The sequence below is a fragment of the Savagea serpentis genome (assembly GCF_015351395.1).
Lineage (GTDB): Bacteria > Bacillota > Bacilli > Bacillales_A > Planococcaceae > Savagea > Savagea serpentis.
In genome coordinates this window covers 173,015-227,891 of record NZ_JADKPV010000004.1, presented here as the reverse complement: position 1 = coordinate 227,891, position 54,877 = coordinate 173,015, and the positions used below count along the sequence as shown (strand labels likewise).

Here is a 54,877-nt window from a genome sequence, read left to right as displayed (position 1 = left end):
AACACGATGCGTGCATCGTGTTTTTTTATTTTCTAAAATGAATTCGTTTACATATGAAGTATTCAGTTTTCGATACTTGACAATCATCTCAACGGTTGTTAATCTTTTAATAATATTCAATTGTAGGAGGAATTTTGAAATGTGGGAAACTAAGTTTTCACGAGAAGGTTTGACATTTGATGACGTGCTTTTAATTCCAGGAGCATCTGAAGTATTACCAAAAGACGTATCTTTATCTGTAAAGTTAACAGACAAGATTCAACTCAATATTCCGATCATTAGTGCGGGGATGGATACAGTTACTGAATCACGCATGGCGATTGCAATGGCACGTCAAGGTGGTTTAGGTGTCATTCATAAAAATATGAGTATTGAAGATCAAGCGGAGCAAGTTGTCACAGTTAAACGTTCTGAAAATGGTGTCATTACAAATCCATTCTTTTTAACACCTGAACATCAAGTGTATGATGCTGAACATCTAATGGGCAAATATCGTATTTCGGGTGTTCCGATTGTTGACACAATGGAAAATAAAAAATTAGTAGGAATTATTACAAATCGCGATTTGCGATTCATTCAAGATTACTCAACTGAAATTAATGATGTCATGACAAAAGAAAATTTAGTGACAGCACCAGTTGGTACAACATTAGATGACGCTGAAAAAATCTTACAACAGTACCGCATTGAAAAATTACCAATCGTTGATAATGTAGGAATTTTACAAGGTTTAATTACGATTAAAGATATTGAAAAGGTTATCGAATATCCCTCAGCTGCGAAAGATGAACAAGGTCGCTTACTTGTCGGTGCCGCAGTAGGTGTAACATCAGATACGATGACTCGCGTAGAGAAATTAGTTGAAGCAGAAGTTGACTTGATTGTAATCGATACAGCTCATGGACATTCTAAAGGCGTTATCGATATGGTTGCTCAAATTCGTGAAACTTATCCTACATTAGCAATTGTTGCAGGTAACGTAGCGACAGGTGAAGCAACAAAAGCTCTTTACGAAGCAGGAGCCGATATTGTAAAAGTCGGAATTGGACCAGGTTCTATTTGTACGACACGTGTTGTAGCGGGCGTAGGGATGCCACAGATTTCTGCGATTTACGATTGTGCAGGAGTAGCGCGAGAGTACGGTAAAACAATTATCGCTGATGGTGGCATTAAATATTCAGGTGATATCGTCAAAGCACTTGCAGCAGGTGGTCATGTGGTCATGCTAGGAAGTTTATTAGCAGGTACAACAGAAAGCCCAGGAGGTACTGAAATTTACCAAGGTCGTCGCTTTAAAGTATATCGTGGGATGGGTTCTGTTTCTGCAATGGAACAAGGTTCGAAAGATCGTTACTTCCAAGACGATGCTAAGAAATTAGTTCCAGAAGGGATTGAAGGGCGCATGCCATATAAAGGACCTCTCTCAGATACGGTTCACCAATTAGTCGGTGGGATTCGTGCAGGTATGGGGTACTGTGGTACTGGAGATTTACGTACATTACGTGAAGAAGCACAATTCGTTCGTATGACGGGTGCTGGACTTCGTGAAAGCCATCCTCACCAGGTTCAAATTACGAAAGAAGCGCCAAACTATTCAATTTCATAAATCGATTCAAGCACCCAGCGAGTTTTTCGTTAGGGTGCTTTTTTAAAGGAGGATGGCATATGGTTCAAAAATGGCTAATTGCTTTATGTGTGTTGTTAAGTGTGTCGATTTTTCCAGTTGTGGTCTTCGCTGAAGAAGAAGCTATTTCGGAATCGACAAGTGATAGTTCACTACTTATCGATATGCATACAGGTACAATTTTAGAAGCGACCCATATTGATGAAGTTCGAGGCATTGCGCAATTAAGTCAATGGATGACTTTATATATTGTTTTACAGCAGCTCAAGGAAGGACAAATTACAAAAGGACAAATGTATACCGTGTCAGACTATGTCGCTACTGTTTCAAAAGAACCTTCTTTTTTTGATCTTCCTTTGGAAGCAGGGACAGAGGTATCGATTGAACAATTATACGATGCGTTAACGATTACGCAATCTACTGCGGCTAGTGTTGCTTTCGCGGAAATAATCGATGGGTCTGAAGTGAATTTTGTGAAGCGAATGAACGAAGTAGCTAAAGAACTACAATTAGATCAGACATTATTTACAAGTGCGTCAGGAGAAAATGGAGAGCTTTTGATTCAGATGGGAAGCGATATGGAGAGCGCAGACAGTGAATCAGTAGGAACTGCACGTGCATTAGGTGAGTTAATGTATCACACTTATCAGCTTCATCCATTACTAGGAGATGATATGAGTCGCAAAGAATTGCAGTGGGGTGAAGAGGTTTATGAAAATCGTAATAGCATGTTAGAAGGAAAATTACATGAAATTTCATATATTGACAGTGCGATGGTCGGGGAAAGCAATTTAGCAGGGTTTTCATTACTTGCGTCTGGAAAACGTGGCAAACAACGTCTTCTTGCAGTTCTTTTAGATAGTAAAACAAATGGTGAGCGGTCTGAGTTAGCTCGATACGACGTTGTGAAACGATTAATGGACGATATATTTTTACAGTATACCGATTTGGAAGTTGTACAAGAAGGCGCTCAAATTAAAAACTATGCAACTTATCCTGTTTTACGAGGCGTTCAAAAGAAAGTAAACGTAATCGCTTCAGAATCGATCCGCACACTACTTCCTAATGACTCTGAACGAGAAGCCCATGTGGAAGTCGTCTATTCTTTAAAAGAGCCGTTAGAAGCCCCTGTGAAGGCAGGAGCTGTCATCGGATATGCATATGTTACGTATGATGATAAACAAGAGTACAATTATATTGTAGACAAAAGTCATTATGTGACACTCGTCGTTGCAGAAGATGTCGCGATGACGAGTTCGTTTCGATTATTCTTCCAAGGAATTGGAATGTTTTTTAAAGAGTGGTGGAACGTGACGAATCAATTTTTAGCGTCATAGTTCCCAGCATGTTAGTAAACTATGAATTGCTTTAGGAATCTGTTCGTTAGGGATTCCTCCGAAACCAAGTAAAAATGTAGGACGTTGTTCGGCTCGTTGAACATAATATTGAGAGATTCCGACAATGCGGATATTTTGTTGCTTTGCTAATGAAACTAATTGTGTTTCGGAGCGGTCATCGTCCAATTGAATCATCACGTGCATTCCAGCATGTTCGCCGAAAAAGGTAAGAGTAGGTGAAAAAGTGTCCAGCGTTTCAATGACCGCTTGCATTTTACGTTTGTACACAGTGCGCATTCGATTCAGGTGGCGTGCGAAATGTCCATTTTGCATAAAGCGCGCCACGATATGTTGGTCAAATCTCGGGACGGTCGCTGCATATTGGATGACATCATATTTAAATGTTTCATACAAAGTCGGAGGAAGTACCATGTACGCCATACGTAAAGAAGGCATAAAAGCTTTAGAGAATGTGCTCATATAGATGACCTTCCCATGTTGGTCTAAGCTTTTTAAAGAGGGAATGGGACGTCCACTATAGCGAAATTCACTGTCATAATCGTCCTCTATAATAAAACGTTCCTTGCGAGCGTAAGCCCAATTTAGAAGTGCTGCCTTCCGTGAAGCGGATAACACAGCACCGGTTGGAAATTGATGAGAAGGCGTCACGAAAGCTGCAGTTGCTTCACTTTGTATAAGTTGTTCCACAATCATTCCATCTTGATCGACGTCGATTGGAACAATTGGGTGATGATGGTGTTCGAAAACAGGGTGCATTTGTAAATATCCTGGATTTTCGATTGCAAAGAGCGATTGCTCCCCCAGCATTCGTAATAAAAGAGCCATTAATTGCTCGGTTCCTGATCCGATAATAATTTGTTCCGGCGTGCATTGAACCCCTCGCGAGTGTGCAATATAGTGTGCAATTTCAGAACGTAATTCAGCATCTCCTTGAGGGTGGCCTAGTTGTAATAAGTCTTGATACGATTCATCGATTATTTCTTTAGCATATTTGCGCCAAGTCGCAAAAGGAAATTCACTCGTATCAATTGTACCTGGTGAAAAGTCATATAGATAAGGCAATTTTTGAGTTTCTTCTGTTTCTGTAAGAGCGACAGGAGCGCTGACAGGAGTGAGCTCATCAATTTGTTCGACAAAAAATCCTCGTCGTGCTTCAGACCGAATATACCCTTCCGCATGTAGTTGGGCATAGGCAAGTTCAATGGTCGTTTGACTCACTTCTAAAAAATTAGCTAACTTTCGTTTAGAGGGAAGCTTATCGCCGGGTTGCAGTTCATTGTCTGCAATTTTATTGCGCACTTGTTCATAGATTTGTTCGTATAAAGGCTGGTTGTTTTTTTGAAGTTCAATAAATAAAAATTCCATACAACCCCTCCTATCTGACCTGGTTAAATACTTATTAACTGGTCATTTTAATGTGGTCAAATTTCATTATACTAAAGTTAATGAAAGAAAGGGGAATCATTATGGTTGAATGGAAAAAAGGTGGCGTCATTATGGACGTCATTAACGCAGAACAAGCAAAAATTGCAGAGGCAGCAGGGGCAGTAGCGGTTATGGCATTAGAACGTGTCCCTTCAGATATTCGTAAAGCAGGGGGCGTTGCTCGTATGGCGAACCCGAGCATCGTGGAAGAAGTGCAAGCAGCGGTTTCAATTCCAGTTATGGCAAAATGCCGTATCGGACATATTTCAGAAGCGCGTACGTTAGAAGCGATGAATGTCGATTATATCGATGAAAGTGAAGTTTTAACACCAGCAGACGAAGAGTTCCACTTATTGAAAAGCGAATACAAGGTACCTTTCGTATGTGGTGCACGTAACTTGGGGGAAGCGACACGTCGATTAGGTGAAGGCGCTCAAATGCTTCGTACGAAAGGTGAACCAGGAACAGGAAACATCGTAGAAGCGGTTCGTCACTTACGTGAAATTAATGCACATGTGAAAAAAATCGTCGGTATGAATGACGATGAATTAATGACAGAAGCGCGTGATCTCGGAGCACCTTATGAAATTTTAAAACAAATTAAAGAAGCAGGTCGTTTACCGGTCACAAATTATGCAGCAGGTGGCGTTGCAACACCAGCGGACGCAGCGCTCATGATGGAATTAGGAGCGGACGGTGTATTCGTAGGTTCAGGTATTTTCAAATCAGAAAACCCTGAAAAATTTGCGCGTGCAATTGTTGAAGCGACAGCAAACTATCAAGATTATCAATTAATTGCGGAACTTTCTAAAGGCCTTGGCGAGCCGATGAAAGGGATCGAAATGTCTGAATTAACAGGTTCAGATTTAATGGCGAACCGCAGTAAATAACAATTTTTTAAGACGATTTCTCATCATTGAGGGATCGTCTTTTTTTGTTTGTCATTTCACAGCACCGTTCCAAAAAAATAATTGAAAGATTTTTCAGAAAATACTTGCAAGTTCTTTTAAGTTGTTTTATGATGTAAAAAAGATTTTGTGAGGGAGAGTTGTTTATGAGAGAGGGATTTATTGACGTCTATCGGGGAGAATATGTGGAAAGTAAGCACCGTGTACATATTGCGGTCGTCGATTTCGAAGGAAATGAGCTGTGCCAAGTCGGAGATATTGAGCAATTTGTATTTGGACGCTCTTCGATGAAACCGATTCAAGCTTTATCTTTAATCGAGTCAGGGGCTGCGGATACGTATCAGTTTTCTGAAGCGGACATATCATTAGCTTGCGCTTCACATAATGGAGAAGCACAACATACAGAACGAGTGCACGAAATATTAGATCGTCTTCATTTAACGACGGACGATTTAAGATGTGGTACCCATGCGCCACGGTGGGATGAAGCGTACCGGAAAATTATTTTAGAACATCGAGAAATTACACAAGAATATAACAACTGTTCAGGAAAGCATAGCGGCATGTTAGCGACTACTCTTCAAATGAAAGCGGATACAAATGATTATTATAAAATTGAACACCCAGTCCAACAACATGTTTTACAAATTGTAAGTGACATGACGGAAACTCCAACAGAAGAAATAAGACTCGGTGTAGATGGTTGTGGTTTACCTGTTCATGCTGTACCGTTAAAAAATTTAGCGCTCGCTTTTGCCAAATTAGCGCAACCGAAATTATTACCGGAAGCACGACAAGAAGCGATTCATCGAGTGACAAACTCCATGATGCATGAGCCAGCCATGGTAGGAGGGACAGATCGATTCTGTACAGACTTCATGCGAGTGATGGATGGTGCGATGTTCGGTAAAGCAGGTGCGGAAGGCGTGTACTGTGTCGGAGTGAAAGAGCGAGGAATCGGCATTGCGCTAAAAGTAGAAGATGGAAATGGAAGAGCGACTTCTACTGGAACCCTTGAAGTGTTAAAGCAATTAGAACTAATTTCAGATGAGCAACTTCAACAGTTGGATCAGTATGTGCACACTGAAATATTAAATGGACGAAAAGAAGTTGTAGGGAAACTCGTTCCACGTTTTCAGTTGGAATGTGCAAATATAAAATAGAATAAGGGAGAATGGTCTATGAAAAAAGCATATGTACGTTTTGGTTTATTGCTCGTTTTAATTTTTAGTTTAGTAGCTTGTTCTGGAGGCGAAGAAGGGGAAAAAGAAGTAAAGAAAGTAGATAAAACGAATAAAGATGTGACAATTGCAGTGAGTGCCACATTAACAGGAATGGATCCACACGATACGAACGATACATTGTCAAACTCTGTTCAAAAAACGATGATTGAAGGATTAGTCGGATTTGATGAAGAAATGAATGTCATCCCTGTTTTAGCAGAGTCTTATGAATCGAATGAAGAGGCGACAGAGTTTACGTTCAAATTACGTGAAGGAATTGAGTTCCATGATGGAACACCATTCAATGCCGAAGCAGTAAAAGTGAATTTCGAGCGTGTAGCGAATCCAGAAAACGGATTAAAGCGCCAAAGTTTATACGGATTAATCGATACAATTGAAATTATTTCTGACTATGAAGTGAAATTTACTTTATCAGAACCGTTCGGTGCGATGTTAAATACATTCGCTCACCCAGCAGGAGGAATTCAAAGCCCGAAAGCTCTTGAAGAGTTTGGGAAAGACGTTGCACGTCATCCTGTAGGAACAGGTCCATTTAAATTTGTTGACTGGCGTCCAAGTGAATATTTAGAAGTTGAAAAGAATGGAAATTATTGGAAAGAAGGATACCCGAAAGTAGATAAAGTAACATTCAAACCAGTAACAGAAAATGGCTCACGTGTTGCGATGTTACAAACGGGAGAGGCTGATTTCATCTATCCTGTTCCGACTGAACAAGTCGAAGCGTTACAAGGAAAAGACGGAATTGTTGTGGATTCTGAACCCTCGATCGTCGTTCAATATGCATCATTAAATACGATGAAAGAGCCTTTCAACAACCCGAAAGTGCGTGAAGCGCTCAACTTAGCGGTAAATAAAGAAGCATTTATTAAAGTTGTGCTCAACGGAGAAGCAGATGTGTTAGATTCAATTATTGCACCGAACGTTCAATATTATGAAAAACAAACTCCTTATGGCTTCGATGTTGAAAAAGCGAAAGAATTATTAAAAGAAGCAGGATATGAATCTGGCTTTAAAACGACAGTATGGGGCGGCAATAGTTCGACGGCTGTCAAAGCGATGGAGTTCCTCCAACAACAATTAGCCCAAATTAATGTAGAGCTTGAAGTGTTACCGATGGAATCTGGAACATTATCGGATCGCATTTGGTCTGTAGAAAACCCTGCAGATGCTGAAGTCGGTATTTACTACGGTGGTTGGTCACCGTCAACAGGAGATGCCGATTGGGGCATTCGTCCATTGATCGGCGGAGAAGCTGCCTTCCCACCGAACTCTTACAACGTATCGTACTATTCAAATGATAAAGTGAATGCTGGAATTGCAGCAGCATTAGAAACAGCAAATTCAGATGATCGTGCAGCAGCTTACAAAATTGTGCAACAAGAGGCATGGAATGACGCACCTTGGATTTTCTTAGCGACAACTCGTACGTTAGCAGGAAAACGCGATTATATCGAAGGAGCTTATTTATTACCAGACAATTCATTAAGTATTACAGAAATTGAAATTAAAGAGTAGTCGAGAATGAGCGCTATCTTTGTATAGCGCTCTCTTTCTCTCAATGGATCGTACTCGAAAGGAGATGACCGCATGCTAAAGTTTTTTATAAAGCGGATTTTAGAAGTAATTCCAACGTTGTTAATCGTTACCGTTTTCATTTTTTTATTCGTTCATATGATTCCAGGAGATGCTGCTCGTCTCGTTGCTGGAGAAGATGCAACGTTAGAAGATATTAAGCTCGTTGAAAAAGAACTAGGTCTAGATCGCCCATTGCATGAACAATACATTAGTTACATGGGTGGGTTATTAAAAGGAGATTTAGGAACGTCTTTAAAAACGAGGCGCCCTGTTAGTGAAGAAATTGGGGCACGCTTTATGCCAACGTTTTGGCTCACAGTGTGGAGTATGGTATGGGCAGTTATGATTGGACTAATTATTGGAGTCGTTTCTGCAACGAAACGAAATAAATGGCCAGACTATGTCGGAATGTTTGCAGCGGTTTCCGGCTTGTCATTACCTTCATTTTGGCTAGGTCTTGTCCTCATTCAAATATTTGCTGTGCAATTAGGGTGGTTTCCTTCAGGGGGAATGGAATCGTGGAAAAGTTATATTTTACCCTCGATTACGCTCGGTACAGGAGTAGCAGCGGTCGTCGCTCGTTTTACTCGTTCATCTTTAATGGACGTATTAAAAAATGATTACATTCGCACAGGGCGCGCAAAAGGTGTCAATGAACAAAATATCGTCTGGCACCATGCTTTACGCAATGCGCTCGTTCCGGTTGTGACGATGACGGGTTTACAATTCGGATTTTTGCTCGGTGGATCTGTCGTCATCGAAACAGTATTTAGTTGGCCAGGATTAGGAAAACTACTCATTGATTCTGTCGCATTCCGTGATTATCCTGTCATTCAAGCGGAGATGTTAATCTTTGCTTTAGAGTTTATCATCATTAATTTAGTCGTCGATTTATTATATGGTATTTTGAATCCACAAATTCGTTACGATTGAGGAGGGACCGAATATGGAAATGACACAAACGAAAAAAGAGCAATACGAAGCTTTGCTGTTAGAAGAAGAGACGGTCCGCAGTCCGTTATCGGAATTTTGGCGCAAATTCAAAAAACAAAAATTAGCGTTCGTTTCTTTTATCATTATTTTATTTATCTTTGTTTTAGCTTTTATTGGCCCTTATATTACACCGTACGACATTACAGAACCAGATTATGAAAATGTTTTATCAGGCCCTTCTGCGAAACATTGGGCTGGAACAGATGCGTACGGTCGAGATATTTTTAGTCGAATTATCGCGGGAACGCAAATTTCATTATTCGTCGGATTAACTTCCGTCTTTTTAGGAGCGGTAGGCGGAACGGTTTTAGGTTTAGCTGCTGGTTATTACGGCGGTTGGGTAGACCGTATTATTATGCGAATTTGTGATGTGCTTCTTGCATTCCCAGGAATTTTATTAGCGATTGGAATTATCGCGATTTTAGGTCCAGGATTAGGAAATGTCATTATTGCGGTTGCGATTTTCAGTATTCCTGTATTTGCACGGATCGTTCGGAGTTCCACTTTGGAAGTGAAGTCCACGCTTTATGTAGAAGCGACACGTTCAATCGGGGCACGACCGAGTCGAATTATTTGGAAGCATATTTTCCCTGGTACGTTATCGAGCATTATCGTCTATTTTACGATGAGAATTGGCTCTGCGATTTTAACGGCAGCGAGTTTAAGTTTTATCGGATTGGGCGCGCAGCCACCTTCACCTGAATGGGGCGCAATGTTAAGTGGTGGCCGTGATTATTTAAGCATGGCACCTCACGTTACCCTTTTCCCTGGTTTAGCTATTTTCATCACTGTGCTCGTCTTTAACTTACTTGGTGACGGGTTAAGAGATGCATTAGATCCAAAAATTAAAGAGTAGGAGGGGAAACTTATGGTAGAACATGTATTGGAAGTGAACGACTTACAAACTCATTTTTATAGCGATGCGGGAGTCGTTCGAGCAGTCGATGGAGTATCTTTTTCCATTAAAAAAGGGGAGACATTAGGAATCGTTGGTGAATCAGGTAGTGGAAAAAGTGTGACCTCTCTATCTATTATGCGCTTATTGCGAGATACTCCAGGTAAAATAGCTGGAGGAGAAATTGTGTATAACGGGCGCAATTTAGTTGAAGCAAAAGAGAGTGAAATGCGAAAAATTCGTGGAAATGAAATTGCGATGATTTTCCAAGAACCGATGACTTCTTTAAACCCTGTATTTAAAATCGGACGGCAAATTGAAGAGGCGATTTTGCTTCATACGAAATGTACGAAACAACAAGCGAGAGAACGAGCGATTGAAATGTTGACAGCAGTTGGCATTTCGCGTCCAGATAAAGTAGTGGATAGTTTCCCACATCAATTGTCCGGCGGGATGCGTCAACGTGTCATGATCGCGATGGCGATGAGTTGTGATCCACAATTACTCATTGCGGACGAACCGACAACTGCTTTGGACGTCACGATTCAAGCTCAAATTTTAGAGTTGATGAAAAAATTAACAGTAGATTTTGAAACGTCTATTTTACTCATTACCCACGATTTAGGTGTCGTTGCGGAAATGTGTGATCGTGTCGTCGTCATGTACGCAGGGCGCGCGGTGGAAGAAAGTGATGTGTATACGATTTTCGAAAATCCGAAGCATCCTTATACACAAGGCTTGCTTGCTTCAACGTTAACATTAGGTGAAAAAGTGGAACGCCTTCAATCGATTCCTGGAAATGTTCCAATTCCTTCTAAAATGCCAGAAGGATGCAAATTTGCGCCGCGTTGTCCACATGCGATGGAGCGTTGTTGGGCGGAAGAACCGACCTATGATGCTTATTCAGAAAACCATCACGTCCGTTGTTTTTTGTATGAAGAGGAGGCGAAGTAAAATGAGTGAAGTATTAGTGAGAGTAGAAAATATAAAAAAACATTTTGCTGGCACTCGTAAATTCTTCTCGAGAGAGCGTGAAATTGTAAAAGCGGTGGACGGGTTAACATTCGATATTATTCAAGGGGAGACATTGAGTCTCGTTGGGGAAAGTGGATGTGGTAAGTCGACGACGGGAAGAGTGCTATTGAAGTTATTGGAGCCGACAGAAGGAAGTATTCACTTCGATGACCAAGAGATTACGCATTTGAATGAAAATGAATTGCGACCGTATCGAAAAGAGATGCAAATGGTGTTCCAAGATCCATATGCGTCATTAAATCCACGCATGAAAGTGAAAGAGATTATTGAAGAGCCGTTAATCGTTCATGGGATTGATGCGGCAACACGTAAAAAACGAGTGAATGAATTACTGGAAACAGTGGGGTTAAATACGTATCATGGTAATCGATACCCTCATGAATTTAGTGGTGGACAACGACAACGTATTGGAATCGCTCGAGCGCTTGCGGTGAATCCTCGTCTCATCATTGCGGATGAGCCTGTTTCGGCGCTAGACGTTTCGATTCAAGCTCAAATATTGAACTTGTTGAAAGATTTACAAGAAGAATATGAACTCACGTATTTATTTATTTCGCATGACTTGAGCGTCGTAGAACATGTTTCAGATCGAGTGGCGGTCATGTATTTAGGGAAAATTGTTGAGCTCGGTTCAAAGACTCAAATTTTCGAAAATCCACTTCATCCTTATACGAAAGCATTGTTAAGTGCTGTTCCGATTGCGAATCCTCGCTTAAAAAGAGAACGAATCGTCTTGAAAGGAGATATTCCGAATCCAGCGAACCCGCCTTCTGGATGTGCATTCCATACGCGTTGTCCATTCGCAACAGAGCGATGTAAAGTGGAAGAGCCAAAGTACGAATCTTATGGCGATCAACATTTTGCCGCTTGTCACTTCGTGGAGGAGTTAGCTTAAAAGAAGGGACGAAAGTGCATGAAAGATCGCATTGTCATCATTACGACATACCGAAATTATGTGAATCATATCGCGTACCAAATGTTGCAAATTTTTGGAGATCGCGCGCACATTGTAGCGACAACTTCTGAAGACTTAGATGGTGGACATTTAAAGCGAGAAGATATCATCGTTTTGTCGAGTGATATTTTGTACGGGATTGTTCAACCGTATCTTCACGAAAATCAAAACGTCATTATCGCAAAGCGAGAAGTGAATGTAGCAGCAGCAGAACAATTATTGTTTTTGCCGCCGAAGCAAAAAATTCTCGTCGTGAATGATACGAAACAAAATGCGGATGATGCGGTGGCATCTTTAAAAAATATCTTTTTTGAACATGAATATGTCGCCTTTGGAGACGACCCATTTATGGAAGGAACGTATGATTACATTTTAACTCCAGGAGAACGTCACTTATTACCGAAAACCGGAACGCCTGGTATTGATATCGGTTCTCGGATTTTAAGTATCGACTCTATTCGGGAAATTAATGAAAGTTTAAAACATCGCGTCGATCTTTCGATTTTGCATCATCGCAATTTAAAATCACAATTATTTATTGCAAAAGAAAATTCGCCTGTTCAATATGAACAGCTCGCCTTGAACGCCACATATGAAGGGATGACAATTCAACGATTTGAAGAGATCAAACACGAAATGGAAGCGCTCGGATATCTCGATGAACTTGTTGCGATTTTATACGTGTACGTGCAAGGAAAAGAACGATTACAATCGTTAGGGAGACGCCGTGTATTGCAAATGTTGCATGAACAAAATTACACATTTTCAGAACAGCAGTTGCGACGTAAATTAGAAGGTCTTCAACAATTGGAGTTACTTTTAGCAGGATCCGGTCGTTCTGGGACGAAAATTACGTCGCTCGGAGAACAATTTTTACAAATGTATCGCGAACAGAAAGAGAAGGAGTGAGCATATGAAAGTGTATATTTCGGCGGACATCGAAGGAGTATCTGGCGTCGTCCACCGCGAGCATACGGCAAGAGACGGGCGAGAACATGATCGAGCGCGCCTTTGGATGACGGAGGAAGTGAACGCTGCGATACGCGGTGCGAAACGAGCAGGTGCGACAACAATCGTTGTGAACGATGGGCACGGAACGATGCGCAATATTATACTTGAAAAACTCGATGCTGATGCGCGTCTCATTTCAGGCAGTCCGAAACGTTATGCGATGATGCAAGGGATTGAAGCACAAAATTTTGATGCAGCGATTTTTGTCGGGTACCATACACAAATGGGACAAACAGGTGTGCTCAATCATACATTTCATGGCGGTGTCGTTCAATCGATTCGATGGAATGGTGAGTCGCTCGGCGAATTTGGATTAAATGCATACTTAGCCGCTTATTTTCATACACCTGTCGTCTTCGTATCGGGATGCCAGTACATGCAAGAAGAAGCACGTCATCTCATTCCTTCTATTGAAACAGCGGTCGTGAAAGAAACGATTCATCAAGTGGTCGCTTTAAACGATTCACCTTTACGAGCGCAACAAAAAATTGAAGATGGTGTATTTGAAGCATTGATGCGTAAAAATCATGCGATGTTAGCTTTACCTGAATCCGTTACAGTTGAAATGAAGGTTAGTCAAACGGTATATGCGGATGCGATTGCCATTTTGCCAAATGTAGCGCGCATCGATGCGACGACCGTTCAAATCACTGTGGAAAATGTTGAACAAGCGTACCGATATGTTCGCTCATGGATTATGATGGCGAGTGCCGTACAATAGGAGGTTCCAATGAAAATTAGAGAATACGGGATAACAATCGGTCATTTACCGACCGGTGTACATAATTGCATTACAGATGTTGAAGGTGTGGCAGTCGGTCATGAAACGATTCGAGAAGACTTGGAAGATGGAGAAGTCATTCGTACAGGTGTGACCGCTATACTACCACATGACGGAAATTTATTTCGTGAGAAAGTGATCGGAGCGAGTCACGTCATTAACGGATTTGGTAAAACAGCAGGACTCGTACAAGTAGACGAATTAGGAACGATTGAATCGCCGATTATGTTGACGAATACGCTTGCGGTAGGCACAGTGTTGCAAAGTACAGTTAAAGAGATGTTGACCCAAAGCCCTGAAATTGGAGATACGACAGGAACGGTCAACGTCGTCGTAGGAGAATGTAATGATGGCCATTTAAATACAATTCGTCACATCGCTGTCCGTGAAGAACATGTGCAACGCGCGTTGCAAAATGCTTCCACAACTCGCGCGGAAGAAGGAGCGGTCGGTGCGGGAACAGGAATGGTTTGCTTCGGTCATAAAGGTGGCATAGGATCCAGCTCCCGTTGTACAGATCATTATACAGTCGGTGTACTCGTCTTAAGCAATTTTGGGAAAGAGCAAGATTTTGAATATGCCCGTTACAAAGGTCGACACACAGAAGAAGCGATTGCTGAAACGGACGGCTCGATCATCATCGTTTTAGCGACAGATGCACCAGTGACGCAACGGCAATTAAAGCGAATCATTCAACGTTGTAGCATCGGACTCGGAAAGACGGGGGCTTATTTTTCAAACGGAAGTGGCGACATTACGATTGGTTTTTCAACAGCACATCGCATCCCACATCAGTCGGATGAAAAAATAGCTTTGCACGTGTTACGTGACGATGAAGAAGAAATGTATCAATTGTTTAAAGCGGCGGCAGAAGCGACAGAGGAAGCCATTTTAAATTCGCTCGCACAAGCGGAAACGACGACGGGACGAAAAGGTCGCATTGTGGAAGCTTATCCATTTCGTAAATAAAATTGAAAAAAGTTGAACTTGAGTGCGCTCAAGTTCAACTTTTTTTGTTAATGATTGATATTTTAGCTCGATTTTTTATCGAATCGTTTTTGTCGGATCATTATAGACGGCTTCATCTAGCGCGCCTTCAGAGTTCGCAACGATAATTGTACCGACCGCATCACCACATAAGTTGACAGACGTTCGGAACATGTCGACAATCCGGTCAATTCCGATGATGAGGGCGATTCCTTCAACTGGTAAATTAACAGAAGTGAGGACGAGCGACAACATAATGATTCCAGCACCTGGCATCGAAGCGGTACCGATTGATGCGAGAGTCGCTGTTAAAATGACGATAATGTAATCAGAAGGAGTTAAATGAGCTCCGTACACTTGGGCGATGAAAATGGTCGCAACCCCTTGCATAATGGCAGTACCGTCCATGTTAATCGTTGAACCGAGTGGCAAGGTGAAAGAAGAAACTTTCTTATCCACCCCTAAGCTTTCTTCCGCAGTGCGTAAGAAAATCGGAAGAGCGGCTGCTGAACTCGCGGTTGAGAAGCCGATTGACATCGGGGGAATGATTTTTTTGAAGAAGATGAACGGATTCACCTTTCCGAAAATGCGCAATAAAATAATATATACAATTAACATGAAGAACAGACCGATGAGAACGCTTCCTAAATATTTTAATAAAGGCCAAATCGCTTCATAGCCTAACATCGCAAACGTGCGGGTAATGAGTGCGAACACCCCGATTGGTGCGACGAGCATAATGATACCGACCATTTTTAAAAACAAATCATTTAATTCAAGTGTTAATTTTTTGATTGTTGGTACTTTTTCTTGTAAAAGAGTCATCGTCACCCCGAACATAATCGCGAAGAAGATGATTTGTAGCATATTCCCTGAAGCGAGTGCTTCGATTGGATTAGAAGGGACAATATTAATTAAAATATCCGAAAATGGTGCTGCTTCATTGACAGATACTTCCCCTTCTTGAACTGCTCCTAAATCGACATTTTTCCCTGGATTCAATGTTAAACCGACGAGCAAAGCTAAACTGATTGCGATCGCTGTCGTCGACAAATAATAAATTAATGTTTTACTACCGATACGTCCGAGCTGTTTAATGTCGCTAAGTGAAGATACTCCGACAGCTAATGAGAAGAACACAACAGGAACGAGTAACATTTTTAAAGCGTTAATAAACATCGTTCCAAGTACATATAAGACACCCCCGACGAGGAAATCATCTTTCCATTTCGCATCAGGTAAAGAATATAAAATAATACCGATGACAATCCCGATGACGAGGGCGAGTAAGATTTTAGAGGTTAAACCAAGTTTCCGTTTTTTCATTTGATCACTCCTTTAAATTTTCACAATAGATTTATAATAGACAATAGAAAAAAATAATGCAACCGCTTTCAGACAGGAAGTAAAATCTGATAGGAGGATGAGCGAGAAGAAAAGGGGTGGAACGCTGTTAATTTTATAATGAAATAGTAAAAGGAAGATTATAAAAATATTTTTAAAATAGTATTTCATTTCAAATTATTCAGAAATAATAAGATAAGATATGGGAGTTATTATGAAAAAAATAAGAAAATAGTCTCTATTATCACTTTTTTATATCATGTTATCAGAAAATAATGTATAGTAAAGAATATTATTTAAAAATAGGAGATGTCGTAGTTGGAAACACGAAAAGCATCCTTCTTCCAAGGATTTTTGAATCGAATCGAAAAAGTAGGGAATAAATTACCGCATCCAGTCACTTTATTTGCGGGACTTGCTGTTTTAGCTTTAATTTTATCTTCTATCATTTCATATTTTGGTGTAACCGTCGAACATCCAGGAAAACCTGGTGAAATGATTCAAGTGAAAAACTTATTAAATGGTGAAGGGATTCATTATATCATTACGAATATGACGAAAAACTTCATCGAATTCGCGCCACTCGGTGTCGTCTTATTGACGATGCTCGGGATTGGGGTAGCGGAAGGGTCTGGTTTAATTAGTGCGGTGTTGCGCGGATTCGTCATGTCTGTGCCGAAACGCCTCATTACATTAGGACTCGTATTTGCCGGCGTGATGTCAAGTGTCGCATCAGATGCGGGATATGTCGTATTACCTCCGCTCGGTGCTGTCATTTTTGCAGCGCTCGGCCGTCACCCATTAGCCGGACTTGCGGCAGCTTTTGCAGGTGTCTCTGGTGGATTTAGTGCGAACTTATTTTTATCAGGAACAGACGCAATGCTCGGAGAATTTACGATTACGGCAGCGGCAATTATCGATCCGGAATATGCTAAATTGATGAACGTTGGAATGAACTATTACTTCATCATCATTTCTGTTTTCGTTTTAACATTTGTCGGTGCGTTCGTGACAGAAAAGATTGTCGAACCACGCCTCGGTGAATATAAAGGAGACTACCGTGAAAAAATCGAAGGTCTCACAAAAATCGAGAAAAAAGGATTGTTATTTGCTGGACTTTCAATTTTAGTATCAGCTGTTCTCGTTTCCCTTCTCGTCATTTTCCCAGGTGCTCCTTTACGCGGTGTTGAAAATGAGATGCCGATCATTCGCTCGCCATTCATGCAGTCACTCGTACCGATTATCGCCTTTTTATTTTTTGTACCAGGTCTCGTTTACGGTAAAGTGACGAAATCGATTAAAAATGATAAAGATGTAGCAGGTATGATGTCTGCGACGATGTCTTCGATGGGGATGTTTATCGTACTCGCTTTCACAGCGAGCCAGTTCGTCGCATTTTTCGTTGAATCGAATATGGGTCTCGTCCTCGGTGTGTACGGTGCTCAATTTTTACAAAGTATTCATTTAACGGGAATTCCTTTATTGTTAGTGTTTATTTTAATCGCAGCCTTCATTAACTTATTTATCGGAAGTGCTTCTGCGAAATGGGCGATGATGGCCCCAGTATTCGTGCCGATTATGATGCGTCTCGGTTATTCACCAGAATTAACGCAAATGGCTTATCGTATTGCGGATTCATCAACGAATATCATTTCACCGTTGATGACGTATTTCGCACTCATTATCGCATCAGCACAAAAGTATGATAAAAATATGGGAATTGGAACACTCATTTCAGTGATGTTCCCGTATTCTATTTTCTTCTTAATCGTTTGGACGATTACATTAATTGCTTGGATGACGCTCGGAATCGACCTCGGTCCAGGCAGTCCGATTTATTACGGAAATTAAAAAAATGCAATGTCACTTTTTATCGTGACATTGCATTTTTTCTTTGAAAAGAAGCCGAAATGAGCGTATTCTATAGAGAGTAGTAGATAGAAGAGAGGGGTTTTTACAAATGGTAATTGTGTACGCAAACGGTCAATGGGTGAATGAAAATGATGCAGTGATTCCAGTCGATGAACGCGGTCATCAATTCGGAGATGGTGTTTATGAGGTGACGCGTATTTATGAAGGGAAACCTTTCATGATGCGTGAACACGTAGAGCGTCTCGTGAAAAGTGCAGAAGCGATTCGCATGGATCTTGGCATGACAGTAGAAGAGATTGAATCGCTCATGATGGAAGCGGTCGAGCGCTCAGGAGAGAAAAATTGTGACGTATACATTCAAATAACACGTGGTATTGCGAAGCGTGGTCATTTATTCCCGAAAGATGTAAAACCGTCGATTACGATGACAGTACGCCCGATGGAAGTTATCGCGATGGAAGAACGCTTGGCAGGGAAAACAGCGATTTTCCATGAAGATGAACGTTGGAAAAACTGTTATATTAAATCATTGAACTTACTTCCGAACATTTTAGCGAAACAAGTCGCAAACGATGCGGGTGCTTACGAGGCGATTTTAATTCGCGACGGCTATGTAACAGAAGGGACGAGTTCAAATATTTTCATCGTTCAAAACGGAGAATTAGTGACACGTCCTTTATCGAATTATATTTTAGCAGGGATCACACGTATGCGTGTCGAACAACTTGCAGAGCAATTAAATATTCCATTTGTTGAACGTGAATTTACGAAAGAAGACGTTCTTGAAGCAGAAGAAGTGTTTATGACGAGCACGACAAACGAAGTGTTACCACTCGTTGAAATCGACGGTACGACAATCGGTTCAGGTGTTGCAGGTCCTGTGACAGAGCGTGTCGCGAAACAATTTTTACAGACGGTATAAAAATGTGTACTGAAGAATGGATTCAAACGTACGATGAATCGCATCGTCCTTTATCGCGACAAACGAGAGACGATGTGCATAAACTTGGATTATGGCATGACACATTCCATTGTTGGCTCGTTGAGCGAGATACCGTTTTACTTCAAAAGCGTAGCACAATGAAAAAAGACTTCGCTTCTCTTTATGATGTAACGGCAGCAGGACATCTTCAAGCGGAAGAAACGATAGCGGATGGCGTGCGCGAACTTGAAGAAGAGCTCGGTTTGAAGCGAAATATTGAAGATTTAACATTCGGAGCGGTCATTCGGGATACGATTCAAATTGGTGACTGGATCGACCGTGAGTTTACTCATGTTTATTTTCATAGCGGTCCCTTTGAACCGGAACAATTTACACTACAAACAGAAGAAGTAGAAACATTAGTATGTGTGTCGAAACGACAATTGATTCAGTTGTTTGAAGGACAAAGCGAGTTTGTCGATACGGAAGATATATTTACAGGAGAGCGACAATGTATTGCGTTCCGACAGTTTGTGCCACATGAGCGCAACTATTATGCGCAATGTGCAAAGCTTTTAAAAACGATTTAAACGATGGACGGCTTCAAAAAATTAAGGGAATGACTTAAATTTTGAAGCCGCATCGTGTATACTATATGTGGAAGTTAAGAACTGAAAACGTTGATAGGAAGTAGTAGTAATTTCGACTTTTAAAGAGAGTTAGCGGGTGGTGTGAGCTAATAAAGCGAAATGATGAATCCGTCCTGGAGTTGCTTATTCTCAAATGATAAGCCGGTTGAGAACCGTTATTTTTTTCAAAGTGAGCTCATCATGGGCTAATTTGGGTGGCAACGCGGGTAGTTCTCGTCCCTATATGAGGGGATATGAGGGCTTTTTTTATGCAAAAAAATAAAGAAAAGAGGAGAATGAATATGTTAGATGCAAAATTGTTGCGCAATGATTTTGAAGGCGTGAAAGCAAAGTTAGAACGTCGTGGAGAAGATATTTCAGAATTAGATCAGTTCCAAGGATTGGACGATGAACGACGTGAATTAATTTCAAAAGTAGAAGTACTGAAAGCGCGCCGTAATGAAGTGTCACAACTCGTCGGTCAAAAGAAGAAAAATAAAGAAGATGCTGATGCAGAAATTAAAGAAATGCGTGAAGTGGGAGAAGAGATAAAAGCGCTCGATACGCGACTTCATGAAGTAGAAGAAAAATTAAATTACGTGCTCATGCGCATTCCAAACATTCCGCATGAGTCAGTTCCAGAAGGCGAAACGGAAGACGATAACGTGGAAATTCGTACGTGGGGAGAACTTCCACAATTCGATTTCGAACCGAAACCCCATTGGGATCTCGGGACAGATTTAAATATTTTAGACTTTGAACGCGCAGCGAAAGTAACGGGAAGTCGTTTCGTCTTTTATCGCGGCTTAGGTGCTCGTTTAGAACGTGCTGTTTTGAACTTTATGGTCAATTTACATGCGGATGAACACGGTTATGAAGAGTTAATTCCACCGTATCTCGTCAATCGTGAAAGTTTGACAGGCACGGGACAACTTCCGAAATTTGAAGAAGATGCTTTCTTAATTGAAGAAGAAGATTACTTCTTAATCCCGACATCTGAAGTGCCAACGACGAACTTTTATCGCAACGATATTTTAGATGCGGCGGACTTACCGCAAGCTTTCACATCACATAGCATGAACTTCCGCTCTGAAGCAGGATCTGCGGGTCGCGATACGCGAGGTTTAATTCGTCAACATCAATTTAGCAAAGTAGAACTCGTCCGATTCGTGAAACCGGAAGATTCATATGCAGAATTAGAGAAGTTGACAGGACATGCCGAGAAAGTGTTACAGCTTCTTGAATTGCCATATCGTGTCGTCGACATTTGTATGGGAGACCTTGGCTTTACAGCTGCGAAAAAGTTCGACTTAGAAGTGTGGATGCCGACACAAGGGGTATATCGTGAAATCTCTTCATGTTCAAACTTTGAAGATTTCCAAGCGCGTCGTGCGAATATCCGCTTCCGTCGTGAAAAAGGAGCGAAACCAGAATACGTTCATACGTTAAATGGTAGTGGCCTTGCCGTCGGTCGTACGGTTGCCGCGATTTTAGAAAATTATCAACAAGGAGACGGCTCGGTCGTCATTCCAGAAGTGCTTCGTCCGTATATGGGTGGCAAAGAAAAAATTGAATGCCCTGTAAAATAGTAAAAAGAGAAACGCTTTTACTCGAGCGTTTCTCTTTTTTTTGCTTTTTTCTTCCGTCTTAACTCTCTAAAAAAATCGGACAAAAGCCGACCACATCGTTCGGCAAATAAGCCTGTTTCAATCGTAGCTGTATGGTTCAGTCGCTCATCTTCTAATAACTGGTAGAGCGAGCGTACCGTGCCACCTTTTGCATCAGGAGCGGCGTAGACGACACGGGGGATACGCGATTGCATAATCGCTCCCGAGCACATCATACAAGGCTCTAGCGTGACATAGAGAGTCGTCTCTTCCAAGCGCCAACTGCCAATTGCCCGGCAAGCTTCGTCAATCGCGAGCATCTCCGCATGCATGCTGGCTCGTTGTGTCGTTTCTCTTCTATTGTAGCCGCGCCCAATGATTTTCCCGTTATGTACGACGACCGCACCGATTGGAACTTCGCCGATTTGTGCTGCTTTTTTCGCTTCTAAAATGGCGCATTGCATAAAATAGATGTCACTTGCCCATTCGTTCATTTCATCACCTTTTCATATTTCACCGTTAAGTCTATGTTAAAATAGACAGTACGAAAAAGAAAGAAGGAGTGTCCGATGGTGATTCCATTTATCGCAGTTGAAGGTCCGATCGGTGTCGGAAAAACATCATTGACAGAAGCGTTAGCCCAAGAGTTTGATTATGTCGCACTACATGAAATTGTCGATGAAAACCCATTTTTAAATAAATTTTATGAAAATATTGAAGAGTGGAGTTTCCAGACGGAAATGTTCTTTTTATGCAATCGCTATAAGCAGTTAGGAGATATTCAAAAGCATACGTTAAGTGAAAATCGCCCTGTCGTTGCAGATTATCACATTTTCAAAAATTTAATCTTTGCAAAACGTACATTGCAGGAAGAAGAATATGAGAAGTATGCAGAAATTTATCGCATTTTAACACGCGACGTCCCGATGCCGAATATCATTGTGTATTTAACGGCAAGTTTAGAAAAATTACAAGAGCGTATCGAGTTAAGAGGTCGCACGTTTGAACAACAAATCGATCCGAATTATTTAGTGCAACTGACGGAAGATTATGCACAGTTTATGGAAGATTTTGAACGTGTTCATCCCGAAGTTCCCGTTTTACGTTTTGACGGAGATGCTTTTGATTTTGTACATAGTGAAGCGGATCGTGCACATATTGTCCGAGAAGTGAAAAAAGTGTTGGAGGAAATGAAATGATGGAATTAAGAGAGAAGTATAAAATCCCACGCAATGCGATTATTACAGTAGCGGGGACAGTTGGAATTGGAAAGTCCACGATGACGAATGCGGTAGCCGATGCGCTCAATTTTCGTACATCTTTAGAAAAGGTAGATACAAATCCGTATTTAGAGAAATTTTATGCAGATTTTGAAGCGTGGAGCTTTCATTTACAAGTTTATTTTTTGGCGGAACGTTTTAAGGAGCAGAAGCGCATGTTTGAATACGGGGGTGGTTTCGTACAAGATCGTTCGATTTATGAAGATACGGACATTTTTGCGAAAATGCATTACGAAAAAGGAACGATGAACCCTGTCGATTATAAAACATATACAGAACTTTTCGATGCAATGGTGAAAACCCCTTATTTCCCTCATCCTGATGTGCTCATCTATTTAGATGGTCCGTTTGAAACGATTATCGAGCGTATTCAAGAAAGAGGACGTCCGATGGAACAAGAAACGCCATTATCGTATTGGGAAGAGATGTATAAACGTTACACCGCTTGGATTGATCATTTTAATGCTTGTCCTATTATGCGCATTGATATTACGGAATATGATTTAAAAGAAAGACCAGAAGAAGTGGAAATTATCATTGAACGGATTGGGTATTTTATTCGCGAGTCATCGAAGTATCGTCCGTAGTATAGATTCCCCTCATACGATTCATGATGAGGGGATATTTAAATTATAAATTTTGAATCTCTGTGACGAGGTGTAAAGACATGCGTTCTAAGTCTTGGACCGTTGCTTGTAAATCATCTAATACGTGCACAATTGATTTCACTTCATTGTTTGTCAATTCACTTTGGTGAATGAGTTGATCTGTTGAATGAACAATTCCTTCAAAGTTCTGAGAAACACTTGTCGTCGTTGTAGTAGATTGATTCATCAATTTTGTTAACTGCGCGATGAACTTTGTCATTTCATCAATTCGTTGATCGGTTGCTTCAATTAAGCTTGTCACATTGCCGATTGCGTTTTTCGTTTCCTCTGCTAAATTGCGTACTTCTGTTGCGACAACGGCAAAACCAGCCCCATGTTCGCCAGCACGTGCTGCTTCGATAGCAGCATTGAGCGCGAGTAAATTCGTCTGATCTGCAATCGTTGTAACTAATTTAACAATATCTCGTATTTGATTGGAAGAAGTACTGAGTTGCTTCATTTTTTCGATTAATTGTTGAATAGAAGCACTTGTATTAGCAATGTCTTCTCGTTGTTTTAATAAGAGTGCATTGCCTGCTTGAGATTGAGACTCTGCATTCATCACAATTTGGTGACTGTCTATTGCACTTGTTTCAATAGTTTGTGCTTGTCTTGCAAGTTGTTCAATGGAGCGTTTTGTTTCAGCGCTAATCGCTGACAGTTCTTCAGAAGACTGAGTGATGGATTGTTGCATCGCATGCTTTAATTCATTTTCGCGTTCACGTAAATCTTCGAGTTCCATATCATATGCTTCAATGACGAGTTGTTGTTCTAGATTAATCAGTTTATTGAAAGCGATCATGATGGATTCCTGTTGCTCTTTTGAAAGCGGTAAGCTAAAAATGAATTGGACAAAAGCATTGGAGAAGCGAGAGAAAGAGCCAATGTACCATTTTGGATCAAGCTCAATCATGACATGCTTTTTAGCAATTTGTCTGCGTTGTTCTAAAAAGGCAGCATCGATTTTTGCATCAAAAAGTGCAGAAAAATGAATGGCTAATGTTTTTTTTAATCGCTCTGTTGTACTATGTGTATTGATGATTTTTTGTAAATGTGGAATCTTTTCTAAGCCCTCATAAAACGCCTCGGTTGTCGTGTGTAACAACTCTTTTTTATAGGGAGTGAGTAATTGTAAATACGTTAAATCTTGGATAGTTAAATCAATGAGTTTCAGTTGAGCTTCTACTTCGGGATAATCAGACAATCGAATCCATACATGGGAAGCAGTTGGTTCGGCTGCATAATTGGGAGCGGCAGCGTCGTTTTTTCTTTGGAAAAATCGTTTCATGGCGAAGTACTCCTTTAATATAAAATAATAAATAGACAAACTACCAAAGTTTGAGAATGAAAATACAAAGTAGCCTATTTATATATTATACAATGAAACAAATTCTAAAAACGAAAAAATATCGAAATAAGCTAAAAGGTATTAAAACTAATATGTATTTGACTTATTGTAAAGTTCATTTACATAAAAATAACATAGGATTTATATAAAAGTTATTTTGACATAACAAAACCCCGTAACGTTTTTCATGTTAGGGGATTTTGTTAGTGGTATTATTTAAAAAATTCATCGTAAAGTGATTTGAGGACACGTGTTTCATCCGCTGTTAAAATGCCGAATACTAAACTGACTTCGGAAGAACCTTGGTTAATCATTTGAATGCTTGCGCCTGACCGACTAATCGCTCCAGCAGCACGTGAAGCGAGTCCAAGTGTATGACGCATCCCTTCCCCTACAAGTACAACCATCGATAAATCTTTCTCCAAGTGTACGTGGTCAGGTTGCAGTTCTTCTTGAACACGTTCGATGACGCGTTTTTCGTTTTCTGGTGTTAAATACTCAGTCCGTAAAATGACAGACATATTATCAATACCAGAAGGTGTATGTTCGAATGAAATGCCTTCGTCTTCTAAAATTTCAAGCAATTTACGCCCGAATCCGAGCTCTTGGTTCATTAAGTATTTATCGACGTACAACGTAGCGAAGCCGTCATCCGCTGCAATTCCGACAACTGGTCGGTTTGAAGGTTTTTTTCGTTCACTAACAATCATCGTACCTGGCGCTTCAGGATTGTTCGTATTTTTAATGCAAACAGGAACTGATTTACGGAAAGCGGGCATGAGTGCTTCGTCATGGAATACTGAGAAGCCGGCATAAGCGAGTTCTCGCATTTCACGATACGTCATTTCTTTAATGGCTTCTGGTTCGTCCACGACCATTGGGTTTGCGGCGAATACAGAATCGACGTCCGTAAAGTTCTCATACAATGTAGCATCTGTTGCGGCAGCGAGTAATGAACCTGTAATATCAGACCCTCCGCGGTTAAATGTACGCAATGTGCCGTTTTTCGTAAATCCGAAAAATCCTGGGAAGACGATGATTCCTTTTTCATCTTTTAATTTTGCGAGCTGCTCATCACCTTCTGGAAGTGCCTGAACACGTGCAGGGCGTTCATTGACGAGTAAGCCACCTTCTTTTGGAGAAACGTAGCGCGCTTCAACTCCGAGTGATTGGAAGTAAGCGGCGATCAATTTTGCGTTATTATCTTCTCCTGCTGCTTTCATCGAGTCCATAAACAATACTTCATCTTCTTTAGAAGATTGAACACGCTGCTCGATATCTTGGCGAATCGTTTCGATAATTTTTGGGTCAATGTTCAATTCTTGCGCGATTTCTTCGTATCGTGCGATCACATTTGCGCAAGCTTCTGTCGTATCTTCATTATTTAAAGCACGGTTTGCGAGCTCAATTAGAAGGTCTGTCACTTTCGTATCGTCACTTGAACGTTTGCCTGGTGCTGAGACGACGACAATTTTTCGTTCTTTATCTGAAAGAACGATGTCGACGACTTTTTTAATTTGTGTTGCTGATGCTACGGATGTTCCACCAAATTTACATACTTTCATTATTATCAGATCCTTACATTCGTTTTAATAGTCAAAAAATTCGTGCTATACTTTATAATATAGAAAATACACTTGTTATTCAATCCATTTTTTCTTATAATGTCCTTATGCAAAGTACGTTTGTTTTTTCATAGTGTACAGATAGTGAGGAGAATCGTCAAATGAAAAAGGAAATTAATATCGGTTTATTAGGTTTTGGAGTAGTAGGTAGTGGGGTTGCACAAATTTTATTAAATCATCAAACAGATTTACAGCATAAACTTGGGGTATCAGTTCAAATTAAAAAAGCGATGGTGCGCAATCTTGATAAAGAACGTGATACGAAACTCTCGAAAGATATTTTCACGACATCACTCGATGACATTTTATCGGATGATTCAATTGATTTGATTGTAGAAGTAATGGGAGGAACGACGGACGCGAAAGATGCGATCGAGCGTTCATTACAAGCAGGTAAAGGGGTCGTCACAGCGAATAAAGACGTCATGGCGGAAGTCGGACCGAAATTATTGAAAATCGCAGACGAAAATGGTTGTGACTTATTTTATGAAGCGAGTGTCGGCGGCGGTATTCCGTTAATTCGTACATTGGAAGATGGACTCGCATCAGACCGCATTCATGCTTTAACAGGAATTGTCAATGGAACGACAAACTTCATGTTGACGAAGATGAAAGAAGAAAATATGTCATACGATGCAGCACTCGCTTTAGCGACAGAATTAGGCTTTGCGGAAGCGGACCCGACAGCGGATGTCGACGGCCTCGATGCAGCGCGCAAAATGGTCATTTTAGCATCGCTCGCATTCTCGACAGAAGTGAAGTTAGAAGATGTTTACGTGCGTGGTATTCGCGAAATTAAAGATGGTGATGTGGAACTTGCGGATCGTTTCGGTTACACAGTGAAGCTCGCAGGAACAGCGAAAAAAGACGAAAATGGTATCGAAGTAGCGGTAGAACCTGTCTTTTTACCGAATGCTCACCCGCTCGCATCCGTTAATAATGAAATGAACGCGGTATATGTATACGGAGATGCAGTCGGAGAGACAATGTTTTACGGACCAGGAGCAGGTTCACTTCCAACGGCAACATCTGTCACAGGAGATATCGTTGCAGCGTGCCGCAACTTATTGTTAGGTGTGAACGGAAAACGTAAACACGCACCACAATACGAGCGCAAAGTGAAAGATGACGCACAGAAATATTCACGTTACTTCCATCGCATTCGCGTAAAAGATGAAGTGGGCGTGCTCACACATTTAACATCGATTTATAGTGATAATGGTGCAAGTTTGGCAACGGTCATTCAACAAATGGATGAAAATAACGAAACAGATTTGATCATCATTACACATGAGATTTCGCGCAAGCAACATCTCGACATTTTAGATACATTAAAACAAACAGATAGTGTACTCGGATTATCAAGCTATTACCGAGTGGAAGGGGAATAATTTATTATGAGACGTTGGAACGGTTTAATCGAGGAATATAAAGAATGGCTACCCGTATCAGAAGCGACACCTGAATTAACTTTACAAGAAGGGAACACACCACTTATCCACCTGAAAAACTTATCAGCGGAATGGGGCGTGAACGTGTACGTTAAAACGGAAGGTTCTAACCCGACTGGTTCATTTAAAGACCGCGGAATGGTGATGGCGGTAGCGAAAGCGAAAGAAGAAGGAAAGACAGCATTAATTTGTGCATCGACTGGGAACACATCAGCTTCTGCGGCAGCATACGGTGCGCGTGCAGGGATGCGTACAATCGTCGTCATTCCTGAAGGGAAAATTGCGCTCGGAAAATTAGCGCAAGCGAAAATGTACGGAGCGGACATCGTCGAAATCGAAGGAAACTTTGACGAAGCATTAAATATGGTACGCGAAGTAGGCGAAGGCCAAATCGCGCTCGTTAACTCGGTTAACCCTTACCGTTTAGAAGGTCAAAAGACGATTGCATTTGAAGTGATCAATCAATTGGATGGTCAAGTACCTGATTACTTCGCTCTTCCAGTCGGAAACGCTGGAAATATTTCAGCAGCATGGAAAGGGTTCACAGAATATCAAGCGAAAAAAGGCGGAGAACGCCCGACATTGCTCGGTGTTCAAGCAGATGGCGCAGCTCCAATTGTATACGACCGAGTCTTTGAAGAACCAGAAACAGTCGCAACAGCGATTCGTATCGGAAATCCAGCGAGCTGGCATTTAGCGACGGCGGCACTTGAAGAATCGAACGGTCACATTATGAGCGTGACAGATGAAGAAATTTTAGAAGCGTATAAAATGCTCGCATCACGCGACGGCGTATTCGCAGAACCTGCATCATGTGCGACAATTGCGGGACTTAAAAAACGCATCGAAGCAGGCGAAATTGAAAAAGGCGCAACAGTAGTTGGAATTTTAACAGGAAATGGTTTAAAAGATCCGGAAACTGCGATTGAAGTGAATAAAGATGAGCCGATTTTATCGAAAGATGAATTCACTGCCTTTTTAAAAGATTTACAAGAAGGAAAAGCGTAATGGATCAGCCGAAGTTTACTGTCGTCGTCCCGGCGACAACTGCAAACCTCGGACCAGGTTATGATTGTTTCGGCTTAGCATTAGATTTAACAATGGAAGTGCGCGTGTATGAATCGGATCGTTGGCATGTTGAATATCGTGAAAAAGAGTATGCGAGTTTAACAAGTGGCGAAAGCAATTTAATCGTGAAGACGATTCTCGGCACTGCAAAATTTGCAGGGCGTTCGATTTCACCTCACGTGCTCGTCGTTTCATCTAATATTCCTTTAGGAAAAGGTTTAGGAAGCAGTGCTTCTGCGATTGCGGCGGGAGTGGAAATTGCAAATGAAATTTTGCAGCTTGACTTGTCGATGCAACAAAAACTAGAGCTCGGCACGACATTTGAAGGTCATGCGGACAATGTCAATGCGGCTATTCATGGTGGTTTCGTTCTCTCTTATTATAAAAATGGAGAGCTTGACTATGTGGCATTAGACGCACCGAAAGTCGGGGCACTCATTTTAGTGCCTGACGTGCAATTAGCGACATCAGAGTCACGCAGTGTCATCCCAGAAGTCATCAATCATGCAGAAGCGACAGCGGGCAGTGCGGCCGGACATTTATTCGTCGCAGCGATTGCGAATGAACAGTGGTCGCTCGCAGGTAAAATGCTCGAACGTGATACGTTCCACGAGCCGTTTCGCAAAAAGATGTTTCCACATTTTGATGAAGTACGAGCGCTCGTGAAATCATCTGGCGCTTATGGAATGACGATTAGTGGAGCAGGTCCTTCTCTATTTGTTCTTATGCCGGAGGACCGTGTCGCTGAAGTAGCGCAAGCTGTGCGCAAACATTATCCTGTGTACGAACCGATTGAAGCTCATCCAAGCAATAAAGGGACATATGTTCAATAAATGAAACAGTCGACGACTCCGTCGACTGTTTTTTTGTAACGAAATCGTTCTTGCTTCGTCTACTTCAATAAGGAGGGGATAACATGAAAAAATGGAGTATGTTCATCCTAATCAGCTGTTTAAGTTTGCTCGTCGCTTGTCAAACTCAAAGTGACGGAGATTTAGAAGGAAAGGATGACGGAACGATGCTAGAAGGATGGTATATCACTTCAATAGAGGATAAGTCGTTTCACGGAGTTGGAAAAATGACAAAAGATGCTGAGCGAAATGATTATATTATCTTTTCTTACCCGGAATCGTCGAACCTTCGAGTTGGTCAGAAGGTGAATATTGAAACGAATGGCATTGTGATGGAATCATATCCTGGACAAATGAATGCATTGGATGTAAAAGTCATTGAAGAAAAACAAGACGGAGCAACACATTCAGAAGAGGAGTTTATCCGTGAATTACAAAAGGTAGCATCTGATGCTGAGGAGCATGGGGGATTAGTAGAACAAAATCATACCTTTACACCAATCATTCAAAATGTAGCATATGATCCTAGTGAAGATCGTTGGGAAGCAGAGGGAACTTACTTATGGAGAAATGACGAGTGGCAAGCCATTTGGGTAAAAGATGAGCCATTAGAATGGCTGAGAAGCACAGGAGAAATCGATGATGAAGCGTTCGGTAAAGAAGTTCACGAAGCATTTCAACGTGCGACACCGTTTACAGAGATTATGAACATGATCGGACCAGATGCTACTGTCGTCTACGGTAATCATTTGTATGATATTTGGTTAGATAAAGAGCAGCGTGTTCGAATAATGGAGAAGTCCGATGAGCAAAATATGTATGTATTACAAGAAGATGATGCAAAGCGCGTTAGACAGTATTTAGAAAGCCTCGAACCACCTAAGTAAGGCGTATTGAAATCGATGTATAAAAAAACGTTGAAACAATATTTAGAGATTTTGTAAATATTGTTTCAACATCAGTTTATGATAAAAGTTTATTGAAATTCGAATTTTAAAAGTGAAAAAAACATAAAAAAACTGTTCCATCAATCGGAACAGACATTTGAAAAAATATGGCGGAGGAAGAGGGATTCGAACCCCCGCGGGCTTTGACACCCCTGTCGGTTTTCAAGACCGATCCCTTCAGCCGGGCTTGGGTATTCCTCCGTGGTTTATATGATGTCCTCATTCGGACAATATCTAATATATCAGCTATATTTAAAAACGTCAACCCTCTTTTAAAAAGTTTTTTTAAAGATGTTTGGAATTGTTGAGAGTTGATTTTTTGCAAAAAGATGATATACTTAAAAATGCCGTGCTAGGTGGGGAATTAGCGGTGCCCTGTACTTGCAATCCGCTTCAGCAAGACTGAATCCCTTCTCGAGGCTTCTCGTATTGTAGAGTCTGCCTCATGCACGTAGTGTTGACGTTTGGGTCCTGCGCAATGGAAACCCATGAACCATGTCAGGTCCGGAAGGAAGCAGCATTAAGTGGATCATTTCATGTGCCGCGGGGCAGCCTAGGCTGAGCTGGCGACATGAGTAACGTCTATGTGCGGTCGTCGACGGAAGGTGCGCGGCATAATTAAGAATTTTCAACAGTCACTTCATTGAGAAGTGGCTGTTTTTCATTTGTCGATGAGTTGTAGAGTGAGTATAGAAAAAGTTATTTTTTATGCTCACTCTTTTCTTGCGCACTTTTTGTATATTGAAGATGCTTTTTGATGTAAAAGAACAATAGAAAAGAAAGAAGGAGTGCAATAAATCTAAGTAGTTTCACGAACCAAGGTGTGAAACCAAATACAATGGCGCACACAGCATAAGCAATCCAAGCGAAAAATGTTAAAAACAATAAAGCAGGCCGTGCTTTTCTATATTTGTATAAATGTGACTGTTTGGCATTATGCAAAATACTCTCTCCTTTACGTCTTGTATAGTGTAGGCTAGGACATTCTAAAGATAAATACAGCATATCGCAGGACGTAATTATTGTACAAAATGATTGTCGTTTGCGTAAATGTTCTCGCTATTTGCAAAGTAACATAAAGACGTGAGAAAATGGTATAATAAACGAATGAGAAAAAAGAAAGGAAGCGACGTGAATGATTCATCAATCGTTTTATCGTGCGTATCGCCCACAAACGTTCGGAGATATGTCAGGACAAGCGTTAGTGAAGCAGACGTTACAAAATGCTTTACTCCATAATCGAACGACTCACGCTTATTTGTTCTCCGGACCTCGTGGGACTGGGAAGACGACGACGGCTAAAGTGTTTGCGAAAGCTTTGAACTGTGAGCGTGGACCAGCACCTGAACCTTGTAATGAATGTGAGACGTGCTTGAGCATTACAGAAGGTTCAAATACAGACGTCATTGAATTTGATGCTGCTTCGAACTCACGGGTGGAAGAGATGCGTGAAATTATCGGAAAAGTTCACGTAGCTCCAGCTCGGTCGCCTTATAAAGTGTACATTATTGATGAAGTACACATGTTATCGAATTCGGCATTTAATGCGCTTTTAAAAACATTAGAAGAGCCGCCGAGTCATGTCGTGTTCATTTTAGCGACAACCGAACCGCATAAAATTCCACTGACCATTATTTCACGCTGTCAACGATTCGACTTTAAGCCGTTAACGAATGAAGAAATCATCGATCGTTTGTCTGTCGTATTGGATGATATTGAAGTGACCGCGGAAAAAGGAGCACTTCAAGTCATTGCACAGGCGGCTTCCGGTGGGATGCGAGATGCGCTCAGTATGTTGGATCAAGTCGTCGCCTTCAGTAGCGACACCATTACGATAGACGCAGCCTTGCTCGTCACAGGCTCGATCAGTGAAGATCGCTTTTATGAATTGACTGATGCACTCGTTTCAAACGACCCGAAACGAGCATTGTCGATCATCGATGAATTGATGCAAGAAGGGAAAGATGAACTGCGTCTTGTCGAAGATAGCATCACATTGTTCCGGGATTTCCTTCTATTGAAAACGGCTAACGACTCTGGACATCTTTTACAAATGATTCAAGATCCAATAACGTTTCAGTCCGTCATTGAAAGGTTTACGGTAGAACAGCTCTATGCCTGTATCGACGTATTCGCTCAAGCGCAACAAGAGATGCGTTTTTCTAATTATGCACGTGTCTACATCGAGTCGGCATTATTGAAAATCATCCATATGATGTCAATCGCTCCAGCAGCGACTGTAGAAGCTCCTGTTGACGAAAATGTTCAACAACAGCTCGATGATTTACGTAAAACAGTATTTGATTTACGTCAACTCGTTGAAAATCGTCCAGCCCCTGCAAAACAAGTGAAACAAGCATCGAGAGCACCGCAACAAAAACCTGTCATTCGGGTGCCAAAAGCGAAAGTAGAAGGGGTATTAGCAGAAGCGACGAAACAAGATCTCGTTCAATTGCGCTCGCTATGGGCCAATTTAATGCAAGCTTTAACGAAATCGCATGCAGCACTTTTGGAAGAAACAGAACCCGTCGCAGCATCTTCGAGTGCTTTTGTGTTAAAATTCAATTATGATATTCATTGTTCCATCGCCCTTGAAAAAGAGCTTTTGCGAGATGAATTGTTGCGCACATTACAACAGTTTTTACAAAAGCCGTACGATGTCATTTACGTTCCAGAAGAACAGTGGCAAAAGATTCGGTCTGAATTTATCGCAACGAAGATGAATCGCTCAGAAGAAGTAGAAGAACAAGCAGAAGAAGCTTTCGAAATGCATGATGTGGCAGATGAACAAGAGCATATCGTTCAAGCGACTGAATTGTTTGGTGACATTGTGACAGTCGTCGACGAATAAAAATTATTGAGGAGGCATACAATTATGCGTGGTATGGGAAATATGCAAGGTATGATGAAACAAATGCAAAAAATGCAAAAGAAAATGACAGAAGCTCAAGAAAAATTAGGGGAAGAGCGCATCGTCGGAGAAGCGGGAAATGGTATGGTGAAAGTGACGGTTTCAGGACATCGTGAAGTGCTCGATATCGAAATCGATCCAGAATTAGCAGATCCAGATGATGTGGAAATGTTACAAGACATCATCATCATCGCAACGAATGACGCATTGAAAAAAGCGGAACAATTGTCTGAGAGCACGATGGGACAATTCACGAAAGGCTTAAACTTACCAGGAATGTTCTAGGAGGCGTCCAATGCATTATCCAGAACCAATTTCAAAGTTGATTGATAGTTTTATGAAATTGCCGACAATCGGCCCGAAAACAGCGAGTCGTCTCGCTTTTTTCGTGTTAAATATGGAAGAAGATACAGTGCTCGACTTTGCGAAAGCACTCGTCGACGCGAAACGAAATATTCATTTCTGTTCGGTCTGTGGTCATATTACAGATGTAGACCCTTGTCACATATGTCAAGATCAATCGCGAGATGAGTCGATGATCTGTGTCGTCCAAGACCCGAAAGATGTCATCGCAATGGAAAAAATGCGCGATTATAATGGTCGTTATCACGTTTTACACGGTGCGATTTCGCCGATGGACGGAGTAGGGCCTGAAGATATTAACGTACCTAGTTTATTGACACGCCTGCAAGATGAGCGCGTGCAAGAATTAATTTTAGCGACGAATCCGACAGTAGAAGGGGAAGCGACAGCGATGTATATTTCGCGTCTCGTGAAACCATCTGGTATTAAAACGACACGAATTGCGCACGGTTTACCGGTTGGAGGCGACTTAGAGTATGCGGATGAAGTGACGCTTTCTAAAGCGATTGAAGGGCGGCGAGAATTATAATGTTTCGTCTATTTCGTAAACATTCAGTCCGTCAAGAGTTTGATGATCGTTTCATGGAATTATTACAAGAATTAAAAGAAGAGTGGGAACAAGCCCGCGAACTTGAAGAACTTGTACGTGATTATGATGAACACGTGATTGCCAAACGCAAAATAGCAGAAAGTAAATATTTTTATATGTTTAAAGAAGCGAGAGAACGCAACATTCGTTTAAATCGCCGTTTTTAAAAGCTGTCACAATCGGATAACGGTTGTGACAGCTTTTTTATTTATGATGGATTACTTCTATCGTATCGTGTGCGAATTAAAAGTATGTGATGTAAAATTCATATTAACAACGTATGGTAGAAAGAAGGAGTGAATGAGATGAAAATATTAGTAGTAGATGATGATCGTCACATTGTAGAGTTAGTCTCGATTCATTTACAAGAAGCGGGTTACAAAGTGATGAAAGCATATGATGGGGAAGAAGCCCTCACATTAGTAGAAAATGAAATTCCAGACCTCGCCATCGTTGATGTGATGATGCCGAAGATGGATGGTTACACATTGACGAAAGAATTGCGAGCGTATGATGATATACCTGTGCTCATGTTGACAGCAAAAGGAGAATTAGAAGATAAAGAACGCGGGTTTACAGCAGGGAGCGATGACTATGTCGTCAAACCATTTGAACCTCAAGAATTATTGTTCCGTGTTCGTGCCATTTTACGTCGTTATGATAAGGCAACGGACGATCAAATTATCGCAGGTCCATTAAAAATTGATCGCCAACGCTACGAAGTACACATTCAAAATAAAACTTTTTTACTTCCATTGAAAGAATTCGATTTACTTTCCTTACTTGCTTCCCGACCAGGACATGTGTATGCGCGTGATTTTTTAATCGAGCGCGTGTGGGGATATGATTATGAAGGGGATGAACAGACGTTAAACGTTCATATTAAACGTTTGCGTGATAAATTAGCTCCATTTGAAGATGAAGTGAAAATTGTGACGATGCGTGGCGTTGGGTATAAATTTGAGGTCGTGGGCGAATGAAATCATTGTACGGAAAATTTTTAGCGATGACTGCGATCATTATGGTGATGAGTACAGTCATCGCCTTTTTAATCGTCAATACGTATTACCATCAAAATATGAAGGAAGAAAATTCAGCGAAAAACATATCGATTGTTCAACAAATCGCGACATACATTGAATCGGAACAGCCGCCTAACTTAGAATTCTTTTTACGCACGGAAGCGGCGGTCGGTTATAAACTCGTTCTCGTTTCACCAACGGAAGAAATCGAATTTTTCGGAGCGCCTTTTCGTGAACATAATCTAGCGCAAGAAGCGATTGATCAAGTATTGGACGGACAAGTGTACAACGGCATGCAAAACTTTCCGACGGAAACGTTTATGACAGGATTTTTCGCGGATGAGTCATCGAATACTGTCGGAAGTCCTGTTTTATATCAAGGGGATCGGTATGCTTTGTTTTTACGTCCAGATATTAAATTATTGTTTACGGAAGTTCATTTGTTATTAGGTGGAATGGTTATTGTCATTGCCATTATCAGTTTTTTGGCGATGTTGTTCTTTGCGAAAAAATTAATCGATCCAATTACAGAACTAACGAAAGCGACGAAACAGATCGGTGATGAGAAATTCGTCGAGTCACTCGATATCGCGCGCCAAGATGAAATTGGACAACTCGCTCAAAGTTTTAGTCAAATGGTAGAGCGTCTAAAACAAAATGATCAAATGCGTAAGCAGTTTATTAGCGACGTATCTCACGACTTCCAATCTCCTTTATTAAATATTCGGGGGTACGCTTCTTTATTAAATAAACGAGAGGTAGACGAAGAGACCCGTCAACAATATGCATCGATTATTGAATCGGAGACAGAACGTTTATCGACATTGACGAAACAGTTATTGTTGTTAACTTCACTTGATCAACTGAAGACGCCGTTGCAAAAGAAAACGTATGCTTTAGACGAACAAATACGGGACGTCGTGCGCAATTATCAATGGCAAATTGTGAATAAAGAACTTTCATTAGAGCTTGAAGTAGAGCCGATTACGTATCAAGGAGACCCTGCTTTTTTAGAAAAGGTGTGGGATAACCTTATTTCCAATGCGGTGAAATACACGGAGCAAGGTAGCATTCGAATCTCGTTAAAAGAGCTTTCAGAAGAGATTGTCTTTTGTATTGAAGATAGTGGCATAGGGATAGAAGAAGAACATATGCCTCAATTATTCGAACGTTTTTACCGAGCGGATTCTTCTAGAACGAAAGAAATTGAAGGGACGGGTCTCGGCTTAGCGATCGTTCAACAAGTAGTAGAACTTCATAGTGGCACGATTGATATGAAGAGCGAATTAGATAAAGGAACAAAGATCACCGTCTATTTGCCAAAGAAAAACGAAAAATAATATTATGTTTAAGTTCGGTTCACTCTCCGTTCATGTAGAAATTTTAAACTGTGAATACAGTGTGAAGTAGAAGGAGAGGAAATCGATATGTTACAACAAACATGGAGTATACGTTTAATTCGTATTTCAGCAATTTTTGGTTTAATCGGAGCAGTGCTCGGTTCACATATGGCAGGTTCTGGATCTTACGGATTCCGACCAATTCATGCCCATATTTTATTAGTCGGTTGGTTATCAGTATTTGCATGGGGAGCATTTTATCGCATCTTTAAAGTGCGTGCTTCTAAATTAATTACAGCGCATGGTTGGACAGGGATTATCGGTTCAATCGGATTAACAGCAGGCATGTGGTTACAATTTATGGAGCCTTTCCAAATCAATCCGACGATTTCGTTAATTTTCTATATCGTAGGTGGCTCAATTTTATTAATTAGTTTTGCTTTATTCATCGTCGTTACTTTCTTTATCGAAAAGGATGAGAAATTCGTATGAATAAAAAAAGATGGTTTTCATTAGCAGCGATTTGGCTCGTAGCGACGATTATTTTAAGTGTCGTCGCTCCTGGAGCTAAAGAATTTACACTGCCCAATAAAAATGGCGGTTTACCAGAAGATCGTTTATCAGTCGAAGCAGAACAACTTGTAAAAGAATACTTCCCAAACGACGAGGGAATGCCACTCTTTGGCGTGTTGTATAAAGAAGAAGGTTTGACAGAAGAACAAATTGCCGAATTTGGAGAAGCGCTTCTAAAAGTAGGGGAAAATCCTTTATTGGAAGAGGCGACGATTACGAATTTGGATGAGTTGAGTGAATCGATTAAAAAGCGTCTTATTTCGGAAGATGGAACGACATTTTTCACATCGATTACATTACCAGCAGGTGATAATGACAAAGTTCACCAACAAGTAACATTGATAGCTGAAGAATTAACAGAATATTCAGATAAAAGTGATGTGGAATTAAATTGGACAGGTCCTGCAGCGATTGCGTCCGATGCAATCACATTATTTAGCGAAGCGAATGTCGTTTTATTACTGGCGACCGTCGGCTTAATTTTCGTCTTATTGTTGCTCATTTACCGTGCTCCTTTATTGACGCTTATTCCGTTGATCGGAGCTGGAATCGTCTATGTTGTCGTCGATAAAATTATCGGCTTATCAGCAAAAGCGGAATGGTTTGTGACGGAGAGTCAAGCGTTATCGATTATGACAATCTTATTATTTGCAGTTGTCACCGACTATTCACTTTTAATTTTCTCGCGTTTCCGTGAAGAGTTACGCCGTCATGAATCGGTGAACGATGCGATGCGTGAAGCGATGAAACATGTGCGAGAGCCTATTTTCTTCAGTGGAAGTACGATTGTGCTCGGAATGGCCACATTGTTCTTCTCTCTTTACGAGCCGTACCGCAACTTCGCTCCTGTCTTTGCGATTGCAGCTGCCGTCATGTTAATTGCGGGGCTCACTTTGCTCCCGGCATTGTTTGCGATTTTCGGTCGCGTTGCCTTTTGGCCGTTCATTCCGAAATACGGAGAGCGCGTGAAAGAAAAACGTACGATTTGGCGTAAAGTGGCGGATGTCGTCACCGCAAAACCTTTAACATTTTTAATTCCAGTCGTTCTCGTATTAGGCGTCGGCGCTTGGAATATGACAAACATGAAAACGTCGTTTGATTTAATTGAATCATTCCCAGAAGATCTATCTTCTCGCGTCGGATATGAGCGATTAGGCGAAGGATTTTCGAAAGGAAGTCTCGCTCCAGGAACATTGCTCATGATTCGTGATGAAGATTGGACAGAAGATACATTGAAAGAAAAAATGGAACAATTGAATGAATTAGAAGGTGTACAATCCGTTCGTCCGACGGGTCATCCGTTAGCGGAAGATCATTTCAACGTGGCCAAATTGTCGATTACATTCGATGGTAATCCGTACGGTCATGAAGCGATGGATACGGTCGAAATGTTGAGAGACATGTCTAAAAAAGGCGATGAACTATATATCGCCGGAGAGACAGCGAAAAACGTCGACATCCGCGATATTAACGAGCGCGATACTTGGCTCGTCGTCGGCTTAATGACAGCGCTCATTGCGATTATGCTCGGTTTCCAAACGAAATCAGTCATCGCACCGATTTATATGGTCGGTTCTATTTTATTATCGTACGCTGCGACATTCGGATTTTCATTATGGATGTTCGATCTCGTACTCGATCAACAAACGATCGGTTATCGAATTCCGATGTACACATTCGTCTTCCTCGTGGCGCTCGGTGTCGACTACTCGATTATGTTGATTGCACGAATTCGAGAAGAGTTGAAACATCATGAGCTAGAAGAAGCGATTCGAATCGGAGTGGAACGAACAGGTGGTGTCATAAGTTCTGCAGGGTTAATTTTAGCTGCGACATTCCTCGTCTTAACGACGATGCCGGTCAATGAATTAAAATTGTTCGGTATGATGATGGCACTCGGTATTTTGCTCGACACATTCGTCGTGCGTCCGATCGTCATCCCAGCATTCGTCAAACTACTCGGCAAATTGAGCTTCTGGCCGAACCGTTAAACGAACAGTCGACGTTTGAGAACATTCTCAAACGTCGATTTTTTGGATGAGTCAGCGCATTTTAGGGTATAGTAAAAGAAACGTAAGGGAGGCGCTTTGTATGCTTTATGCTATTATTTTATTTGTACTCTTTAGCTTTATTAGTTATCGATTAATTGGAAATTACGACGCGCGTGGGAAAGTGTTAATTTCTTCAATTTTTTCACTCGTCTTCTCAAGTGCTGCGTACTATACATTTCATATTAAGCGGATGCCCCCGACACAACATATTATTCAATTTGACCATTATACATTTTTATACTTTATTACATTAATTATCGTATCGATGGGTTTTTCACTTATTTTAGAAATGATGTCGGATTCAGGGCGTACGGTGCGGCGAGAACGTTCCTCTAATCCATTTACCCGTGTGAAAATTTTCTTCCGTACACAATTTCGTTATTTGCATTTAATGCGACTCGTTATGCGAAACGGATTATTTAAAAGCCCGTTGCATTTGAATGCTGAATCGCGCAATCAACATATCGGCGCATCTTTGCGTAAAACATTAGAACAAGCAGGTGGCGTGTTCGTTAAATTCGGTCAGTTTTTATCGACGCGTACTGACTTGTTTTCACCTATATTTATTGAAGAGATGGCACATTTGCAAGAAAATGTGCGCAGTTTACCTGGATCGGAAGTACGTAAAATTATCGAAGCCCAACTGAAGCGTCCGATCGATGAGATTTTTCAAACATTTGATGAAGAACCTCTAGCGGCAGCATCGATTGCTCAAGTGCACCGCGCGACATTACATACAGGAGAACAAGTCGTGGTCAAAGTGCTACGACCCGAACTAAAAGAGCAAATGGAAGTGGATGTGACGATTTTAGATACATTCGCACATTTATTAGAAAGCCGTATGCCTTGGGCTCAGAGTGTGAACATTACGAGTATCGCAGAAGGATTTATCGACAATTTATATGAAGAAGTCGATTTGTCGATTGAGCTTTCGAATATTGTACAAATGCGCAAAATGATGGACGATGTCGTCTATATTCCGAAAGTGTATCCCGACTATTGCACGAGCGAAATTCTCGTCGTTGAATTTTTAGACGGCGTCAGTTTATCAAAATCTGCACAATATCCAGTGGAAAAACGTCGTCAGCTAGCGAGCGATATTTTCGAAGAAATGCTTGCTCAAATTTTTGACCGCGGTGTGTTCCACGGAGATCCCCATCCAGGCAATATTTATATTTTAAAAGATGGGACGCCTGCTTTTTTAGATTTTGGATCGGTCGGTAAATTATCAGCGATGCAAAGAAGAGGTTTTACGTGGTTATTGATTGGAATTACACGTCAAAATCCAGAGTCGATGGCGATTGGAGTAGAACGTCTCGTCGAAAATGGTGACCAAATTAATTTAAAACAATTAGAACAAGCACTCAGTCAATTTCTCGTCGTCCATTCATTCGATGGTGACATTTTAGAAGATATGGGCACAGATTTATTTGAAATGATGGGCGATTTCGGATTGCAGTTTCATCCGAATGTCGCGATGGCATTTCGCAGCTTAATTACATTACAAGGTAGCTTGCAAGAAACAGATCCGACGTTTAACCTATCTGAAGTGATGAAAACATTTTTGAAATCCCAATTGACGATGGAAAAAGGAAAAGAAGTGCTCGAACAGACGATTGAAGATGAACTGTTAAACACATTACCGCGCCTACGCGCATTTCCGAGAAGAATCGATCGTGTATTGCGTCAAGCGGAAAACGGTGACTTTACGATTCAAATGGGCATCTTTTCTCATAAAGAAAATAAGCAGTTTGCCAATGAAGTACTCAATCTCGTCTTTTTAAGCTTTGCTGGCATTTCATTCGGAATTTTATCGTTAGGTGCGCTCTTTTTAGCGCAAAATGAAATACAAGAAGGGTATTCCTTCCTGAACATATTCGGTTATTCTGGACTCGGGCTAAGTGTCATTATGTTAATTCGTGTCGCGATCCAAAGTATGTATCGCACAAAAAAATAAAAAGTTCCATTTTGGTTATATGCCAAAATGGAACTTTTTTACGTTACGGTTCAAATAGAAGTGAAATTTCACCGCGTTGAAATTGGAGTTTTGCGTTGAAGGTTTTGCCGTCATTCGATGTGAATCCTTTAATTACATTCGTTTCTCCTTTTTCGCATAAATGTTTAATATTCGTTTTCGTCAATTTCTTTTTTAAAAATGTCCCGGGAAATGTTTGCTTACATCCTTGGCGGTAATGCGTACATCCGTAAAACGATTGACGTTGTACGATTTTCCCTTTCTGACATCTCGGACATGTGGCGATCGGAATTCGGTCCCATTTCGTCGCTTTTTTCTTTCCTATGAAAGGCGCGACTGTGAAAGGCCGTCGTTGAAGTTCATCAGGTGTCGTGGCGAGTAAGTGGTGTAAAAATTTCTCCATGCTCGTTAAAAATTTCTCACTTGAACCTGTTCCAGCACCAATTTTTTTCAAATACGTTTCCCATTTTGCGGTCATGGAAGGACTCGCTAGTAAGGTCCCTTGAATCGCTTCGCAAAAAATTCTTCCTTTATCGGTTAATTGGACGATGTTTTTTTGGACGTCAATGTATTGATGAGTTTTTAAAGTTTCGATAATCGAACTGCGTGTCGCTTCTGTACCGATGCCTTCAATCTCTTTTAAAATTTCAACTTCCGCTTCGTCTTCGATATGTTTCCCACACGTTTTCATTAAAGTGATTAATTGACCTTCTGTATAAGGTTTTGGCGGTGTCGTTTTCCCTTCGTGAATCTGGATTGTCGCGCGGACTGTTTCTCCTTTTTGTAAAGGCGGAAGCATATTTGCCTCGTCTTCTTTGTCGTTCGATTGTTGAAAGAGCTCTTTCCATCCGACGTCGAGTGTACGCTTTCCTTTTGACAGGAAAGGAAGACGTTTTACATCGGTCGTGACGCTCGTTTCTAAATAGATGAATGAACGATGGAACATGCATAATGTCGTTCTTAAAATTTCTTCATAAAGTAATCGTTCTTCTCGTTTCATTTTTTCTATCGTCGTTCGAGCAGGTACGGTTTTCGTCGGGACGATCGCGTAATGTTCTTGCACTTTCGCATTGTCGACATAGCGCTTCGATGGTTTCATCGTAGCTGCTTCGAACGGTTGCTCAAGGAGTGTTTCATAGCGCTCTTTATTTTGTTGAATGTATTGCCACTCATTCGTCGTAATATGACGGCTATCCGTGCGTGGATAGGAAATATACTTTTTTTCATAAAGCGTTTGGGCCGTTTTTAAAGTGACTGCTGGACTCATTTTCCATTTTCGGTTGGCGGTCGCTTGTAAAGTAGAGAGCGAATGAAGGAGAGGAGGGAGTTGACGTTTTTCGCGCTCCGTATGTTTAGTAATCGTTCCTTCATCATTCGGCTGAATTGCATGTTGATGCAATAGTCGTTCTACTTCTTGGCGTGTTTTAAACCGTCCGTCGACCTTTCCTTCATATGTTCCTTGTGCACTTTGGAACGTAGCGACGGCTTCGAAGAAAGGTTCTACTTTGAACTGTTCGATCTCTTTCATCCGTTCGTAAACGAGAAAGACAGTCGGCGACTGCACGCGGCCGACAGGGAAGACATCTTCATAGCCACGTTGTTGCAGAAGTAACGTATAAATACGGGAAGCGTTCATCCCGACGAGCCAGTCGCTCACTTGACGCGTGCGCGCTTCATCATACAATTTTAAATCGCGTTCATTCGTCTGCAGTTGAGTGAAGCCTCGACGAATTTCATCGACTTCTAACGAGTTGATCCACAAGCGTAAAATTTGTTTCGGCCGCGCTCCAGTTAAACGGAAAATCGAATAAAAAATATTCGACCCTTCTCGGTCAATATCACAGGCATTAATAATCAAATCTGCTTGTCGAAAAAGTTGCTGGACAGCTTTAAATTGTTGGAACTTTCCTTTAGCGACTTGAAATTCAAAAGTTTCTGGGAAAATCGGTAGACTGGCTAGGTTCCAACGCGTCCATTTGGTGTCATAAGCTTTAGGGTCTTTTAATTCCACTAAATGTCCAATCCCCCATGTAATAGTAGCTCCATTTGGAAAGGTAGGGCAAGCAGCGAGAATAATATGGGTTTTATGTTTACTGGCCACAGTAAATGCATCCGCATAAGCTTTAGCTTGGGATGGTTTTTCTGCAAATATGACCGTATTCATACGCACACTCCTTTCTTGAAACGTTTGTTCTCATAGATGAATTATCGCATAGGATGGATCATGCTTTCAACTGACATATGATTTAAAGCAATGTCTTCGTTTTCCTCGCACAACACTCGCCATCGATTAGATAGAATGTTAAAATATACATATATTCCCTATTGAATAAGGTTATTATGGACGAAACAGGCATATGAATATTAAAGGATGAGGAGGGTATGTATGAATTTGCAAACGAGAGAAGAACGTAAAGCGAGTGTTGAGTTAGCGAGTGCTCGGAATTCTTTAGGGCTGTCTAATCGTTCCCATTCGGAATTTTACCTTCATTTATTACAGCGTTATATCGACGGCGAAGTGACTTTGGAGGAAAAAGGGGAAATGTTAAAAGCTTATTATATGAAATCGTCGAAATCTTAAAAAAAGAGTGATGCATTTTTGCATCACTCTTTTTTTAGTTTATTTAATGTCTTCTACGCGTAGATTGTAGCGTTTCATTTTGCGGACGAGTGTCGATTGATCAATATCGAGTGAACGAGCTGCACTGCGTAAGCTAGGATGTTCTTTAATGCGCTCTTTTAAAAAGTGAATTTCAATTGAAGCTAAATATTGTTTCAGGGGTACATTCGCTTCTGGAATCATCGTTTCCACACGGTCGTTCACTCGATCGTTCGAAAATTCTTTATCGATATGTGCAGATTTGAGGACATTGTCTTCACTCATTAAAACGATGCGTTCGACCATATTTTGAAGCTCTCGGACATTTCCAGGCCAGTCATAACGACGTAAGCGTTCGAGAACTTCGCTACTAATTTGTTTATTCAATCCGTATTGTTCGTTTAATTCTTTTAAAAAATGATAAGTGAGTGGAATGACATCTTCTTTTCGTTCGCGTAGCGGCGGGATAATAATAGGGATGATGTTTAAGCGATAAAATAAATCTTTCCGAAATTCTCCTGCTTGAACCATCGCGTTTAAATCACGATTTGTCGCTGCGATAATGCGCACGTTAACCGTTCGGGGCGTCGTTCCACCGACAGGAGTAATTTCGCGTTCTTCTAACACGCGTAAAATTTTCACTTGTAAGTCAAGTGGCATCTCTCCGATTTCATCCAAAAATAAAATTCCGTCATTGGCTGCTTCGATCAGTCCAATTTTCCCTTGTTTGGAAGCGCCTGTGAATGATCCTGATACGTAACCGAATAATTCGGATTCTAGTAAATTTTCTGGAATGGCGCCACAATTTATTTTAATGAGTGGTTTCTTTTTACGTAAGCTATGCATATGAATGAGATTGACGATTTTTTCTTTCCCTACCCCTGATTCCCCTTGGATGATGACCCCTGAATCAATTTGCGCGATTTTTAGCGCGCGTTCAATGACTTCTTTCATTTTAGCGGAGGAAGAAATGAGGGAAAGCTTAGGATTTAATTGTTCTTTTAACGATTTTAATTCTTCTGTAATTTTTTGATTCGTTTCTTCTAAAGTTTGAATTTCTGTTTCTAATTGATTTAATTGAGTCAAATCGCGCACATTGTTGACGACTTTTTTTATATCTCCCGTTTTGTCACGAATCGGTACGGCTGATACGAGTACATTTTTACCAGTATTGATCGATTGATTAATCGTGACCGAATCATTTTTATAAAGGGCTTGTAGCGTAGCCGAATGGTCGATGACGCCGAGCTCTTCCAATTCTGTTAAATTCCTCCCGATACATTCAGAAGGATGCAGGCCAGTAATATTCCCGTATGCAGGATTTTGATGCAAAATTAATCCTTTATTATCAGAAATAACGATTCCATCAAAAGAGGAGTTGATGACCTCATACAATTCATTATAAACTTCTGCAGATTTTTTATTTTCTCTTTCCAGTAAGACGACATTCGATAACGGTTGAATGAATATGATGCCATCATTGATCGATAAATTCGTAATTTCACATAAACATTCTAATAAACAATAATGTTGGATATTTTCTTGGAAGTGAGATTTGAACGTCTCGAAATAGTATAAAAAGTGCTGGGCGACTTCGTTTGTATGCTTAAAATGCCCATGTTCATCCAAGATGATAATTCCTAAACTCGAATTTAATTGATGATTCACGCAAAAAAGCCTCCTTAATGATGATTTTATTCATCATACAGGCAAAAAATCATCGTTTCAATAGGAAATAATGCATGGAAACGTTGAAAGCACTTACAATTTCAATTGGCATGAATATTGCATATATTTATAAGGCGAGTGTAAAAAGGAGGAATTGTTAGTGAAAACTATCGAGCAATTACAATTATCAAAATCAGACGTTCATAAAATGTTATATGACATGATTTTAATTCGAAAATTTGAAGAAGAGGTTGAAAAACTTTTCTTACGTGGAAAAATTCACGGCACGATGCATTTATGCATTGGACAAGAAGCTACAGCGGTTGGGGCATGTTTCCCATTAACGCTTGACGATAAAATTACGAGTACGCACCGTGGACACGGTCACAGCTTAGCAAAAGGGATGCAGTCAGACCGCATGTTAGCGGAATTGTTAGCGAAAGAAACAGGATACTGTAAAGGAAAAGGCGGATCGATGCATATTGCCGACTTAAATGTTGGAAACTTAGGAGCGAACGGAATTGTCGCTGCTGGTTTACCATTGGGCGTCGGAGCAGCGCTTACTTCTAAAATGAAAGATAAAAAAGAAGTCGTCGTTTGTTTCTTCGGAGATGGGGCGACGAATGAAGGGGCTTTCCATGAAGCGTTAAACCTAGCGTCTGTATGGGATCTTCCTGTCATCTTCTTCTGTGAAAATAATTTGTACGGTATGTCTGCATCTATTAAAGATATGACGAATGTTGAGCACATTTCAGATCGTGCGAAAGCTTACGGTATCCCAGGCGTAACGATCGATGGCAACAATATTTTAGAAGTATTATCGACGACACAAGAAGCGATTGAGCGTGCGCGTAATGGTGAAGGACCAACATTAATCGAAGCCGAAACATATCGTTGGAAAGGGCACTCTAAAAGTGACGCTCGAAAATATCGTTCACGTGAAGAAGAAAAAGAATGGCAAAAACAACGTGACCCTATCGTATTCTTTAAAGAGTTATTGATGGAAGAAGGACTTCTAACAGATGAAGAATATGCGGAAATCGAACAATCGGTAAAAGATGAAATTAAAAAATCTGTACAATTTGCTGAAGAGAGCAAGGAACCAGAATTATCAGATTTAATGACAGATATTTACGCGTAGGAGGAAAAGAATAATGAGAGAAATTACGTATTCAGAGGCAATTCGAGAATCGATGTCTCAAGCGATGAGAGGAAACGAAGATGTATTTATTATGGGAGAGGACATCGGGATTTACGGCGGTGCATTCGGGTTAACGAATGGCATGGTGGAAGAATTCGGTCCAGAACGCGTGCGCAATACGCCAATTTCAGAAGCTGCGATTAGTGGAGCGGCGGTAGGAGCGGCTATGACAGGTATGCGTCCGATTTTAGAAATTCAGTTTTCGGACTTCATTATGATTGCTCTTGACAATATCGTAAACCAAGCAGCGAAAACACGTTACATGTTTGGTGGTAAAGCGAAAGTGCCAGTCGTTGTACGCTTACCAGGTGGATCAGGCGCAGGGTTTGCGGCGCAACACTCCCAAAGCTTAGAAGCATGGATGGCACATGTTCCAGGACTATTTATCGTGCAACCGTCCAATGCTTACGATGCAAAGGGGCTAATGAAAACAGCAATCGATAATGACAATCCTGTCCTGTTCTATGAACACAAATTGCTTTACAATGTAAAAGGTGAAGTTCCTGAAGAAGAATATTCGATTCCATTCGGGGTAGCAAATGTTGCTAAAGAAGGAAATGATTTAACAATTGTTGCAACAGGTATTATGGTACAACGTTCATTAGAAGCAGCAGAAACATTGAAAGAACAAGGCATTTCCGTAGAAGTCATCGATCCGCGAACATTGGTCCCTTTAGATACGAAGACAATTTTAGAGTCTGTGAAGAAGACGAGAAAATTATTAGTCGTGTATGAGGCTGTTCAACGAGGAGGTTTCGGTACAGAAATTATTAGTACGATTGCTGAAAGTGAAGCATTTGACTATTTAGATGCACCGATTCGTCGTCTCGGCGGAAAAGAAACACCGATCCCTTATAACCCGAATTTAGAGAAATATGCTGTACCTCAAGTAGAAGACATTTTACGAGAAGCACAACGCATTATTAATAAAGAAGTGTAAGGGAGGGGAAAAAGAGATGGCTGAAACGATTTTTATGCCAAAATTAGGCGCAACGATGGAAGAAGGTACAATCGTCAGTTGGATGATTGAAGAAGGTGGCTTCGTTGAAGAAGGCGACCCGATTGCTGAAATCCAGACAGATAAAATTATTTTAGAGCTTGAAGCAGAAACGTCAGGCTACTTATTGAAACAGCTCTATCCTGAAGGAACGGCAATCGGCGTGAATGAACCGATTGGGTATCTCGGAGAAGAAGGGGAAAGCATCGATCAAGTAGAAGTAACCACTCCTACACAAGCTTCGACTCCAAAAGTAGAAGAAGCGAAGCAAGAGCAATCGGTTGTTTCAAATGAATCAAGCGAGGTCGTATTGGCAACACCAGCTGCGCGTAAAGAAGCAGCTCGTCAAGGGATTGACTTAGCGAATGTGAAAGGTTCTGGTCCGCGAGGTCGCGTTCATTTAGAAGATGTAGCCCAACAGGCGAGCATTACACCAAAAATGACACCATTGGCGCAAAATATTGTTGCGCAAAACGGAGTCGATGTCACACAAGTGACAGGCTCAGGCCATAATGGAAAAATTACAAAGCGCGACGTACTCGGTTCGACATCAACCGCTCGAGAAGAAGTGAAAACGCCATTTAAAGGCATTCGTAAAGTTGTCGCTGATAATCTTTCAAAGTCATTCTATACTGCGCCACACGTCACATTGCATAGTGAAGTAGATATGACAAACTGCGTGAAATTAAGAACGGAACTTTTACCTGTTATCGAAAAACGCATTCAAATCCGTGTATCTTACAATGATCTCATCATTAAAGCTTGTGCATTAGCTTTAGAAAAACATCCGAATATCAATGTGTCATTAATTGATGACCATATCGTGCAACATGCTGATATTCATGTCGGCTTTGCAGTAGATACAGAAAATAGTCTCGTCGTCCCTGTCATTCAGCACGCGAATGAATTATCGATTCAAGAAGTGATGAGCGAAGCGCGCGAATTAATTCAAAAGTCGAAAGAAAATAAATTAACAGCGGCGCATATGCAAGGAAGTACATTTACGGTGAGCAATTTAGGAAAATATGCGATTCAAGGGTTCACACCAATTATTAATCAGCCGAATGCAGCGATTTTAGGCGTCGGTACAATCGAAAAGAAACCGAAAGTCGTAGGCGATGAAATTGCTATTCGCGATATGATGACGCTCAGCCTTTCATTCGATCATCGACTCATCGATGGCGCACCAGCCGCCGCATTTATTTCTGAAGTGAAAAACTTATTGGAAGAGCCATTATCTTTATTGGTTTAGAAACGGAGGAATGACTATGTATGATGTCGTCGTAATCGGAGGTGGTCCGGGTGGCTATGTTACAGCCATTCGCGCCGCACAAAAAGGTTTTAAAACAGCGCTTATCGAAAAGGGAGAATTAGGAGGCACTTGTTTAAATACAGGATGTATTCCATCAAAAGCGATGCTAGAACACGCATCCATCATCCGTAAAATCGAGAGTGTGAAAGACTGGGGCATCTTTTGTGAAGTTGAAAAATTAGAATATGGCAAGATGCAAAAACGTCGCGCATCGATCATTCAAAATTTGAGAAACGGCGTTCAAATGTTGTTATCCAAAGGGAAAATCGATCTCATTCGTGGAGAAGCGCAAGTAGTAGGAGAACATGAAATCATCGTCAAAAAGAGTGAAAAATCAGAAACTGTACAATCGAAACGTATTGTTATTGCGACAGGAAGTACACCTTCTGTACCGCCAATTCCAGGATTGATGGACATCGCTTACGATACGACAGATACGATATTTGAATCGAATGAAGTGCCGGCATCTTTAACGATTATCGGTGGCGGGGTTATCGGTGTAGAAATGGCGGAAATTTTTTCCGCACTCGGGACAAAAGTGACGATTATTGAAGTAGCTCCCCGTATTTTAATGTTAGAAGATCAAGAAATTTCAAAAGCTTTACAGAGAAAGTTAGCAAAACGAGGCATTCAATTCCATATCGGACATTCTGTGGAACGATGTGAGCATGTGGATGAAATGTTTCGGGTTCATTTAGCAAATGATGCAGTGATTGAAAGTGCTCGTCTTCTTGTAGCGACGGGTAGAAAAGCGAATCTCGAAGTCGTACAAAACTTAGCACTTCCAGTGGAAGGCGGCAAACTACAAGTGAACGACCAATTTGCAACAGCGATTCCATCTATTTTTGCAATTGGCGATGTCGTCGGTCGTATGCCGCTTGCTCATGTAGCTAGCGCAGAAGGTCTCGCACTCGTTGATACGTGGTTAGGAAAAGAAAATAATCTCGATTACAAAAAAATTCCTCGTTGCGTCTACACGCTTGATCAAGTGGCGAGTGTCGGCTATACCGAAGAACAATTGAAAGAAGAACATATCGCCTATCGGGGAGAAACGTATTCATTCGCAGGTAATGGAAAAGCGATGACGAAAGATCAAACGGATGGCTTCGTCAAAATTTTTGTCGATACGCAATACGGTGAAGTTTTAGGCGTGACTATGTTCGGCCCTGACGTCACTGAAATTATCGGTTATCCAACAGCTGTCATGCAATTAGAAGGAACGATTGAGGAACTAGCGGATATTACAGTCGCTCACCCATCCATTACAGAAGTGATCGATGAAGTGGCGAATAAATATTTGAATCAAGGAATTCATAGCTAGGAGGAAATGGAATGAATTTTAATAATAAGACGGCTCTCGTTACGGGAGCTGCGAACGGAATTGGAAAAGCCATTGCCCATCAACTGGGGCAATTAGGAGCTCAACTCATTTTAGTCGACCGTTCAGAAGCTGTGTTTCAAGTGGCGGAACAATTAAAAAACGACAATGTTCGTGTAGAAGCAGTCATTTGTGATTTATCGAATGAAGATCACATCGATCACTTATGGGAAGATGTGAAAGCGCGTTACGAAAAAGTGGATGTCTTAGTGAATAGTGCAGGCATTATTAAGAGACAACCGATTTCAGAAACGAGCACTTTCGACTTTGAAAAAACGATGTCCATCAATGTCATGTCGGTTTTTCAAATGTCGAAACATGCGGTGGCACTCATGACGAAACATGGTGGCGGTAAGATTATCAATTTCGGCTCTTTGCTTTCATTTTTAGGAGGCTTCCATGCGGTTGCCTATTCTTCTAGTAAAGGGGCTATCGCGCAACTTACAAAATCATTCTCTAATGAATATGCTAAACATAATATTCAAGTGAATGCAGTAGCGCCTGGCTATATTGAAACAGATATGAATACCGATTTAAAAGCGGACGCAAAACGTTCCGTAGAAGTATCTGAACGCATTCCAGCAGAGCGTTGGGGAACGCCAGAAGATGTCGCAAAAGTCGTGTGCTTTTTAGCATCAGACTTATCGGATTATGTGACAGGAACAATCATCCCAGTAGATGGCGGCGTGCTCGCTCGCTAAACGAAGAATGGAGACGACAAAATGAAAGAACAAGCATTATTTATCGACGGTCAATGGATCGATCATATCGATGGTCGTACGTTTGACATTATTAACCCTTCAACTCAAGAAGTGCTTGCAAGTATTCCGAGCGCTGGAAAGAAGGAAGCTAATTTAGCGATTGAAGCAGCAGATCGCGCATTGGAAGGTTGGTCTGCTTTAACAGCATATGAGCGTGCAGACTACTTAATCCGCCTCGAACAATTGCTGTTAGATGAAAAAGAAAATATGGCAAAAATTATCAGTTCAGAAATGGGCAAAGCGTATATAGAAGCTGTAGGTGAAGTTCATTACGCTGCGAGCTATCTCCGCTGGTATGCAGAGGAGGCGAAGCGTATTTACGGTGAAACAATTCCTGCTTCATCTGCATCTAAAAGATTGATGGTCATTAAGCAACCAATTGGTGTCGTTGCTGCAATCACACCGTGGAACTTCCCGATTGGCATGTTGACACGTAAAGTTGGTCCCGCTTTAGCAGCAGGGTGTACATGTATCGTAAAGCCAGCGAAACAAGGCGTATTAACAGCGCTCGCTTTTGCGAAAATGGTTGAAACAGTAGGCATTCCAAATGGCGTTATGAACGTTGTAGCAGGATCCACGAGCGAAATTTCAAAAGCGATTTTCGATAGTCCAATCGTGCGTAAAGTATCTTTCACTGGATCGACAGAAATCGGAAAAGAACTCGTCGTGCAGTCAGCGAAAACATTAAAAAAATTATCACTCGAACTCGGTGGTCATGCACCGTTCATCGTTTTGGAAGACGCGGATTTAGATCGCGCAGCAGAAGGCGCATTGTTGAGCAAGTTTAGAAACTCAGGTCAAACATGCGTATGCACCAATCGTATTTACGTGCAAGAAAGCGTGAAAGAAGCATTTACAGCACGTCTCGTCGAAAAAACAAAGCAATTGAAAATGGGACATAGTCTTTCAGAGGAAGTCGATATCGGTCCGCTCGTTTCAAGAGAAAGTGTCGAAAAAGTGCATAGTCAAGTGCAAGACGCAGTGGAAAAAGGTGCAAAAGTAGAAGTTGGAGGCAATCTCGACGTATCGACAGGATTCTTCTTTGAACCGACTGTTTTATCCGATGTGACGGAAGACATGCTCGTGATGCAAGAGGAAACATTCGGTCCGCTCGCACCTATTTCAGGATTTACCCATTTGGATGATGTCATTGCAATTGCGAATTCGACAAATTACGGATTAGCTGCTTATGTCTACACGAGCAATATCGATAAAGCGACATATGTGACAGAGAAACTCCAATTTGGAATTATTGGTTTAAATGACCCGATGCCAAGCGCTGCACAAGCACCGTTCGGTGGAATAAAAGAAAGTGGTTTCGGCCGTGAAGGTGGTCGTCAAGGAATCCAAGATTACTTAGAAGAAAAGTATATTTCAATGGAGACAAAGCCTTTATAAGAAAGAAGTGAGTTCATTTGAAAGCGCTTAGAAAATTAAATGACAAACAATTCACGCTCGTCACACAACCGTTGCGTGACGTAGCGGCAAACGAAGTATTAATTAAAGTGCATTATGCCGGAATTTGTGGAACGGATTTGCATATTATCGATAATGAATACCGCCATCGTACGCCGGTGACGTTAGGACATGAATACGCAGGGACAGTCGAACAAATCGGTGCTTCTGTTCAAGATGTGGAGATCGGAGAGCGAGTCGTCTCTTTAACGGCTGTTCATACGTGTGGCGTATGTGGGTACTGCCAACAACAAACTCCGATGCTGTGTGAGGAGCGCCAGTCAATTGGTTCCTTTGTGGACGGAGCATTTGCTGAGTACATCATCGTTCCTGAACATGCGGTGTACAAAATTCCAGAACATCTTTCTTTACAAGAAGCAGCGCTGACCGAGCCGCTTGCATGTGCTGTGCGATGTTTAGTGGAAAGAGGAGCTGTTCGTGCTGGGGATGATGTATTAATTTCAGGGCCTGGCACATTAGGCATGTTAGCGGCACTCGTTGCCCATTCACAAGGAGCGAATGTGACGATCGTTGGAACGAAAATGGACGAACAGCGTTTAAAAGAAGCGAGTACATTCGGCGCGCATCACACTTTCTATACAGATGATAAAGAGCAATATATCGAACAGTTCGATGTTGTCGTGGAATGTGCAGGAAATGAATACTCCGCGAATGATTGCATTGCGTACTGTAAAAAATCCGGCTTATATATTCAATTAGGATTATTCGGAAAGAAAATACCATTCGATGCAGACTTATTGTTGACGAAAGAAATTTCATATACGAACGGTTTCGCAACGACGCCTCGCTCATGGGAGATTGCTTTACAATTGCTTGAAACGAAAAAAGTTCAAGTTGCACCTCTCATTACGAATATTTTTTCACTCGATGATTGGGAAGAAGCATTCCAAACGATGAGACGACGCGAAGGGTATAAAACATTATTTCAATTGGAACTGTGAAAGGTAGATGGAGATGGATTGGAAATTAAAAGGCTTTGTTCATAGTGGTATTACGGTGAAAGATTTAAAACGCTCCATCGATTTTTACGAGAACAGTCTCGGATTGGAGCTCGTGCGATTACAAACGAATGATAAACCATATATTTACGACTTAGTCAATATCCAAGGATTAGAAAAAATCGAACTCGCTTTTTTACAAACACCGGATGGGCAAATTGTGGAATTGCTTGAATACCACGGTGAAACAATCGAGGACGGTTCAAGTTTGCATAGTCATTACGGAACAGGTCATATTTGTTTACACGTTGAAAATTTAGATGCGATGTATGAGCATCTTCAACGAAGAAATACAGATATTATTTCAGAACATGTCGTCCAAATTACGTCAGGGAGACATGCTGGATCGAAAGCCATTTATTTACGCGATCCAGACGGATATGTCATTGAAGTATTGGAATACATTTAGGAGTGGAACGCGATGAGCTTTCAATTAACGGGTAAAAAAGCAATCGTAACAGGAGCGACACACGGAATCGGTCGAGCACTTGTGGAGGCGCTTCTCGAAGAAGGAGTAACAGTGTGTATACTCGACATTGCGCCGGAGCTTGCTGACGTCGTGGCAGAGATGAACGCTTCAGGACATGTTGTGACAGGTCTTCAAGCGGACTTATCGAACACAGAAAATATCGCTCACTATTACGAAGAAGCCCTTTATCATTTAGGGGATTCTGTTGATATTTTAGTGAACAATGCAGGCATTCATAAAGCGGGCGCAGCAACTGAATTATCACGTCTCGATTTTGAAAAAATATTTAAAGTGAACACAGAAGCGGTTTTTGAATTATCGAAGTGCGCTGCGAACGATATGATCGCGCAACGCTCTGGCAAAATTATTAATATCGCTTCGGTTCTATCTTTCCAAGGGGGCTTTCATGCATCAGCATACTCCGCAAGTAAGGGTGCCATTGCTTTATTGACAAAATCATTGTCGAATGAATGGGCGAAAGATGGAATTTGTGTGAACGCGATTGCCCCAGGATATTTCGATACACGTTTAAACAATCATATAAAGAACGATCCTAAACGACTGGCAAGTATTTTGGATCGAGTGCCGAAACAACGTCTTGGAAAACCTGAAGAAATCGGCGGCTTATTAAAGTTTTTAGCATCGGATTTATCGGATTATGTAACAGGTGCCATCATCCCAATTGACGGTGGGTTCACCGGTAGATAAAGAGAGAAGAGGCGAAAAAATGGATTTACAATTAAAAGGGCGCAACGTATTAATTACAGGCGGTACGCGTGGAATCGGGAAAGCAATCGCTCTCATGCTACAGC

Annotated in this window: 49 protein-coding genes, 1 tRNA gene, 1 other RNA gene and 1 other annotated feature (1 of these 52 only partly in view); of the genes, 43 read left to right on the top strand and 8 right to left on the bottom strand. The window is 41.2% G+C overall.

Annotated elements, in window-relative coordinates:
* Positions 1-139 precede the first annotated feature (139 nt).
* Both guaB and IRY55_RS09535 read left to right on the top strand, forming a co-directional pair.
* Complete coding sequence (guaB, locus tag IRY55_RS09540) at positions 140-1,606, top strand: IMP dehydrogenase (RefSeq protein WP_194563080.1); 1,467 nt, start codon at positions 140-142, stop codon at positions 1,604-1,606.
* A 59-nt stretch (positions 1,607-1,665) separates the two neighbouring features.
* Positions 1,666-2,961: a D-alanyl-D-alanine carboxypeptidase family protein gene (locus tag IRY55_RS09535; RefSeq protein WP_194563079.1), complete on the top strand. Its 1,296-nt coding sequence runs from the start codon at positions 1,666-1,668 to the stop codon at positions 2,959-2,961.
* On the opposite strand, the gene pdxR is transcribed toward IRY55_RS09535, so the two are convergent.
* Positions 2,956-4,347: a MocR-like pyridoxine biosynthesis transcription factor PdxR gene (gene pdxR, locus IRY55_RS09530; protein ID WP_194563078.1), complete on the bottom strand. Its 1,392-nt coding sequence runs from the start codon at positions 4,345-4,347 to the stop codon at positions 2,956-2,958. The two genes, IRY55_RS09535 and pdxR, sit on opposite strands and share 6 nt — an antisense overlap.
* A 101-nt stretch (positions 4,348-4,448) precedes the next feature.
* Between pdxR and pdxS the strand changes: the two genes are divergently transcribed.
* The 10 genes from pdxS (at position 4,449) to IRY55_RS09480 (ending at position 14,773) form a co-directional block, all read left to right on the top strand.
* Entirely contained in the window at positions 4,449-5,297 is an 849-nt protein-coding gene (gene pdxS / locus IRY55_RS09525) for a pyridoxal 5'-phosphate synthase lyase subunit PdxS (RefSeq protein WP_381012235.1), read from the top strand.
* Positions 5,298-5,461: 164 nt separating this feature from the next.
* Complete coding sequence (locus IRY55_RS09520; protein ID WP_194563077.1) at positions 5,462-6,478, top strand: asparaginase; 1,017 nt, start codon at positions 5,462-5,464, stop codon at positions 6,476-6,478.
* A gap of 18 nt (positions 6,479-6,496) precedes the next feature.
* Positions 6,497-8,074, top strand: a complete 1,578-nt coding sequence (locus tag IRY55_RS09515; protein ID WP_194563076.1) for a glutathione ABC transporter substrate-binding protein — start codon at positions 6,497-6,499, stop codon at positions 8,072-8,074.
* Between the two features lie 72 nt (positions 8,075-8,146).
* The gene (gsiC, locus tag IRY55_RS09510) at positions 8,147-9,067 is read left to right on the top strand and encodes a glutathione ABC transporter permease GsiC (protein WP_194563075.1); all 921 of its coding nucleotides are present in this window, start codon (positions 8,147-8,149) and stop codon (positions 9,065-9,067) included.
* A gap of 13 nt (positions 9,068-9,080) precedes the next feature.
* Positions 9,081-9,983 (top strand): ABC transporter permease subunit, encoded by a 903-nt coding sequence (locus tag IRY55_RS09505; RefSeq protein ID WP_213086693.1) that lies wholly within the window; start codon positions 9,081-9,083, stop codon positions 9,981-9,983.
* Positions 9,984-9,995: 12 nt separating this feature from the next.
* Positions 9,996-10,976, top strand: a complete 981-nt coding sequence (locus IRY55_RS09500; protein WP_194563074.1) for an ABC transporter ATP-binding protein — start codon at positions 9,996-9,998, stop codon at positions 10,974-10,976.
* Position 10,977: 1 nt separating this feature from the next.
* Positions 10,978-11,952: an ABC transporter ATP-binding protein gene (locus IRY55_RS09495; RefSeq protein ID WP_194563073.1), complete on the top strand. Its 975-nt coding sequence runs from the start codon at positions 10,978-10,980 to the stop codon at positions 11,950-11,952.
* Between the two features lie 18 nt (positions 11,953-11,970).
* The gene (locus IRY55_RS09490) at positions 11,971-12,921 is read left to right on the top strand and encodes a hypothetical protein (RefSeq protein ID WP_194563072.1); all 951 of its coding nucleotides are present in this window, start codon (positions 11,971-11,973) and stop codon (positions 12,919-12,921) included.
* Between the two features lie 4 nt (positions 12,922-12,925).
* On the top strand, positions 12,926-13,744 hold the full coding sequence (locus tag IRY55_RS09485; protein WP_194563071.1) for a M55 family metallopeptidase: 819 nt from the start codon (positions 12,926-12,928) through the stop codon (positions 13,742-13,744).
* Positions 13,745-13,753: 9 nt separating this feature from the next.
* Positions 13,754-14,773: a DmpA family aminopeptidase gene (locus IRY55_RS09480; protein ID WP_194563070.1), complete on the top strand. Its 1,020-nt coding sequence runs from the start codon at positions 13,754-13,756 to the stop codon at positions 14,771-14,773.
* 75 nt (positions 14,774-14,848) lie between these two features.
* Here IRY55_RS09480 and IRY55_RS09475 read toward each other — a convergent pair whose 3' ends face one another.
* Positions 14,849-16,117 carry a dicarboxylate/amino acid:cation symporter gene (locus IRY55_RS09475; RefSeq protein ID WP_194563069.1) on the bottom strand — a complete coding sequence of 423 codons (1,269 nt, stop codon included), beginning with the start codon at positions 16,115-16,117 and terminating at the stop codon, positions 14,849-14,851.
* Positions 16,118-16,453: 336 nt separating this feature from the next.
* Between IRY55_RS09475 and IRY55_RS09470 the strand changes: the two genes are divergently transcribed.
* The 4 genes from IRY55_RS09470 to serS all read left to right on the top strand — a co-directional run bounded on the left by IRY55_RS09470 (position 16,454) and on the right by serS (position 21,147).
* Complete coding sequence (locus IRY55_RS09470) at positions 16,454-17,986, top strand: AbgT family transporter (RefSeq protein ID WP_194563068.1); 1,533 nt, start codon at positions 16,454-16,456, stop codon at positions 17,984-17,986.
* Positions 17,987-18,095: 109 nt separating this feature from the next.
* On the top strand, positions 18,096-18,929 hold the full coding sequence (gene dat / locus IRY55_RS09465; protein WP_194563067.1) for a D-amino-acid transaminase: 834 nt from the start codon (positions 18,096-18,098) through the stop codon (positions 18,927-18,929).
* 2 nt (positions 18,930-18,931) lie between these two features.
* On the top strand, positions 18,932-19,519 hold the full coding sequence (locus IRY55_RS09460; protein WP_194563066.1) for an NUDIX hydrolase: 588 nt from the start codon (positions 18,932-18,934) through the stop codon (positions 19,517-19,519).
* A gap of 81 nt (positions 19,520-19,600) precedes the next feature.
* Positions 19,601-19,803: a binding site (T-box leader), on the top strand.
* A 57-nt stretch (positions 19,804-19,860) separates the two neighbouring features.
* Complete coding sequence (gene serS / locus IRY55_RS09455) at positions 19,861-21,147, top strand: serine--tRNA ligase (RefSeq protein ID WP_194563065.1); 1,287 nt, start codon at positions 19,861-19,863, stop codon at positions 21,145-21,147.
* 17 nt (positions 21,148-21,164) lie between these two features.
* Here serS and tadA read toward each other — a convergent pair whose 3' ends face one another.
* The gene (gene tadA, locus IRY55_RS09450) at positions 21,165-21,659 is read right to left on the bottom strand and encodes a tRNA adenosine(34) deaminase TadA (RefSeq protein WP_194563064.1); all 495 of its coding nucleotides are present in this window, start codon (positions 21,657-21,659) and stop codon (positions 21,165-21,167) included.
* Positions 21,660-21,734: 75 nt separating this feature from the next.
* On the opposite strand from tadA, the gene IRY55_RS09445 reads away from it, so the two are divergent.
* On the top strand, positions 21,735-22,364 hold the full coding sequence (locus IRY55_RS09445) for a deoxynucleoside kinase (RefSeq protein WP_194563063.1): 630 nt from the start codon (positions 21,735-21,737) through the stop codon (positions 22,362-22,364).
* Complete coding sequence (locus IRY55_RS09440) at positions 22,364-23,032, top strand: deoxynucleoside kinase (protein WP_194563091.1); 669 nt, start codon at positions 22,364-22,366, stop codon at positions 23,030-23,032. The genes IRY55_RS09445 and IRY55_RS09440 overlap by 1 nt, the downstream gene beginning before the upstream one ends.
* A 43-nt stretch (positions 23,033-23,075) precedes the next feature.
* Here IRY55_RS09440 and IRY55_RS09435 read toward each other — a convergent pair whose 3' ends face one another.
* Positions 23,076-24,380, bottom strand: a complete 1,305-nt coding sequence (locus IRY55_RS09435; RefSeq protein WP_194563062.1) for a globin-coupled sensor protein — start codon at positions 24,378-24,380, stop codon at positions 23,076-23,078.
* 272 nt (positions 24,381-24,652) lie between these two features.
* Entirely contained in the window at positions 24,653-26,005 is a 1,353-nt protein-coding gene (locus IRY55_RS09430) for an aspartate kinase (protein ID WP_194563061.1), read from the bottom strand.
* Between the two features lie 161 nt (positions 26,006-26,166).
* Between IRY55_RS09430 and IRY55_RS09425 the strand changes: the two genes are divergently transcribed.
* The 4 genes from IRY55_RS09425 (at position 26,167) to IRY55_RS09410 (ending at position 30,322) form a co-directional block, all read left to right on the top strand.
* The gene (locus IRY55_RS09425) at positions 26,167-27,456 is read left to right on the top strand and encodes a homoserine dehydrogenase (protein ID WP_194563060.1); all 1,290 of its coding nucleotides are present in this window, start codon (positions 26,167-26,169) and stop codon (positions 27,454-27,456) included.
* A gap of 6 nt (positions 27,457-27,462) precedes the next feature.
* Positions 27,463-28,524 (top strand): threonine synthase, encoded by a 1,062-nt coding sequence (gene thrC, locus IRY55_RS09420; protein ID WP_194563059.1) that lies wholly within the window; start codon positions 27,463-27,465, stop codon positions 28,522-28,524.
* Positions 28,524-29,417 (top strand): homoserine kinase, encoded by an 894-nt coding sequence (thrB, locus tag IRY55_RS09415; RefSeq protein WP_194563058.1) that lies wholly within the window; start codon positions 28,524-28,526, stop codon positions 29,415-29,417. The genes thrC and thrB overlap by 1 nt, the downstream gene beginning before the upstream one ends.
* A gap of 83 nt (positions 29,418-29,500) precedes the next feature.
* On the top strand, positions 29,501-30,322 hold the full coding sequence (locus tag IRY55_RS09410; RefSeq protein ID WP_194563057.1) for a DUF3221 domain-containing protein: 822 nt from the start codon (positions 29,501-29,503) through the stop codon (positions 30,320-30,322).
* Positions 30,323-30,490: 168 nt separating this feature from the next.
* Here the strand turns inward: IRY55_RS09410 and IRY55_RS09405 are convergent.
* Positions 30,491-30,583 (bottom strand) — tRNA-Ser (locus IRY55_RS09405).
* Positions 30,584-30,729: 146 nt separating this feature from the next.
* Between IRY55_RS09405 and ffs the strand changes: the two genes are divergently transcribed.
* The 10 genes from ffs to IRY55_RS09355 all read left to right on the top strand — a co-directional run bounded on the left by ffs (position 30,730) and on the right by IRY55_RS09355 (position 41,188).
* Positions 30,730-30,995: signal recognition particle sRNA large type (ffs, locus tag IRY55_RS09400), an RNA gene on the top strand.
* 522 nt (positions 30,996-31,517) lie between these two features.
* Positions 31,518-33,233: a DNA polymerase III subunit gamma/tau gene (dnaX, locus tag IRY55_RS09395; protein ID WP_194563056.1), complete on the top strand. Its 1,716-nt coding sequence runs from the start codon at positions 31,518-31,520 to the stop codon at positions 33,231-33,233.
* Between the two features lie 24 nt (positions 33,234-33,257).
* Positions 33,258-33,578, top strand: a complete 321-nt coding sequence (locus IRY55_RS09390) for a YbaB/EbfC family nucleoid-associated protein (RefSeq protein ID WP_194563055.1) — start codon at positions 33,258-33,260, stop codon at positions 33,576-33,578.
* Between the two features lie 10 nt (positions 33,579-33,588).
* Entirely contained in the window at positions 33,589-34,185 is a 597-nt protein-coding gene (gene recR / locus IRY55_RS09385; protein WP_194563054.1) for a recombination mediator RecR, read from the top strand.
* Positions 34,185-34,412, top strand: a complete 228-nt coding sequence (locus tag IRY55_RS09380) for a YaaL family protein (protein WP_194563053.1) — start codon at positions 34,185-34,187, stop codon at positions 34,410-34,412. Before recR ends, IRY55_RS09380 begins: the two co-directional genes overlap by 1 nt.
* 138 nt (positions 34,413-34,550) lie before the next feature.
* A complete protein-coding gene (locus IRY55_RS09375; RefSeq protein ID WP_194563052.1) occupies positions 34,551-35,225 on the top strand; it encodes a response regulator transcription factor in 675 nt (224 codons plus the stop codon).
* Positions 35,222-36,607: a sensor histidine kinase gene (locus IRY55_RS09370; protein ID WP_194563051.1), complete on the top strand. Its 1,386-nt coding sequence runs from the start codon at positions 35,222-35,224 to the stop codon at positions 36,605-36,607. Before IRY55_RS09375 ends, IRY55_RS09370 begins: the two co-directional genes overlap by 4 nt.
* An 87-nt stretch (positions 36,608-36,694) precedes the next feature.
* On the top strand, positions 36,695-37,099 hold the full coding sequence (locus tag IRY55_RS09365; RefSeq protein ID WP_194563050.1) for a hypothetical protein: 405 nt from the start codon (positions 36,695-36,697) through the stop codon (positions 37,097-37,099).
* On the top strand, positions 37,096-39,171 hold the full coding sequence (locus IRY55_RS09360) for an MMPL family transporter (protein WP_194563049.1): 2,076 nt from the start codon (positions 37,096-37,098) through the stop codon (positions 39,169-39,171). Before IRY55_RS09365 ends, IRY55_RS09360 begins: the two co-directional genes overlap by 4 nt.
* 100 nt (positions 39,172-39,271) lie before the next feature.
* Positions 39,272-41,188 (top strand): ABC1 kinase family protein, encoded by a 1,917-nt coding sequence (locus tag IRY55_RS09355; protein ID WP_194563048.1) that lies wholly within the window; start codon positions 39,272-39,274, stop codon positions 41,186-41,188.
* A 43-nt stretch (positions 41,189-41,231) separates the two neighbouring features.
* On the opposite strand, the gene topB is transcribed toward IRY55_RS09355, so the two are convergent.
* Positions 41,232-43,370 (bottom strand): type IA DNA topoisomerase, encoded by a 2,139-nt coding sequence (gene topB / locus IRY55_RS09350; protein WP_194563047.1) that lies wholly within the window; start codon positions 43,368-43,370, stop codon positions 41,232-41,234.
* Between the two features lie 222 nt (positions 43,371-43,592).
* Between topB and IRY55_RS09345 the strand changes: the two genes are divergently transcribed.
* On the top strand, positions 43,593-43,787 hold the full coding sequence (locus IRY55_RS09345; RefSeq protein ID WP_194563046.1) for an antitoxin VbhA family protein: 195 nt from the start codon (positions 43,593-43,595) through the stop codon (positions 43,785-43,787).
* Positions 43,788-43,826: 39 nt separating this feature from the next.
* Here IRY55_RS09345 and IRY55_RS09340 read toward each other — a convergent pair whose 3' ends face one another.
* Positions 43,827-45,473 carry a sigma-54 interaction domain-containing protein gene (locus IRY55_RS09340; protein WP_194563045.1) on the bottom strand — a complete coding sequence of 549 codons (1,647 nt, stop codon included), beginning with the start codon at positions 45,471-45,473 and terminating at the stop codon, positions 43,827-43,829.
* Positions 45,474-45,681: 208 nt separating this feature from the next.
* Here IRY55_RS09340 and IRY55_RS09335 point away from each other — a divergent pair, with 208 nt between their 5' ends.
* The 10 genes in view from IRY55_RS09335 to IRY55_RS09290 are tightly spaced (at most 21 nt apart) and all read left to right on the top strand, a layout consistent with a single transcriptional unit that may run on beyond the window.
* Positions 45,682-46,614, top strand: coding sequence for a thiamine pyrophosphate-dependent dehydrogenase E1 component subunit alpha (locus tag IRY55_RS09335; protein ID WP_194563090.1), 933 nt, complete (start codon positions 45,682-45,684; stop codon positions 46,612-46,614).
* A 13-nt stretch (positions 46,615-46,627) separates the two neighbouring features.
* Entirely contained in the window at positions 46,628-47,614 is a 987-nt protein-coding gene (locus IRY55_RS09330; RefSeq protein ID WP_194563044.1) for an alpha-ketoacid dehydrogenase subunit beta, read from the top strand.
* A gap of 16 nt (positions 47,615-47,630) precedes the next feature.
* On the top strand, positions 47,631-48,923 hold the full coding sequence (locus tag IRY55_RS09325) for a dihydrolipoamide acetyltransferase family protein (protein WP_194563043.1): 1,293 nt from the start codon (positions 47,631-47,633) through the stop codon (positions 48,921-48,923).
* A 10-nt stretch (positions 48,924-48,933) separates the two neighbouring features.
* Complete coding sequence (gene lpdA / locus IRY55_RS09320) at positions 48,934-50,304, top strand: dihydrolipoyl dehydrogenase (protein ID WP_194563042.1); 1,371 nt, start codon at positions 48,934-48,936, stop codon at positions 50,302-50,304.
* 11 nt (positions 50,305-50,315) lie between these two features.
* Positions 50,316-51,062, top strand: coding sequence for an SDR family NAD(P)-dependent oxidoreductase (locus IRY55_RS09315; protein ID WP_194563041.1), 747 nt, complete (start codon positions 50,316-50,318; stop codon positions 51,060-51,062).
* A 21-nt stretch (positions 51,063-51,083) separates the two neighbouring features.
* Positions 51,084-52,520 carry an NAD-dependent succinate-semialdehyde dehydrogenase gene (locus IRY55_RS09310; RefSeq protein WP_194563040.1) on the top strand — a complete coding sequence of 479 codons (1,437 nt, stop codon included), beginning with the start codon at positions 51,084-51,086 and terminating at the stop codon, positions 52,518-52,520.
* A 17-nt stretch (positions 52,521-52,537) separates the two neighbouring features.
* On the top strand, positions 52,538-53,539 hold the full coding sequence (locus IRY55_RS09305) for a zinc-dependent alcohol dehydrogenase (RefSeq protein WP_194563039.1): 1,002 nt from the start codon (positions 52,538-52,540) through the stop codon (positions 53,537-53,539).
* A gap of 13 nt (positions 53,540-53,552) precedes the next feature.
* Positions 53,553-54,005, top strand: a complete 453-nt coding sequence (locus IRY55_RS09300) for a VOC family protein (protein ID WP_194563038.1) — start codon at positions 53,553-53,555, stop codon at positions 54,003-54,005.
* Between the two features lie 12 nt (positions 54,006-54,017).
* Positions 54,018-54,773, top strand: a complete 756-nt coding sequence (locus IRY55_RS09295; RefSeq protein WP_194563037.1) for an SDR family NAD(P)-dependent oxidoreductase — start codon at positions 54,018-54,020, stop codon at positions 54,771-54,773.
* Positions 54,774-54,792: 19 nt separating this feature from the next.
* Positions 54,793-54,877: the 5' end (the start) of an SDR family NAD(P)-dependent oxidoreductase gene (locus tag IRY55_RS09290; RefSeq protein WP_194563036.1), read on the top strand. Its footprint extends 674 nt past the window's final position; the window shows 85 of its 759 coding nt (coding positions 1-85); its start codon is at positions 54,793-54,795; the stop codon falls past the right edge of the window.

Coding starts and splice junctions, on each gene's coding strand:
- guaB (WP_194563080.1), top strand. CDS start 140: ATGTGGGAAACTAAGTTTTCACGAGAAGGTTTGACATTTGATGACGTG.
- IRY55_RS09535 (WP_194563079.1), top strand. CDS start 1,666: ATGGTTCAAAAATGGCTAATTGCTTTATGTGTGTTGTTAAGTGTGTCG.
- pdxR (WP_194563078.1), bottom strand. CDS start 4,347: ATGGAATTTTTATTTATTGAACTTCAAAAAAACAACCAGCCTTTATAC.
- pdxS (WP_381012235.1), top strand. CDS start 4,449: ATGGTTGAATGGAAAAAAGGTGGCGTCATTATGGACGTCATTAACGCA.
- IRY55_RS09520 (WP_194563077.1), top strand. CDS start 5,462: ATGAGAGAGGGATTTATTGACGTCTATCGGGGAGAATATGTGGAAAGT.
- IRY55_RS09515 (WP_194563076.1), top strand. CDS start 6,497: ATGAAAAAAGCATATGTACGTTTTGGTTTATTGCTCGTTTTAATTTTT.
- gsiC (WP_194563075.1), top strand. CDS start 8,147: ATGCTAAAGTTTTTTATAAAGCGGATTTTAGAAGTAATTCCAACGTTG.
- IRY55_RS09505 (WP_213086693.1), top strand. CDS start 9,081: ATGGAAATGACACAAACGAAAAAAGAGCAATACGAAGCTTTGCTGTTA.
- IRY55_RS09500 (WP_194563074.1), top strand. CDS start 9,996: ATGGTAGAACATGTATTGGAAGTGAACGACTTACAAACTCATTTTTAT.
- IRY55_RS09495 (WP_194563073.1), top strand. CDS start 10,978: ATGAGTGAAGTATTAGTGAGAGTAGAAAATATAAAAAAACATTTTGCT.
- IRY55_RS09490 (WP_194563072.1), top strand. CDS start 11,971: ATGAAAGATCGCATTGTCATCATTACGACATACCGAAATTATGTGAAT.
- IRY55_RS09485 (WP_194563071.1), top strand. CDS start 12,926: ATGAAAGTGTATATTTCGGCGGACATCGAAGGAGTATCTGGCGTCGTC.
- IRY55_RS09480 (WP_194563070.1), top strand. CDS start 13,754: ATGAAAATTAGAGAATACGGGATAACAATCGGTCATTTACCGACCGGT.
- IRY55_RS09475 (WP_194563069.1), bottom strand. CDS start 16,117: ATGAAAAAACGGAAACTTGGTTTAACCTCTAAAATCTTACTCGCCCTC.
- dat (WP_194563067.1), top strand. CDS start 18,096: ATGGTAATTGTGTACGCAAACGGTCAATGGGTGAATGAAAATGATGCA.
- IRY55_RS09460 (WP_194563066.1), top strand. CDS start 18,932: ATGTGTACTGAAGAATGGATTCAAACGTACGATGAATCGCATCGTCCT.
- serS (WP_194563065.1), top strand. CDS start 19,861: ATGTTAGATGCAAAATTGTTGCGCAATGATTTTGAAGGCGTGAAAGCA.
- tadA (WP_194563064.1), bottom strand. CDS start 21,659: ATGAACGAATGGGCAAGTGACATCTATTTTATGCAATGCGCCATTTTA.
- IRY55_RS09445 (WP_194563063.1), top strand. CDS start 21,735: ATGGTGATTCCATTTATCGCAGTTGAAGGTCCGATCGGTGTCGGAAAA.
- IRY55_RS09440 (WP_194563091.1), top strand. CDS start 22,364: ATGGAATTAAGAGAGAAGTATAAAATCCCACGCAATGCGATTATTACA.
- IRY55_RS09435 (WP_194563062.1), bottom strand. CDS start 24,380: ATGAAACGATTTTTCCAAAGAAAAAACGACGCTGCCGCTCCCAATTAT.
- IRY55_RS09430 (WP_194563061.1), bottom strand. CDS start 26,005: ATGAAAGTATGTAAATTTGGTGGAACATCCGTAGCATCAGCAACACAA.
- IRY55_RS09425 (WP_194563060.1), top strand. CDS start 26,167: ATGAAAAAGGAAATTAATATCGGTTTATTAGGTTTTGGAGTAGTAGGT.
- thrC (WP_194563059.1), top strand. CDS start 27,463: ATGAGACGTTGGAACGGTTTAATCGAGGAATATAAAGAATGGCTACCC.
- thrB (WP_194563058.1), top strand. CDS start 28,524: ATGGATCAGCCGAAGTTTACTGTCGTCGTCCCGGCGACAACTGCAAAC.
- IRY55_RS09410 (WP_194563057.1), top strand. CDS start 29,501: ATGAAAAAATGGAGTATGTTCATCCTAATCAGCTGTTTAAGTTTGCTC.
- dnaX (WP_194563056.1), top strand. CDS start 31,518: ATGATTCATCAATCGTTTTATCGTGCGTATCGCCCACAAACGTTCGGA.
- IRY55_RS09390 (WP_194563055.1), top strand. CDS start 33,258: ATGCGTGGTATGGGAAATATGCAAGGTATGATGAAACAAATGCAAAAA.
- recR (WP_194563054.1), top strand. CDS start 33,589: ATGCATTATCCAGAACCAATTTCAAAGTTGATTGATAGTTTTATGAAA.
- IRY55_RS09380 (WP_194563053.1), top strand. CDS start 34,185: ATGTTTCGTCTATTTCGTAAACATTCAGTCCGTCAAGAGTTTGATGAT.
- IRY55_RS09375 (WP_194563052.1), top strand. CDS start 34,551: ATGAAAATATTAGTAGTAGATGATGATCGTCACATTGTAGAGTTAGTC.
- IRY55_RS09370 (WP_194563051.1), top strand. CDS start 35,222: ATGAAATCATTGTACGGAAAATTTTTAGCGATGACTGCGATCATTATG.
- IRY55_RS09365 (WP_194563050.1), top strand. CDS start 36,695: ATGTTACAACAAACATGGAGTATACGTTTAATTCGTATTTCAGCAATT.
- IRY55_RS09360 (WP_194563049.1), top strand. CDS start 37,096: ATGAATAAAAAAAGATGGTTTTCATTAGCAGCGATTTGGCTCGTAGCG.
- IRY55_RS09355 (WP_194563048.1), top strand. CDS start 39,272: ATGCTTTATGCTATTATTTTATTTGTACTCTTTAGCTTTATTAGTTAT.
- topB (WP_194563047.1), bottom strand. CDS start 43,370: ATGAATACGGTCATATTTGCAGAAAAACCATCCCAAGCTAAAGCTTAT.
- IRY55_RS09345 (WP_194563046.1), top strand. CDS start 43,593: ATGAATTTGCAAACGAGAGAAGAACGTAAAGCGAGTGTTGAGTTAGCG.
- IRY55_RS09335 (WP_194563090.1), top strand. CDS start 45,682: ATGTTATATGACATGATTTTAATTCGAAAATTTGAAGAAGAGGTTGAA.
- IRY55_RS09330 (WP_194563044.1), top strand. CDS start 46,628: ATGAGAGAAATTACGTATTCAGAGGCAATTCGAGAATCGATGTCTCAA.
- IRY55_RS09325 (WP_194563043.1), top strand. CDS start 47,631: ATGGCTGAAACGATTTTTATGCCAAAATTAGGCGCAACGATGGAAGAA.
- lpdA (WP_194563042.1), top strand. CDS start 48,934: ATGACTATGTATGATGTCGTCGTAATCGGAGGTGGTCCGGGTGGCTAT.
- IRY55_RS09315 (WP_194563041.1), top strand. CDS start 50,316: ATGAATTTTAATAATAAGACGGCTCTCGTTACGGGAGCTGCGAACGGA.
- IRY55_RS09310 (WP_194563040.1), top strand. CDS start 51,084: ATGAAAGAACAAGCATTATTTATCGACGGTCAATGGATCGATCATATC.
- IRY55_RS09300 (WP_194563038.1), top strand. CDS start 53,553: ATGGATTGGAAATTAAAAGGCTTTGTTCATAGTGGTATTACGGTGAAA.
- IRY55_RS09295 (WP_194563037.1), top strand. CDS start 54,018: ATGAGCTTTCAATTAACGGGTAAAAAAGCAATCGTAACAGGAGCGACA.